This window comes from Pseudomonas sp. SJZ079, from assembly GCF_007993865.1.
Classification (GTDB): domain Bacteria; phylum Pseudomonadota; class Gammaproteobacteria; order Pseudomonadales; family Pseudomonadaceae; genus Aquipseudomonas.
Genome location: NZ_VIUH01000009.1, coordinates 110,742 through 156,885, shown reverse-complemented (window position 1 = coordinate 156,885; position 46,144 = coordinate 110,742). Strand labels below are relative to the sequence as shown.

46 protein-coding genes and 1 pseudogene (1 of these 47 running past the window's edge) are annotated in these 46,144 nt (G+C 64.6%); 29 read left to right on the top strand and 18 right to left on the bottom strand.

From position 1 onward, the window contains the following. Positions 1-304 precede the first annotated feature (304 nt). A complete protein-coding gene (locus FBY03_RS11075; protein WP_147172370.1) occupies positions 305-913 on the bottom strand; it encodes a PolC-type DNA polymerase III in 609 nt (202 codons plus the stop codon). A gap of 70 nt (positions 914-983) precedes the next feature. Continuing rightward, positions 984-1,463 (bottom strand): NYN domain-containing protein, encoded by a 480-nt coding sequence (locus FBY03_RS11070; protein ID WP_147172368.1) that lies wholly within the window; start codon positions 1,461-1,463, stop codon positions 984-986. Positions 1,464-1,553: 90 nt separating this feature from the next. Between FBY03_RS11070 and FBY03_RS11065 the strand changes: the two genes are divergently transcribed. From FBY03_RS11065 to FBY03_RS11055, 3 genes are all read left to right on the top strand, one after another. Further along, the gene (locus FBY03_RS11065; protein ID WP_147172366.1) at positions 1,554-2,129 is read left to right on the top strand and encodes a cysteine hydrolase family protein; all 576 of its coding nucleotides are present in this window, start codon (positions 1,554-1,556) and stop codon (positions 2,127-2,129) included. A gap of 102 nt (positions 2,130-2,231) precedes the next feature. Continuing rightward, entirely contained in the window at positions 2,232-2,894 is a 663-nt protein-coding gene (locus FBY03_RS11060) for a YciC family protein (protein ID WP_147172365.1), read from the top strand. A gap of 45 nt (positions 2,895-2,939) precedes the next feature. Further along, a complete protein-coding gene (locus FBY03_RS11055) occupies positions 2,940-3,398 on the top strand; it encodes a VOC family protein (RefSeq protein ID WP_147172363.1) in 459 nt (152 codons plus the stop codon). A 13-nt stretch (positions 3,399-3,411) separates the two neighbouring features. Here FBY03_RS11055 and FBY03_RS11050 read toward each other — a convergent pair whose 3' ends face one another. Both FBY03_RS11050 and FBY03_RS11045 read right to left on the bottom strand, forming a co-directional pair. After that, positions 3,412-4,257, bottom strand: coding sequence for an SDR family oxidoreductase (locus FBY03_RS11050; protein WP_147172361.1), 846 nt, complete (start codon positions 4,255-4,257; stop codon positions 3,412-3,414). Positions 4,258-4,288: 31 nt separating this feature from the next. Then, entirely contained in the window at positions 4,289-4,528 is a 240-nt protein-coding gene (locus FBY03_RS11045) for a CDGSH iron-sulfur domain-containing protein (RefSeq protein WP_147172359.1), read from the bottom strand. Positions 4,529-4,648: 120 nt separating this feature from the next. Here FBY03_RS11045 and FBY03_RS11040 point away from each other — a divergent pair, with 120 nt between their 5' ends. The 3 genes from FBY03_RS11040 to FBY03_RS11030 all read left to right on the top strand — a co-directional run bounded on the left by FBY03_RS11040 (position 4,649) and on the right by FBY03_RS11030 (position 7,448). Continuing rightward, positions 4,649-5,740 carry an endonuclease/exonuclease/phosphatase family protein gene (locus FBY03_RS11040; RefSeq protein WP_147172358.1) on the top strand — a complete coding sequence of 364 codons (1,092 nt, stop codon included), beginning with the start codon at positions 4,649-4,651 and terminating at the stop codon, positions 5,738-5,740. A gap of 114 nt (positions 5,741-5,854) precedes the next feature. Beyond that, entirely contained in the window at positions 5,855-6,601 is a 747-nt protein-coding gene (locus FBY03_RS11035; RefSeq protein ID WP_147172356.1) for an ABC transporter substrate-binding protein, read from the top strand. Next, complete coding sequence (locus FBY03_RS11030) at positions 6,540-7,448, top strand: ABC transporter substrate-binding protein (protein ID WP_147172354.1); 909 nt, start codon at positions 6,540-6,542, stop codon at positions 7,446-7,448. The genes FBY03_RS11035 and FBY03_RS11030 overlap by 62 nt, the downstream gene beginning before the upstream one ends. Before the next feature lie 27 nt (positions 7,449-7,475). Here the strand turns inward: FBY03_RS11030 and hrpB are convergent, their stop codons facing one another. Next, positions 7,476-10,025: an ATP-dependent helicase HrpB gene (gene hrpB, locus FBY03_RS11025; RefSeq protein WP_147172352.1), complete on the bottom strand. Its 2,550-nt coding sequence runs from the start codon at positions 10,023-10,025 to the stop codon at positions 7,476-7,478. A gap of 162 nt (positions 10,026-10,187) precedes the next feature. Here hrpB and FBY03_RS11020 point away from each other — a divergent pair, with 162 nt between their 5' ends. The 5 genes from FBY03_RS11020 to FBY03_RS11000 all read left to right on the top strand — a co-directional run bounded on the left by FBY03_RS11020 (position 10,188) and on the right by FBY03_RS11000 (position 13,176). Then, on the top strand, positions 10,188-10,607 hold the full coding sequence (locus tag FBY03_RS11020; RefSeq protein ID WP_147172350.1) for a polyribonucleotide nucleotidyltransferase: 420 nt from the start codon (positions 10,188-10,190) through the stop codon (positions 10,605-10,607). Further along, entirely contained in the window at positions 10,608-11,114 is a 507-nt protein-coding gene (locus FBY03_RS11015) for a DinB family protein (protein WP_147172348.1), read from the top strand. It begins immediately after the preceding gene. Further along, on the top strand, positions 11,111-11,995 hold the full coding sequence (locus tag FBY03_RS11010) for a cation diffusion facilitator family transporter (RefSeq protein ID WP_147172346.1): 885 nt from the start codon (positions 11,111-11,113) through the stop codon (positions 11,993-11,995). The genes FBY03_RS11015 and FBY03_RS11010 overlap by 4 nt, the downstream gene beginning before the upstream one ends. A gap of 363 nt (positions 11,996-12,358) precedes the next feature. Further along, entirely contained in the window at positions 12,359-12,838 is a 480-nt protein-coding gene (locus FBY03_RS11005; RefSeq protein WP_147172344.1) for an Lrp/AsnC family transcriptional regulator, read from the top strand. Positions 12,839-12,972: 134 nt separating this feature from the next. Continuing rightward, on the top strand, positions 12,973-13,176 hold the full coding sequence (locus tag FBY03_RS11000; RefSeq protein WP_025167592.1) for a DUF2788 domain-containing protein: 204 nt from the start codon (positions 12,973-12,975) through the stop codon (positions 13,174-13,176). Positions 13,177-13,424: 248 nt separating this feature from the next. Here the strand turns inward: FBY03_RS11000 and FBY03_RS10995 are convergent, their stop codons facing one another. Further along, positions 13,425-13,991, bottom strand: a complete 567-nt coding sequence (locus tag FBY03_RS10995; protein ID WP_178090632.1) for a pseudouridine synthase — start codon at positions 13,989-13,991, stop codon at positions 13,425-13,427. Positions 13,992-14,196: 205 nt separating this feature from the next. On the opposite strand from FBY03_RS10995, the gene FBY03_RS10990 reads away from it, so the two are divergent. Beyond that, complete coding sequence (locus FBY03_RS10990; protein ID WP_147172341.1) at positions 14,197-15,231, top strand: NAD(P)-dependent alcohol dehydrogenase; 1,035 nt, start codon at positions 14,197-14,199, stop codon at positions 15,229-15,231. A gap of 150 nt (positions 15,232-15,381) precedes the next feature. Next, complete coding sequence (locus tag FBY03_RS10985) at positions 15,382-16,209, top strand: hypothetical protein (protein WP_147172339.1); 828 nt, start codon at positions 15,382-15,384, stop codon at positions 16,207-16,209. A gap of 9 nt (positions 16,210-16,218) precedes the next feature. Here FBY03_RS10985 and amn read toward each other — a convergent pair whose 3' ends face one another. The 4 genes from amn to FBY03_RS10965 all read right to left on the bottom strand — a co-directional run bounded on the left by amn (position 16,219) and on the right by FBY03_RS10965 (position 22,885). Next, on the bottom strand, positions 16,219-17,691 hold the full coding sequence (gene amn, locus FBY03_RS10980) for an AMP nucleosidase (protein WP_147172337.1): 1,473 nt from the start codon (positions 17,689-17,691) through the stop codon (positions 16,219-16,221). A gap of 217 nt (positions 17,692-17,908) precedes the next feature. Continuing rightward, complete coding sequence (locus tag FBY03_RS10975; RefSeq protein WP_147172335.1) at positions 17,909-19,558, bottom strand: acyl-CoA dehydrogenase family protein; 1,650 nt, start codon at positions 19,556-19,558, stop codon at positions 17,909-17,911. After that, on the bottom strand, positions 19,555-20,196 hold the full coding sequence (locus FBY03_RS10970; protein WP_147172333.1) for a TetR/AcrR family transcriptional regulator: 642 nt from the start codon (positions 20,194-20,196) through the stop codon (positions 19,555-19,557). Before FBY03_RS10970 ends, FBY03_RS10975 begins: the two co-directional genes overlap by 4 nt. A gap of 307 nt (positions 20,197-20,503) precedes the next feature. Continuing rightward, the gene (locus tag FBY03_RS10965) at positions 20,504-22,885 is read right to left on the bottom strand and encodes a hybrid sensor histidine kinase/response regulator (protein ID WP_147172331.1); all 2,382 of its coding nucleotides are present in this window, start codon (positions 22,883-22,885) and stop codon (positions 20,504-20,506) included. A 320-nt stretch (positions 22,886-23,205) separates the two neighbouring features. Here FBY03_RS10965 and FBY03_RS10960 point away from each other — a divergent pair, with 320 nt between their 5' ends. From FBY03_RS10960 to FBY03_RS10940, 5 genes are all read left to right on the top strand, one after another. Continuing rightward, positions 23,206-24,000: a hydroxymethylpyrimidine/phosphomethylpyrimidine kinase gene (locus tag FBY03_RS10960; RefSeq protein WP_025167599.1), complete on the top strand. Its 795-nt coding sequence runs from the start codon at positions 23,206-23,208 to the stop codon at positions 23,998-24,000. Between the two features lie 13 nt (positions 24,001-24,013). Further along, positions 24,014-24,643, top strand: coding sequence for a thiamine phosphate synthase (gene thiE / locus FBY03_RS10955; protein WP_147172330.1), 630 nt, complete (start codon positions 24,014-24,016; stop codon positions 24,641-24,643). Positions 24,644-24,696: 53 nt separating this feature from the next. Next, positions 24,697-25,986 (top strand): glutamate-1-semialdehyde 2,1-aminomutase, encoded by a 1,290-nt coding sequence (hemL, locus tag FBY03_RS10950; protein WP_147172328.1) that lies wholly within the window; start codon positions 24,697-24,699, stop codon positions 25,984-25,986. After that, positions 25,986-26,651, top strand: coding sequence for a hypothetical protein (locus FBY03_RS10945; protein ID WP_147172326.1), 666 nt, complete (start codon positions 25,986-25,988; stop codon positions 26,649-26,651). The genes hemL and FBY03_RS10945 overlap by 1 nt, the downstream gene beginning before the upstream one ends. A gap of 69 nt (positions 26,652-26,720) precedes the next feature. Beyond that, complete coding sequence (locus tag FBY03_RS10940; protein ID WP_147172325.1) at positions 26,721-27,269, top strand: tetratricopeptide repeat protein; 549 nt, start codon at positions 26,721-26,723, stop codon at positions 27,267-27,269. Between the two features lie 73 nt (positions 27,270-27,342). On the opposite strand, the gene FBY03_RS10935 is transcribed toward FBY03_RS10940, so the two are convergent. Then, positions 27,343-27,666, bottom strand: coding sequence for a DUF1820 family protein (locus tag FBY03_RS10935; RefSeq protein ID WP_079204654.1), 324 nt, complete (start codon positions 27,664-27,666; stop codon positions 27,343-27,345). A 128-nt stretch (positions 27,667-27,794) separates the two neighbouring features. Here FBY03_RS10935 and miaB point away from each other — a divergent pair, with 128 nt between their 5' ends. From miaB to lnt, 5 genes are all read left to right on the top strand, one after another. Then, a complete protein-coding gene (gene miaB, locus FBY03_RS10930; protein WP_147172323.1) occupies positions 27,795-29,138 on the top strand; it encodes a tRNA (N6-isopentenyl adenosine(37)-C2)-methylthiotransferase MiaB in 1,344 nt (447 codons plus the stop codon). Positions 29,139-29,283: 145 nt separating this feature from the next. Continuing rightward, a complete protein-coding gene (locus tag FBY03_RS10925) occupies positions 29,284-30,288 on the top strand; it encodes a PhoH family protein (RefSeq protein ID WP_147172321.1) in 1,005 nt (334 codons plus the stop codon). Continuing rightward, a complete protein-coding gene (ybeY, locus tag FBY03_RS10920; protein ID WP_147172319.1) occupies positions 30,281-30,739 on the top strand; it encodes an rRNA maturation RNase YbeY in 459 nt (152 codons plus the stop codon). Before FBY03_RS10925 ends, ybeY begins: the two co-directional genes overlap by 8 nt. Positions 30,740-30,770: 31 nt before the next feature. Further along, positions 30,771-31,610: an HlyC/CorC family transporter gene (locus tag FBY03_RS10915; protein WP_147172317.1), complete on the top strand. Its 840-nt coding sequence runs from the start codon at positions 30,771-30,773 to the stop codon at positions 31,608-31,610. 192 nt (positions 31,611-31,802) lie between these two features. Then, positions 31,803-33,323: an apolipoprotein N-acyltransferase gene (gene lnt, locus FBY03_RS10910; protein ID WP_147172315.1), complete on the top strand. Its 1,521-nt coding sequence runs from the start codon at positions 31,803-31,805 to the stop codon at positions 33,321-33,323. A gap of 286 nt (positions 33,324-33,609) precedes the next feature. On the opposite strand, the gene FBY03_RS10905 is transcribed toward lnt, so the two are convergent. Continuing rightward, a complete protein-coding gene (locus FBY03_RS10905) occupies positions 33,610-34,371 on the bottom strand; it encodes a YdcF family protein (RefSeq protein WP_147172313.1) in 762 nt (253 codons plus the stop codon). Between the two features lie 228 nt (positions 34,372-34,599). Continuing rightward, positions 34,600-35,049 carry a hypothetical protein gene (locus FBY03_RS10900; protein WP_147172311.1) on the bottom strand — a complete coding sequence of 150 codons (450 nt, stop codon included), beginning with the start codon at positions 35,047-35,049 and terminating at the stop codon, positions 34,600-34,602. 394 nt (positions 35,050-35,443) lie between these two features. Here FBY03_RS10900 and leuS point away from each other — a divergent pair, with 394 nt between their 5' ends. From leuS to FBY03_RS10875, 5 genes are all read left to right on the top strand, one after another. Beyond that, complete coding sequence (gene leuS / locus FBY03_RS10895) at positions 35,444-38,065, top strand: leucine--tRNA ligase (RefSeq protein ID WP_147172309.1); 2,622 nt, start codon at positions 35,444-35,446, stop codon at positions 38,063-38,065. Positions 38,066-38,125: 60 nt separating this feature from the next. Then, complete coding sequence (gene lptE, locus FBY03_RS10890; protein ID WP_147172307.1) at positions 38,126-38,737, top strand: LPS assembly lipoprotein LptE; 612 nt, start codon at positions 38,126-38,128, stop codon at positions 38,735-38,737. Between the two features lie 42 nt (positions 38,738-38,779). Then, positions 38,780-39,826 carry a DNA polymerase III subunit delta gene (gene holA, locus FBY03_RS10885; RefSeq protein ID WP_147172305.1) on the top strand — a complete coding sequence of 349 codons (1,047 nt, stop codon included), beginning with the start codon at positions 38,780-38,782 and terminating at the stop codon, positions 39,824-39,826. A gap of 70 nt (positions 39,827-39,896) precedes the next feature. Next, positions 39,897-40,055 carry an alternative ribosome rescue factor ArfA gene (gene arfA / locus FBY03_RS10880; RefSeq protein ID WP_147172303.1) on the top strand — a complete coding sequence of 53 codons (159 nt, stop codon included), beginning with the start codon at positions 39,897-39,899 and terminating at the stop codon, positions 40,053-40,055. A 72-nt stretch (positions 40,056-40,127) separates the two neighbouring features. Next, positions 40,128-41,420 carry a lytic murein transglycosylase gene (locus FBY03_RS10875; protein ID WP_147172301.1) on the top strand — a complete coding sequence of 431 codons (1,293 nt, stop codon included), beginning with the start codon at positions 40,128-40,130 and terminating at the stop codon, positions 41,418-41,420. Between the two features lie 59 nt (positions 41,421-41,479). Here the strand turns inward: FBY03_RS10875 and FBY03_RS10870 are convergent. Then, positions 41,480-41,677 (bottom strand): annotated as a pseudogene (locus tag FBY03_RS10870) (lipoyl synthase); the annotation flags it as partial. 206 nt (positions 41,678-41,883) lie between these two features. Between FBY03_RS10870 and lipA the strand changes: the two are divergent. Beyond that, positions 41,884-42,936, top strand: a complete 1,053-nt coding sequence (lipA, locus tag FBY03_RS10865; RefSeq protein ID WP_147172299.1) for a lipoyl synthase — start codon at positions 41,884-41,886, stop codon at positions 42,934-42,936. 84 nt (positions 42,937-43,020) lie between these two features. Here lipA and lipB read toward each other — a convergent pair whose 3' ends face one another. The 4 genes from lipB to FBY03_RS10845 form a co-directional block, all read right to left on the bottom strand. Further along, complete coding sequence (gene lipB / locus FBY03_RS10860; RefSeq protein WP_147172297.1) at positions 43,021-43,656, bottom strand: lipoyl(octanoyl) transferase LipB; 636 nt, start codon at positions 43,654-43,656, stop codon at positions 43,021-43,023. A gap of 15 nt (positions 43,657-43,671) precedes the next feature. Continuing rightward, complete coding sequence (locus FBY03_RS10855; protein WP_147172295.1) at positions 43,672-43,950, bottom strand: DUF493 domain-containing protein; 279 nt, start codon at positions 43,948-43,950, stop codon at positions 43,672-43,674. Positions 43,951-44,028: 78 nt separating this feature from the next. Next, positions 44,029-45,189: a D-alanyl-D-alanine carboxypeptidase family protein gene (locus tag FBY03_RS10850; RefSeq protein WP_147172293.1), complete on the bottom strand. Its 1,161-nt coding sequence runs from the start codon at positions 45,187-45,189 to the stop codon at positions 44,029-44,031. Between the two features lie 123 nt (positions 45,190-45,312). After that, a protein-coding gene (locus FBY03_RS10845; protein WP_147172291.1) for a septal ring lytic transglycosylase RlpA family protein crosses the window boundary here: on the bottom strand, positions 45,313-46,144 show its 3' portion. It continues 173 nt past the right edge of the window; only the last 832 of its 1,005 coding nucleotides appear in the window; the start codon falls outside the window, past its right edge; the stop codon is at positions 45,313-45,315.

Below are 46,144 nucleotides of genomic sequence, written 5' to 3'. Positions count from 1 at the left end.
GCATGCTTGAGCGCTATCAGCAGCATATTCGGCCGGCTCACTGTATCCAGGAGGCGGTTGGACGCACCATGCAACACGCTATTGGGACATAGCCTTATATTTACCCAAGGAAACGCCGAAAAGCCCCGCCTTCCCGAAATCCAACTCTGCCATCCGCAGGATCACTGGTCTGGATTCTCCGCAGGCTGGCTTTTTCAGGCCATGCCCAATAGGCAACCCCGACCATAGCTTAGGTAGTTCAGGCGATCGACGTGTTGCTGTCGGGTTACCACTTAAGCGGCAAGCCTGCCAATACGCTACGGCGCTAAACTCCGCGCATCCGCTGTAGCGTGTGCGCCATCTTGGCCGCGGGCACCTTCTGCAAGTTACACAATAGATCGTGGGACACCTCGGCGATGCCGTGTCGCTCCCGCAGCAGCGCCGCCATGAAGCAGGTCAGGTTGGCCGCCATTTCCGCATCGGCCAGCGCCCGGTGAGCCTGGCCGGTGTCCGGCAGCTGTGCCCAGCGATTCAAGGTGCCGAGCTTGTGGTTCGGTGCCTGGGGCAGCAGGCGGCGGGCCAGCAACAGCGAACAGGCGAATGGCTGCAGACGCTTGCGCCGGATCAGGCCCAGCTCGGCATCCCAGAACTTCTGATCGAACGAGGCGTTATGCGCCAGCAACGGCGTATCGGCGACGAAATCCGCCACCTCGTGCATCACCTGCGCCGCCGGTGGCGCCTCGCGCAACATGGCATTGCTGATGCCGGTGAGCTGCTCGATAAAGGGCGGCACCCAGGCGCCGCTGTTCATCAGGCTCTGATAGCGCGCGACGATCTGCCCGCCTTCGACGATGACCACGCCGATCTCGGTGGCACGGGCCTGGGCCGGCGAAATACCGGTGGTTTCGAAGTCGATAACCGCTATGGGTCCCACACTCACCTCTTCATGCTTGAGCCGCTGATACTTGGGCAACCAGTGCTGGAGTAATTGGTGTTTGAGTGGCTCAGTGTTTGAGTAACAAAGCGCCTTCGATCGGCACATAGCGGCTGGCCGCGCGGACCAGCGATTGCGCGGTCAGCCCCGGTACGCCGTAGGCCACCGCCTCGACGCCGTAGCTGCCCTTGATCTTGTCCAGCAGCAGGTCGAAGTCGCCGTCGCCCGAGGCCAGCACCACCTGGTCGACCCGTGGCGCGGCGTCCATGATGTCGATGGTGATACCGACGTCCCAGTCGCCCTTGGCCGAGCCATCGCTGCGCTGAATATAGGGTTTGAGCTTCACGGTGAAACCGAGGTTGCGCAGGATCTGCTGGAACTGCTGCTGCTTGGCGTCACCGCGATCGATGGCATAGGCGTAGGCCTCGACTATCTGCCCGCCCCGGCTGATCTCGGCCCACAGCGCGGCATAGTCGAAGTGGCAGCCATAGGCCTGGCGCACTGTGTAATAGAGATTCTGTACATCGGCGAATACGGCGATTTTCTTCACCGGAAATCCTCGGCAAGCGGCTGACGGACTACAGGCGCAAAGGTTAAAGTCGGCGCCCAGTATGCCAGCCTCGGACACAGGACAGTCGAAATGCCGCCGGAACAGCTCACCCGTTCAGCGCCAGCGGCGCTGCTGATCATCGATATGCAGCAGGGCATTCAACGCCTGGACCGCCCCCGCAACAACCCCGACGCGGAAGCCCATATCGCCGCCCTGCAGGCGCAATGGCGTGCGCATGCCTGGCCGCTGGTGCATATCCGCCACCTCTCACTGGACCCGGCATCGGTGTTCGCCCCAGGGCAGAGCGGCGTCTTGTTCCAGGCCGCATTGGCGCCGCTGGAGCGTGAGCAGGTGTTCGACAAGCACGTCACCGATGCCTTCACCCATACGGGCCTGGAGCGCTGGCTGCATGCCCGTGGCCTACGCCGGGTGGTGATAGTCGGGGTGGCCAGCGAGAATTCGGTGGAAGCCACCGCGCGCAGTGCCAGCAACCTGGGCTTTACCACTCAGGTGGTGGCCGATGCCTGCTACACCTTCGCCAAACCCGACTATGCCGGTCGACCGCGTAGCGCCGATGAGGTGCATGACATGGCCATGGCCAATTTGCGCGACGAGTACGCTCAGGTCCTGGAAGCGCAGGAGCTGTTGACTGGCCCGACGGGCTGACCGTTCAGCTACCCGGCGAGCGCCCTAAGCCAGTTGTTATTTGGAGCCGCCGCGCCTATCGGCTAGAGTGGCGGCCTGCTCACCTGACCGCGACCCGTGCCCATGAATCCGCTCCACGTCCTACGCGACGCCTGGTTTTTCTTCAGCGGCAACCTGCTGTCGATTGCCCGTCTGTGCCTGCCCTTGCTGGTACTCGAAGCCCTGACGCAACAACAGGTCATCGTGCTGTTCGGAATCGAGGCGGCAGCGGCCTACGGCATTCTGGTCGGTTTGCTGTTCTACCCGCTGTACACCGGTGCGCTGATTCTGTTTCTCGATGCGCGCAGCAACGGCCAATCGCCGCGCCTGCGCGACCTGCTCGCCGCCAGCCTGAACCTGTGGCCGCGCTTCGCCCTGCTGGCCGGGATCAGCACAGTGGCGATCATGCTCGGCGCCTCGCTGTTCGTCCTGCCGGGGTTGTGGATGATGATCAAGCTGGCCTTCGCCGAGTACCTGCTGGTGCTGCGCGGCATGACGCCCGTGAAAGCCCTGCATGAGAGCTTCGAGCTGACCAGCGGTTACTTCTGGCCGATTCTGTTCTGCGTGCTGGCGGTGATGGTGCCGCTGTGGCTGCTCGACTGGTGGGCCCAGCCGGCCGCAGGCGCGCGGCCTGACGTGCTCCTGCAACTGGTGCTCGACACGGGCAACGGCTTCCTGCAGTTGTTCGTCACCGTGGTGCTGTTTCGCCTGTTCATGCTGCGCGGCAGCCAACCTGCCGTGGAGTGAAAACCGGCTAGGCTGTTAGGGTCCATTTCCATGGAGGATTGCCCTATGGCCGACATCAACCCCAGCATCCTGTCGCACGTATCCCTCGGCACCAACCAGTTCGAGCGGGCCGTCGCCTTTTACGATCGAGTCCTGCCGCACCTCGGCTGCCACCGCATTCTCGCCCACCCCGGCGCAGTGGCCTATGGCCGCGAATACCCGGAGTTCTGGGTACAAACCCCGATCGATGGGCAGCCGGCGAGCGTCGGCAACGGCAGTCACTGCGGCTTTTTCGCGGCGGATAAGGCCGCGGTGGACGCCTTCTACCAGGCTGCATTGGCCGCGGGCGCGAGCGACGCAGGCGCACCTGGGCCGCGCAGCGAATACGGCGAGGCCTACTACGGCTGCTTTCTGCGTGACCTGGACGGCCACAAGATCGAAGCGATGTGTTGGGATACCGCCCTGGCCTACGAACTGTATGACGAGCCGCGCGACGCCGAGCTGGGCAATAGCGTGACCGAGTGACCGCCTGCCGGCCTCAACCGTGGCCGGCGCCCTGCGGTTTCATGCCCGACAAGCGCGGCAACAGCACGCGCTCGAACAGCCGCGGAAAGAAGCGCGCCAGCAGTCGCGCCCGCCACCCGACATTCGACAGCACCAGCAAGCGACGGCGCTTCAGCGCCGCCAGGTAGATGGCATCGGCGACGTCCTGTGGCGAGGCGACCTTGCCCATCGCCAACGGCGGTTGTGCCGCCACCGAACCGTCGCCGACCAGGGCGTTCTTGCGCAAATCAGTCGCAGTAAAGCCGGGGCAGACCAGCATCACATTGACCCCGGAGCCTTTCAGCTCGTAACGCAAGGTCTCGAACAGGCCATGCAGGGCGTGTTTGCTGGCGTTGTAGGCGCTGCGGTAGAGCAACGGGGCGAAGCCGGACAGCGAACTGAGCACGATGATCTGCCCGCTGCGCTCGATCAGGCTGGGCAGCGCCGCCTGGGTACAGTGCAAGGCGCCGAAGTAGTTGACCGCCATGACCCGCCGAAACACCGCCAGTTCGGTATCGACGAAGCTGCTGCGGTGGGTGATGCCGGCGTTGTTGACCAGCACATCGATACCGCCGAAGCGTTCGATCGCCAGGGCGATGGCGCGCTGCACCGCCTCGGCGTCCGCGACATCGCAGCACAGGCCCAGGGCCTCGGCGTTGTGATGATCGGCCAGGTGCTGCACCAGGCTGTCCAGCGCCGCCTGCTGCAAGTCGAGAATCACCAGGCGCGCGCCGGCCTGAGCCAGGCGCACGGCCAGGGCGCGGCCGATGCCGGCACAACCACCGCTGATCAACACCACCTTACGGTCGAACACTTTGTTGGCGAACACCTTGCGGTACATGCTTCCCCCCGGTTATCTGGCTTTGCCCCTACTACAGCTTGTTATGGCTGCCGTCGCAACAGGGCGGCGTATGGCTGTGCTTGCAGCCACAAAAGTACAGGGTGTCGGTTTGTTCGGCATGATATTTCAGCGGGGTGATACCCGTGCCCTTATGGCTGCCGTCGCAGAATGGCTGACTGGCGCTGCGCCCACAGCGGCACCAGAAGTAGTCCTCCCCCGCCTGCACCGCGACCGGATAAGGCCCGCGCTGGGCAATCAACGGCTCAGTCATGTCGACATCCTCACTCGCGAGCGCAATGCCCACGCCAGCCAGGCAAGGCAGTCGCCAGGGCGCTTCTCGGGTATGCTCACGTCCCTCCAGCATAGCCAAGCCTTAGTGGCCCCGCCCTCAATGACCTTGCCTCGCCCGTTGTATATCGCCGTGTTTGGCCTGTTGTTCGCCCTCTGCTGCCTGCTCGCGCTGGCCTACAGCCTGGCCTGGCGACCCGCCGAGCGCGAGGCCGCCCCGGTCAGCTGCGCGGCCAAGGCACCGATACTGCAACCGGGCCAGGCCTTGAAGGTGATGACCTGGAACGTGCAGTACCTGGCCGGCAAAGGCTATGTGTTCTGGTACGACCTGGCCGACGGCAGCGGCCCCGACCGACGCCCGAGCAGCGCCGACCTGACCAAGACCCTCGATGCCGTGGCACGACTCATCCGCGACGAGCAGCCCGACCTGGTGCTGCTGCAAGAGCTGCACGACGGCGCCAAGGCCAGCGACTACCAGGATCAGCTGGCGCTGCTGCAAGCGCGCCTGAGCGACCTCTACCCCTGCAACAGCCAGGCCTTCTACTGGAAAGCCGCATTCGTCCCGCACCCGAAGATTCTCGGCAGCGTCGGCATGAAACTTGGCACCCTCAGCCGCTACCGCATCGCGCGCGCCAAACGCCTGCAACTGCCACGGATGCCGGCCGACCCACTCAGCCGCCTGTTCAACCTGCAGCGCGCGCTGCTGGTCAGCTACCTGCCCGTGCGCGGCGGCGCTCAACTGGCGGCGATCAACACCCACCTGGACGCCTTCGCCCAGGGCGATGACACCATGCACCAGCAGGTGGCGATGACCGCCAAGCTGCTCGACCAGCTGCAGGCCGCAGGCACGCCCTGGCTCCTCGGCGGCGACTTCAATCTGCTGCCGCCCGGCCAGTATCGGCGCCTGCCAGCGGCCCAGCGCAGCTGGTATGCCGCCGACAGCGAGCTGCAAGTGCTGGCCGAGCACTACCCGATGATCCCCAGCCTGGCCGAAGCCGGTGGCGCGCAGCAGGCCGCCTGGTACACCCACTTCCCCAACGACCCCAGCGTGCAGGGGGCCGACCGCACCCTCGACTACCTGTTTCACAGCCCGCAACTGACCCGCCTGGACGCCCAGGTCCGCCGGCACGACAGCTTGAGCATTTCCGATCATTTGCCGCTGCTCGCCCGGCTATTGCTGCCGACGCTCGATTGAGTTTTGGGAGACGCCGGCACAGGCGGCGCTGGACAAAGCCCGTGGCGCTTCGCCATGCTCTGCCTGGTGCCACTTTTATAACGACAAGACGGCCAAGAGCCGCGGCCCTGATCGATGCCCATACGTCTCTGCCTAGCGCTGGTTGCCGCTCTTTGCTGCGCGACAAGCCATGCTCAACCCGTCGCCAACGGATCACTCCCGCTGATCCAGGTCGGCTTTTATGAATTCCCCCCCTATTCCTACAGCGACCGCCAAGGCCGGCCACAGGGCGCGATCCTGCAGTTGAGCAAACGCCTGCTGGAGCACGCCGGCTACCGGACCCAGTTCCGCTCCTACCCGGGGGCCCGGCTGTACAGCGGCCTGCGAGATGGCAGCGTGCAGATCTGGCCCGGCGCACCCGGCAAGCCGGAACTGGCCGCGCATACCCTGGAAACCCGCACCCAAGTCGGCGAGATCGTCCTCAACCTGTACTTCCGGCGCGACACCCTGCTCCCGCGCATTCCCGAGGACCTGCAGGGGCGCGGGCTGATCCTGATCAGCGGCTACACTTACTGGCAACCAACCAACGCACTGCTCAACGACCCCGCCCTGGCGATCCAGCAGCACCGCACCGGCAGCCATACTGCCGCGCTGGAGATGCTCCAGCGCCGTCGCGGCGACTACCTGCTCGACTACCAGGCCCCGGTGGAGCAGGCACGTCGGCGTTTGGGCATGGCCGAGCTGCCCTTCGTGGTCCTGCAGCGGGTGCCGTTGAAACTGATAGTCTCGCGCCACACGCCTGGCGCCGAAGCCCTGCGCGATGCCCTGGATCGCGCCTATCAGGAACTTGCTGCGGCCGGCGAGGATTTGCGCCTGCCCTGAGCACCGCGGCGGCGGCGACGCGAGACAAACAGGCGGCAACATTCGACCTACGGCGAGGGACCGCAGCATGGCTCAGGCGCTTGGCATGTTAGATAGGGCGGTCCATTGGCTCTCGACACTCATCCTCTCTGCCGCGCTTGCGGCCCAGGCCGAAGAGCCCATCACCCTGCACTACAACGAAAGAGCGCCCTACCTGCAAACCCTGGACAACGGCGACATAGTGGGCCTCACGGCAACGCCGGTGACACAAGCCTTGCGCCGCGCCGGGATTGCCTTCAAATGGGAAAAAACGCCGTCCAACCGCCAGATCCAGATTCTCGAGAAGAACACCGGCGTCGACTGCATGGTCGGCTGGTTCAAGAACCCGCAGCGCGAACTGATCGGCAACTTTTCCCTGCCCCTGTACCGGGACAGACCGACCATCGGCCTGGCTCGGTTCGGCAATAGCAGGCTCGACAGCGGCCGCAGCCTGGAACAGGTTCTGCAAGACCAGCAACTGCGCCTACTGATCAAGGACGGCTATTCCTACGGTGAGCTCATCGACGGTCTTATCCAGAGATTCAATCCGCGGCGGATCATAACCACAGCGGAAAACAGCACTATGCTGCGCATGCTCGCCCTCGACCGGGTGGATTATTTCTTTATCGCCGAGGAAGAGGCCAGCGAACTGATCAACCGCTCCAAATTCGAACCGGGCGACTTCAAGCTCATCAGATTCAGCAACAGTCCCGCGGGCAACCTGCGCCATCTCTGGTGCAGCAAACAGGTATCCAGGCACCGCCTGGAGAAGATCAATCGGGCGCTGCTTGAACTGAGCCACGCGAATCCGTCGCCGCGCCAACCCTGAAGCAACCCGAACGGCCTGGAGTGCCATCTATTTACGCGGTTTGGCCCGCGCCGTGGGCTCGGCGATCAGCGGGTCGTCCGGCCAGTAGTGCTTGGGGTAGCGGCCCTTCAGGTCCTTCTTCACCTCGGCGTAGGTACTGCGCCAGAAGTTGCCCAAATCCTGGGTCACCTGCACCGGGCGCCGCGCCGGTGACAACAGGTGCAGCTTGACCACTTGCCGGCCGCCGGCGATGCGCGGCGTCTCGGCCAGGCCGAACAGCTCCTGCAAACGCACTGCCAGCACCGGCGGCTGCTCGCTGTAGTCCAGGCCGATGCGCGAACCGGACGGCACTGCGAGGGTGCGCGGCGCCAGTTCGTCCAGGCGCTGCGGCAGCGGCCAGGGCAGCAGGTTCTGCAGCAGGCTGGACAGGTCCAGGTTGGCGAAGTGACTGAGGCGGGTGACCGGCGCCAGATAGGGTTGCAGCCACGCCTCCAGACTGGCCAGCAAGGCCGTATCGCTGACATCCGGCCATTCACTCTGGCCTTTCTCGGTCAGTTCCAGGTGCCGCAGCAGCAGCACCCGCGCCTGCCACTGGCGCCGCTCTGGAGTCCAGGGCAGCAGCTCCAGGCCCTTGCGCCGGACCAGGCCGAGCAAGGCGCGGCTGCGCTGCGCCTCATCCAGCCTGGCCAGTGGCTCGCGGCTCAACACCAGCTCACCGACCTTGCGCTGGCGCTCGGCACGCAGCACGCCTTCGCGCTCGTCCCAGTCGAGCAGCTGCAGTTCGCTGACCTGCTCACTCAGCACCGACTCGAACAACTGCGGCTCCAGCTCGGCGGCCAGGTAGATGCGCTCCTCGCGCTGGCCCTGACGGCTGCCCAGATCGGCGACCACCAGCCACTCGTGCTTCATCAGCCCGTCGACTTCGCCGAACATCGCCGCGCGGCCGTTGGCCAGACGGTATTCGGCGCCGCCGGCGCGGCGCTGCAGGGCCACCCGATCCGGGTAGGCGAACGCCAGCAAGGCGCCGAGCCAGCGCGGATGCTCGGGGTCGGCCACCGCCGTGCTCGGTGCGCGGCGCCCGAGCAGCCCCTGAAACTGCCGGGCCAACTGGCGCGCCCGCTGCACCCCGCCCTGAGCGCCGCGCGCGGCCTTGCTGGCGCCGCTGAGCAAGGTCAGGCGGCTGTGCAGATCGGCGCCGGCGCCGCGCAGGATGTCGCGCTCGCCAAGCAGTGCGGCCAGGTCGCAGGCCAGGGCGGACAGGCCCAGGGCCTGTCCGCGCAGCAGCAGATGGGCGATCCGTGGATGGGCCGGCAATTCGGCCATGGCCTGGCCGTGGGCGGTCAGTACGCCGCGCGCATCCAGCGCGCCGAGGCGCGTCAGCAGATCCACGGCCTGGGCATAGGCCGCGGCCGGCGGCGGATCGAGCCAGGCCAGCTCATCCGGCGCCACGCCCCAGCGCGCCAGCTGCAAGGCCAGCCCCGCCAGGTCGGCCTGGAGAATTTCCGCCGTGGCATAGGCCGCCAGTTGCTCATGCTGCCCCTGCGACCACAGCCGGTAACAGGCCCCGGGTTCGAGCCGCCCGGCACGCCCGGCACGCTGAGTGGCGCTGGCGCGAGAAATGCGCTGGGTATCCAGACGGGTCATGCCACTGCCTGGGTCGAAGCGCGGCACCCGCGCCAGGCCGGCGTCCACCACCACGCGCACGCCGTCGATGGTCAGGCTGGTCTCGGCGATATTGGTCGCCAGCACCACCTTGCGCGTGCCCGCCGGCGCCGGTTCGATGGCCGCGCGCTGGGCATTCAGGTCCAACTCGCCATGCAGCGGGCACAGCAAAATGTCGCGACGGCCGTCCAGGGCCTCGGCCAGCTGCTCGTTGACCCGGCGAATCTCCGCCTGCCCCGGCAGAAACACCAGCAGGCTGCCCGGCTCATCGGCCAGGGCCTGCAAGACCGTCTGCACCACCTTGGGCTCGAGCCACTCACCGCTCTGCCACGGCGCGCCCCAGCGCATGTCCACCGCAAACATGCGGCCCTCGCTGCGCAGCACCGGCGCGTCGCCGAGCAACGCCGCCAGCTTCTCGCCTTCCAGGGTCGCCGACATCAGCAGCACTTTCAGCGTCGGCTCGCCGCTGTCCGCACCGCGCCCCGCTCCTTGACGAAATAGCGCGCGGCCATTCAGGCACAGCGCCAGGGCCAGGTCGGCATCCAGGCTGCGTTCGTGGAACTCGTCGAAGATCACCAGGCCGACCCCCTCGAGCGCCGGGTCGTCCTGCAAGCGCCGCGTGAGAATGCCCTCGGTGACCACCTCGATGCGGGTGTTGGGGCCGACCTTGCTGTCCAAACGGATGCGGTAGCCGACGGTTTCCCCGACCTTTTCGCCCAGCTCGCTGGCCAGGTGCTCGGCCGCGGCGCGGGCGGCCAACCGGCGTGGTTCGAGCATGATGATGCGCTGCCCGGCCAACCAGGGCTGGTCGAGCAAGGCCAAGGGCACGCGGGTGGTCTTGCCGGCACCGGGCGGCGCTTCCAGCACGGCTTCGTGGCGGCTGGCCAGGGCCTGACGCAGTGCGGGTAACAGGGCATCTATAGGCAGGGAATTCATGGGCACTCCAATCCGGCAGGCGATTATAACGGCGAACGGCTAGCCTGCTTTGTGGGTCTTAGTCATGCTAACCAGCGCAGCCATTTGGAGGTACGCAAAACGCCACAGTTTTGCCCCAGGAGCCTTGCTATAGTTGCGCCACTTTTCACTAGGAGGTGTTCAATGCGCATGCAGTCCCGCGTTATCGGCGGTGTTCTCACCGTCACCCTGTTCACCCAGCTGACCGCGTGCGGCACGCTGTTCTTCCCCGACCGTCGCGGCCAGATCGAAGGCCGGGTCGACCCGGTGGTGGTGGCGCTGGACGCCATCGGCATCCTGTTCTACGTCATCCCCGGCCTGATTGCCTTCGGCGTCGACTTCGCCACCGGTGCCATCTACCTGCCTAACGGCTCCAACGCCCAGGTCGACCCAGACACGCTGAAAAACGCGGTGGGTGCCGATGGCCAGGTCGACAACGCCAAGTTGAAGGCGCTGATCGAGCAACACACCGGCCACAGCCTGCCACTGGACGACCCGCGGCTGATCCAGCACCGCGGCAGCGCCGAACAACTGGCCGCCTACGGCCTGCGGCCGGCGGCCTAGATGCAACGCCTGCTCGCCAGTCACCTGGAGCGCCTGCTGAGCTACCACGGCTGGGCGTACCAACGTCTGCTGCAAGGCCTTCAGGCCCTGGATGAGGCCCAGTACCGCGCGCCCTGCGGGCTGTTCTTCGGCAGCATCCACGGCACCCTCAACCACCTGGCCGTCGCCGACCGCATCTGGCTCGCGCGCCTGCGCGTGCAGCCGCAGCCCTTCGCCAGCCTGGATGCCGAGGCGGCCACCGAGCGCAGCGCGCTGGCCGACTACCTGCAGCACGGCGTGCAGGCCTGGCTCGAGCAGCTGCGCGCCTATGACGACGCCGGGCTGCTGCAGCCGCTGGCCTACCGCAACATGCGCGGCGAGTCGCAGGCAAAACCCATCGCCGACCTGGTGCTGCACCTGGTCAACCACGGCAGCCACCATCGCGGCCAGGTCAGTGCCGCACTGACCGCAATGGGCCAACCCGCGCCGGCGCTGGACTACCTGTACTTCCTGCCGGACGCCACATGACCGTCCCCGCGCACCATGCCCGCCTGATGCGCCAGGCCACGGTCGCCGCGCTGGCGGTGGCCTTGAGCCTGTCGCTGGCCAAAGCCATCGCCTGGTGGCTGAGCGGTTCGGTCAGCCTGCTCGCCGGCCTCACCGATTCGCTGCTGGACGGCGCCGCGTCGTTGCTCAACCTGATCGCCGTGCACTATGCCCTGCGCCCGGCGGACGAGGATCACCGCTACGGCCATGGCAAGGCCGAAGCACTCGCCGGCCTCGGCCAGGCGCTGTTTATCGGTGCCAGCGCGGTACTGGTCGGCAGCCATGGGGTCGAGCGTCTGCTGCATCCCCAGCCACTCGGTTCGCCTGACCTAGGCATCGCGGTGATGCTGCTGTCGCTGGCGCTGACCGTCGCCTTGTTGCTGTTTCAGCGCCACGTGGTGCGCCTGACCGGCTCCACCGCGATCCGCGCCGACTCGCTGCACTACCGCTCGGACTTGCTGCTCAACGGCAGCATTCTGCTGGCCCTGCTGCTGGCCAGCTTCGGCTGGCCGCAACTGGATGCGCTGTTCGGCATAGGGATCGCCTTCTATATCCTCTGGAGCGCCATCAGCATCGTCCGCGAAGCGGTGGCGGTGCTGATGGACCAGGAGCTGTCGCCGCAGGTCAGCGCGCAGATGCTTGAGCTGGTCTGCGCCGTGCCGGGCGTGCTGGGCGCCCATGACCTGCGCACACGACTTTCCGGCACCCGCTGGTTCGTCCAGCTGCATATCGAGTTGCCAGGCGAGCTGAGCCTGTTCCAGGCCCACGCCCTGTGCGATCAGGTGGAAACGACGATTAGAGCCGAGTTCCCGCGCGCCGAAGTACTGGTCCACGCCGACCCGATCACTGCCAGCAAAGCCTGACGGGCTGCGCGCTGGCGCTTGCGCTTGCAATCCTGTGTTAACCGCAGACAGCAAAAGGGGAGGCTTGGCGGCCTCCCCTTTTGCTAAGTGTCCTGCGCTGGCAATGCTGTCGCCGCTTTCCTCGCCTGCCTGGTTGGGCAGTGCGGACCCGGGTGCCGTGACGATCCGGTGGGATCGGCGGCTTCCGCTCACCTGATTGGGCGAGCCGGTTGGACATGTCGTCCGGGCCGTGAAACTGAGGTAAAGCTTAGGTGATCGGGCGCGACAGAAGATTGCGAACATTGCTGAAAAATCTATCTCTTGCGCAATTTTTAACCCATCAAGCATCATTAGAAGCAAGCCAAGCACGAAGGCAGCGCAAAGATGAACAAAATTGACCGCTACGACCTGAACATTCTCGCCGAATTGCAGCGCGACGCCACCCTGTCCAACCAGGACCTGGCCGAGCGCATCGGCCTGTCGCCCTCGCCCTGCTCGCGCCGGGTCAAGCAATTGCAGGACGACGGCTATATCCTCAGCCAGGTGGCCCTGCTGGACCGCAAGAAGCTCGGCCTGAGCCTTACCGCCTACGTACTGATCGGCATGGACCGGCACACCCCGGAACGCTTCGAGCACTTCCAGGAAACCATCCGCCAATGCCCCGAGGTGCTCGAATGCAGCCTGGTCACCGGCATGGACGCGGACTACCAGCTCAAGGTGGTGGTGCCGGATATGGATCACTACCAGAAGCTGCTGCTCGGCACCCTGACCCGCATCGACGGGGTCTCCAGCGTGCGTTCGAGCTTCGTCCTGCAACAAATCCTCTCCAGCACCCAGCTGCCGCTGCAGCACCTGCGCAGCTGAGCGGTCACTGACAACGCCGGAGGCTGACGTATAATCGCCGGCGTTTTTGCGCCGCCCGCGGCGCTGAGTCCCTAGCGCTGAGTCAAGCGCCTGGCACAGAACGGTGCAGCCAGCAGTCAATCGATGAGGTGGAGATGGAACCGGAAGTGTTCGAAGAGTTGATGATGACCACGCTGGTCGGCGCCCTGGTGCTGTTCATGGCGTTTATCGTCTGGGACCTGGCGAAGAAATCCAAAGCCGGGCGCTTCGGCACCATGATCCTGTTTCTCGCCCTGGGCCTGGGCGTACTCGGCTTTATCATCAAGACCGTGGTGATTGCCGGGATGGAAGGCATTTAACAGGCTGTTGAAAATCTACTGCGCTCGACTATGCAGCGTTGAAATCAGCCTCACAAAAACGCAGCGCGGCCCCGAAGGGGCCAGCCTCTGGCTGTTACTCCGTTCCACTGCGTTGCGGCTATTCGCCTTGTGACCCACATGGATGTGGGAAATGCCGTTACCCGTAGGGAACGGGTACGGCCCTGCCATCGCTCGCTACATTTTTCAACGGCCTGTTAGCAGTCGCCTGAGGCTGGAGCCGCGCCGGCTTACAAGCGCGCCTCGACCTCTTTCCACTCGCCGGGCTGCAAGCCTTCCAGGCTCCAGGGCCCGATGCGCACCCGTACCAGGCGCAGGGTCGGCAAGCCGACCGCCGCGGTCATGCGCCGCACCTGGCGATTGCGCCCCTCGCGAATCACCAGTTCCAGCCAGGCGGTCGGCACGCTCTTGCGAAAGCGCACCGGCGGGTTGCGCGGCCACAGCGTCGGTTCATCCAGCAACCGGGCCTCGGCCGGCAGGGTCGGCCCGTCGTTCAACTGCACGCCCTCGCGCAGCTGTTGCAGCTGCTCCGGGGTCGGTTCGCCCTCGACCTGCACCCAGTAGGTTTTCGCCAGCTTGTGCTTGGGGTCGGCGATGCGCGCCTGCAGCCGGCCATCGTTGGTCAGCAGAAGCAAGCCCTCGCTGTCGCGATCCAGGCGTCCGGCCGGATAGACGCCGGGCACCGCGACAAAATCCTTGAGCGTGGCGCGGCCCTGCTCGTCGTTGAACTGGGTCAGCACATCGAAGGGCTTGTTCAGCAACAACAAGCGCGGTTCGCTCGGAGGGGCCTTGGCCACCCGGCGCACTGCGGGCTTGTCGGCAGTACGGCGCGGGGCGACTGAACGGGGCGGGCGTGACATGCGGCGTCCGGGAGCAGAAAACGGGAGCGGCAGTGTAACCGAGACCACGCCCCGGCTATCACCCCACCTTATGGGACTGCCCACACAGCCAGCGGGGCGACTATGCTGCAGGGGTTATTTCGCGCGCACCGAGGACACCCGCATGAGCACCTCCGAATCCGTACTCGAGACCTTCACCGGCTGGGCCGCCAAGGCGGCCGGCGCCGCACTGGAGCCTTTTCAATTCAACCCCGGTCCGCTGGGCGCGGAAGAGGTCGAAGTCGCCGTGGAATACTGCGGCATCTGTCATTCCGACCAGTCGATGATCGACAACGAGTGGGGCAATGCCCGCTACCCCTTCATTCCCGGCCATGAGGTGGTCGGCACCGTCGTGCGCCTCGGTGAACAGGCGCGCGGGCTCAAGCTCGGTCAGCGAGTCGGCATCGGCTGGTACAAGGGCAGCTGCATGCACTGCAACTCGTGCATGCAGGGCTCGCACCAGCTGTGCGGCACGGTGAAACCGACCATAGTCGGCAGCAACGGTGGTTTCGCCGACCGCCTGCGCGCGCATTGGGCCTGGGCCATCCCGCTGCCGGACAACCTCGAGCCGAGTCTGGTCGGGCCTTTGTTCTGCGCCGGCTCAACGGTGTTCAGCCCGTTGCTGGAGTTCGACGTGAAGCCCACCGACAAGGTCGGCGTGGTCGGCATCGGCGGCCTCGGCCACCTGGCCCTGCGCTTCCTCAACGCCTGGGGCTGCGAGGTCACCGCCTTCACCTCCTCCTTGAACAAGCAGGAAGAAGCCAAGCGCCTCGGTGCGCACAAGGTGGTGGCCTCCACCGACAGTGCGGCACTCAAGGCGCTGGCCGGCAGCCTGGATTTTCTGTTGGTCACCGCCAGCGCCGACCTCGACTGGAACGCGCTGATCGCTACCCTGGGCGGCAAGGGTCGCCTGCATTTCGTTGGCATCGTGCCCAGTGCCATCCCGGTGCATGTATTCAACTTGATTCCGCGCCAGCGCAGCCTGTCCGGCTCGCCGGTCGGCTCACCGGCGAGCATGAGCAAGATGCTCGAGTTCTGCGCCCGCCATCAGATCCTGCCGCAGGTCGAACACTTCCCCATGAGCCGGGTCAACGACGCCATCCAGCATCTGCGCGATGGCAAGGCGCGCTACCGGGTGGTACTCGACGCCAGCCGCTGAGCCGCAACCGACGCTTGCAGCACACCCGCCAAACGGCTTCTAGACTGAGGTTTGGCGGAGTGCCTGCAAGCAACGCGCGGCATGCTCTCCGGGATCGAGTCGCCACGACAGGGACTCGTCTTTCGAGGCGTCGGTCACTTGCGAGAGTTTATGTACGACCTGAGCAGCACCCTGATCGCCGGCATTCTCTTCGCGTCCATGGCGCTGGCCATCGAACTGGGCCATCGCGTCGGCCGCCGCTACCAGCGCAGCAGCGACGAACCGTCGAAGTCCCATATCATCACCATCCAGGGCTCATTGATCGGCATCCTCGCCTTGCTGCTCGGCTTCACCTTCTCCCTGTCGCTGCAGCGCTTCGACAGCCGCAGCGAGGCCGTGGTGAGCGAAGCCAATGCCATAGGCACCGCCTACCTGCGCGCCCAGCTACTACCGGAGTCGGTACGCGCACCGACGCTCAAGGCGCTGGCCAGCTACCTGAGCCTGCGGGTACGGGCCGGCAGCCTCAGCCTGGACCACGCCTATCAACGCCAGGCCATGCTCGACCAGGCCACTCAACAGCAGGCCCTGCTCTGGAACTACGCCCTGCAGGCCGCCGAAGAGGTGCCCAACCCGGTCACCAGCGGGCTGTTCCTGCAGGCCCTGAACGAGATGATCGACGCCTACGGCACGCGGGATGCCACGCTCAATCGCCATGTCCCGGAAATCGTTCTGAACCTGCTCTACACCACCTTCCTGATGGCCGGCGTCATCCTCGGCTACTCCTCCGGCGTCGCCGGCCACCGCGCGTCCTTCGCCACCTACATCATGGTCGGGCTGATCGTCCTGCTGGTGTTCCTCATCATCGACCTCGATCGGCCGCGGCGCGGCCTGATCCAGGTCAGCCACAAGAGCTTGACCGACCTGGAAAGCGCCATGGCCCGGCCCAGGCAAGTCACCCCCTTCCAGGAGTTCATGCCGGGCAGTGCGGCTCCCCGCTGAACCGTCCGCTCAACGAAACGGCGGTTCGTCGAAGCTGCGCAGCTTGCGCGAATGCAGCGAGTCGAGCTGGCCACGCAACAGATCGAGGGCGGCGATGCCGATATGCAGGTGCTGAGTCACCGCCCGCTCGTAGAAGGCCCCGGCCGCGCCCGGCAGCTTGATCTCGCTGTGCAGCGGCTTGTCCGATACACACAGCAAGGTGCCGTAAGGCACGCGCAGGCGGTAGCCCTGGGCGGCGACCGTGCCGCTTTCCATGTCCACCGCCACCGCACGCGCCAGGTTGATCAAGGGCCGTTCCTGGGCCCAGCGCAGCTCCCAGTTACGGTCGTCGTAGGTCAATACGGTGCCGGTGCGCAAACGCCGCTTCAGCGCATCGCCACGTTCGCCGGTGACTTGCGCGGCGGCCTCCTGCAGCGCCATCTGCACTTCGGCCAGGGCTGGTAGCGGAATATTCGGCGGCAGCACCCGGTCGAGAATGCCGTCGCGGCGCATATAGGCGTGAGCCAGCACGTAGTCGCCGATGGTCTGCGATTGGCGCAGGCCGCCGCAGTGGCCGATCATCAGCCAGCAGTGCGGACGCAGCACGGCCAGGTGATCGGTGATGTTTTTCGCGTTGGACGGTCCGACGCCGATATTGACCAGGGTGATGCCATCGCCGTCGCTGGCGAACAGGTGATACGCAGGCATCTGGTAGCGGTGCCAGACCACACCCTCGATGATCGCCTGCATCTCGCCTTCGGCCATGCCACGCTCGATCACCACGTTGCCCGGCAGCACCATGCGCACGAAGCGCGAGTCGCCGACCAGCATGTCCAGGCCATGGCGAATGAACTGGTCGACATAGCGGTGGTAGTTGGTCAGCAGAATCCACGGCTGTACATGCCGCCAGTCGCTGCCGGTGTAATGCACCAGACGGCGCAGGGAGAAGTCCACCCGCGCCGCATCGAACAACGCCAGCGGCAGCGGATCGGTGTTGGCCCAGTCATACAGACCGTCGGCGATGCCGTCGGTGGCGGCCGACAAGTCGGTGCTGGGGAACACCCGCGCCAGTTCGGCGGCGGTGACCCCGGAACCGGCCAGTTCATCGCCCTGCTCGACCACATAGGGGTAGGGAATGTTCTGCTGACTGATGCCGACTTCCACCTGCACGGTGAAGTCGCTCATCAACGGCCGCAATTGCTCCAGCAGGTATTTGCGAAAGGCCGCCGGGTGGGTCACGGTGACACTGTAGGTGCCTGGCACCTGCACCTTGGCGTAGGCGCGCACGCTGGTCGCCACCTCGCCCTGGCCCGGATAGATCAGGCGCAACTCCGGGTAACGGAACTGCGCGCGCTGCGCGGCGTCAGGCTTGATCCGTTCCTTGAGGTAGTGCCTGAGCGCCTGACTCAGGGCACTGGTGGCTTGCTGATGGAGGACGGCCAAACGATCCACGGCCTCCTCGGCACTGCGGGCGACGATAAAGTCTTCGGAGTAAGGGGTCATGGTGCGTCTCCCTGGCTGAGCACAGGCCTCTATCTTGCCTGCATCGCCGCGCTCCGGCATAGCGCGGCGTGCCTCTCCCCGCGACTACCTGAGCGTTTCTGTCAGAAGCGCCTTGAGCCGTCGTCCAGACCAACGGCGCGATCATTCAGGCCGCTCGCCAGCCGCGCGGAACGCGCGCTACGGCTGCGGGCAAGCACTCGCCACCGCGCTCATGCGCTCACAGCAGATGGGGTGTACTGCGCGCCACCAGCGCCTCGGCCGCCACACCCCGCGGCAAGGTGCCGTAAACCCGCCCGCCCTCGCCCAGCCGGCTGGCGATAAAGGCATCGGAGACCATCGCGTTACCCGCCTCCAACAGCAGCTTGGCTTGCAACGCCAGCGCCACGTCTTCGGTCAACTGGCGGGCGCGGTACTGGATATCGCCGGTGTCGCGAAACGCCGCCTGCAGGCGCTGGATATGTGCCTTGAGCCGCGCATCGCCATGACCGTCACCCAGCTCGCCGAACAACGCATCGAGCACCCCGGGTTCCTTGGACAGGGCGCGCAGCACGTCCAGGCACTGCACATTGCCGGAGCCTTCCCAAGTCGAGTTGACCGGCGCCTCGCGGTACAGCCGCGGCAGGATGCTGTCCTCGACGTAGCCGGCGCCGCCCATGCACTCGGCGGCTTCGTTGATCATCGCCGGGGCGCGTTTGCAGATCCAGTACTTGCCCACCGCGGTGACCAGGCGGGCGAACTTGTTCTCCCGCTCGTCGGTCGGGTTGTCCAGTGCCTTGCCCATGCGCAGGGTCAGGGCCAGGGCGGCCTCGCTTTCCAGGGCCAGATCGGCCAGGACGTTCTGCATCAGCGGCTGTTGATTGAGCACGCGGCCGCCGACCTGGCGGTAGGCACAGTGATGGGCGGCCTGGGTCAGGGCCTGACGCATCAGGGCGCTGGAGCCGATCATGCAGTCGAAGCGGGTCAGCGCCACCATCTCGATGATGGTCGGCACGCCACGGCCTTCCTCGCCGATCATCCAGGCCAGGGCGCCACGGTATTCCACCTCGCTGGAGGCGTTCGACCAGTTGCCCAGCTTGTTCTTCAGGCGCTGGATATACAGCTCGTTGCGGCTGCCGTCCGGCCTGTGGCGCGGCAGCAAGAAGCAGCTCAGGCCCTTGTCGGTGTTGGCCAGGGTGAGGAAGGCGTCGCACATCGGCGCCGAGCAGAACCACTTGTGGCCGACCAGTTCATAGGCCTGTCCTGGTCCCGCAGCGCCGACCGGATAGGCGCGCGTGGTATTGGCGCGCACGTCGGTGCCGCCCTGCTTCTCGGTCATCGCCATGCCGATGGTCGCCCCGCTTTTCTGCTCGAGCGGCAGGTTGCGCGGGTCGTACTGGGTCGACAGAATCTTCGGCAGCCACTGCTCGGCGACATCCGGCTGCAGCTTGAGCGCCGGTACGCTGGCGAAGGTCATGGTCAAGGGACAACCGCTGCCGGCCTCGGCCTGGCTGTGCAGGTAGCTCATGGCGGCGCGGGCCACCTGCGCGCCGGCGCGCGGCTCGGTCCAGGGCATGGAGGGGATGCCATGCTCGATGGCCGCGCTCATCAGCTGGTGGTAGGCCGGATGGAACTCGATCAGGTCAATGCGATGGCCATAGCGATCATGGCTGTGAAACACCGGCTTGTTCTCGTTGGCGAGAAAGCCCGCGGCCATCAGCTCGCCACCGGCCAGGGCACCGTAGGCGTCGATCCGCGCCTCGGCCCAGCCGCCCTGGTAGCGCCGCGTCCACTCCTGCAACGGCAGGTCGACGCGATAGAGGTTGGCGCCGTCCAGCGGCGGCACCTGATTGAACACTTCATGGGTTTCGGCGAGCAAATGCGCTTTCATGACTTGGGCTCCTCGGCGCCAACGGCGCGCAGACAAAAGGTGATCAGGCTCTGGCTGACTTCCGCCAGGTCCAGGCTCTGGCGTCCCGCTTCACGCGCCGCTCGGGCGGGCGGCGACAGCGGGCCGACCAGGGATTCGGCAATAGCGCCGACCAGGCAGGCGGCGATCAGGCTGAAGTGCTGTACGCGGAAGACCCCGAGGGCGGCGCCCTCCTCCAGCAGCTCGACGAACAGATCGGCATAGGCCTCGCGGTACAGCAGGCGCTGTTCGTCGACTTCCGGGTCGACCGGTTCGGCGATCAAGGCAAAGGCCAGCCGCCGACTGTGCCAGGCCCGCGCGGCGAACTGCTGCAGCCCGGCGGCCAGGCGTGCGGCCGGATTGCCGGGTGCACGCAGGATCTGGGCCAAGGCATCCACTTCGCCCTGGCTGGCGGCGGCGAACACCTCGGCGGCCAGTTCGCCCTTGCTGCGAAAGTGCCGGTACAGGCTGCCGGTGGCGATACCGGCAGCCTCGGCCAGCGCCTGCATGGTCAAGGCGGCGAAGCCACCCTCGCTGACGCGGCTCAAGGCGCAGGCGAGGATGCGCTCGCGCAGCGCCAGATCACGGTCGAGGCGTAACACGCTGGTACGGTAAGCCATAGTCTGAATCCTGATTCACTGTGCTTTAAGTGAATCAGGATTCAGAACTTGATAACAGGGGGATTCACGGCAGATCAGCCGCTAAAAACGCCAAGAGCCGACAAACTCATGCTGCCAGTCACGCCGCAGCGGATCGCATCCGCGCCAGGAGCCTGTCGGACTTGATCGTCCGTAACGAGGGAAAGTCCGGTTTGAGTCGGTTTTGCCGATCTGTCGAGGCGAATAGCGCGCTATTTAACGAGGAAGAACGGCTAAATGGCCAAATCCGGCTTTTCCGCAGTAGGGCAGCGTTAAGTCCGACAGGCTCCTAGGCCCTCTGGCTCAACAACCAGTCGTGCAAGAGCAGGCGCAGCTCCTCGAACTTCACCGGCTTGGCCAGGTAGTCGCTCATGCCGGCCGCCAGACAACGCTCGCGATCGCCACTGTGGCTATGGGCCGTGATCGCCAGCACCGGCAAATCGACATACTCGGGTAGCGCACGCAGCGCTCGACAGGTGGCAAAGCCATCCATCACCGGCATCTGACAATCCAGAAGGATGGCGTCGACCGCCTCGCCACGCAGCAGTTCCAGCGCTTCGGCGCCGTTGTCGGCGGTGCGCACCCGATAGCCGAGTTTGAGCAGCATGCCGCGGGTCACCAGCTGGTTGATCGCATTGTCCTCGACCACCAGCACCGTGCATTGCGCCGGCTCGCGCAGGGCCTGCATACCCGGGCGACGTACCGGCACAGGTGCGGACTCGGCCTGCGCCGGCAGCGCCAGCGGCACATCCAACTGGAAACGACTGCCCTGACCGGGCTGCGACTCATGACTGAGGTTGCCGCCGAGCAAGTCGACCAACTGTCGACAGATCGCCAAGCCGATGCCCAGACCGCCGTATTCACGGGTCATGGAGCCGTCCAACTGGTGAAACTGCTGATACAGCGCAGCGTCCTGCGGCGCATTGAAGCCGACGCCGGTGTCGATCACCTCGATACTCAGCGGCAGGTTAGCGCTCACGCCGCCGACGCGCCTGACCCGCAGCCGCACCTCACCCTGCGCGGTGAACTTGATGGCGTTGTCCAGCAGGCAAGCGAGGCTCTGTGCCAGCTTGCCGGCATCGCCCTCGAGGGTATCCGGCAGGCTCTGGTCCAGCTCCAGGACGAAGCTCAGGCCTTTTTCTTCGGCGCGCGGGGCATACTGCACGCGCAGGCTGTCGAACAACCCGCGCAGGCTGAAAGGCTCGCGGCGCGGATAGAGCTTGCCGGCCTGCAACTCGGTCAACGCGAGGATGTCGTTGACCATGCGCATCATGTCCCGCGCCGAGCCGGCGGCGGTCTTCTGATACTGCGCCTGCTCGCCCTGCAGTTCGAGGGTCTCCATCAACTCCAACGAGCCGATCACCCCGTTCATCGGCGTGCGCAACTCGTGGGTGACGGTGGCCAGGAACTCATCCTTGAGACGGTTGCTGTTGGCCAGTTCCTGGTTCAGCGTCTCCAGCTTGCGCCCAGTTTCCTGGAGGATCCGCGTACGCTCCTCTTTCATCGCATTGATGCGGTCGGCCAGTGCCAGGGACAACAGGCCGACCTCGAGGGCTGAGCCGATCTGACTGGCGTACATGGTGAGGAAGATGTTCGGCAGGTAACCGAGCACCATCAGGCTGTTGATCAGCCCGCCGAGGAGAAAGGCGCTCCAGGCGAAAATGAAGTAGCGCGCCACGCGCATGCCGCGCAGCCAGGCAATGATCCCCGCGGCGAAGATCACCACGGTAAACAGCAAGGCCAAGTAAGTGGCCAGGCGCAGGGATAGCGCATAGCTGACCGTCAACGCCAGGAGCATCACCCCGGCGCCGCAGGCCATCAGCAGCAACAGGGTGCGATCGATCCAGGGGCTGTGTTCGCCGGTGTGCAGAAAAGTCCGGGCGAACTGACACCCGAACAGCGCCGCCGAGCCGATCATGAACGGCGTGGCGGCATTCGCCCACCAAGGGCTGTCGGGCCACAAGTACTCGATGCCGGCGCCGTTCACCGAGATCTGGTAGAGGCCGAACGAGGCGATATAGAGGATGTAATAGAGGTAGCTGGTGTCGCGCACGCTCAAGAAGATAAACAGGTTGTAGATCAGCATCACCAGCAACACGCCGTAGATGATGCCGAGCACATAGATGCGCGCCGGTTGTTCCTCCAGATAGGCGGTGGGCGACCAGAGGGTCAGCGGCGCCTGGATCGAGCCCTGGCTCTGCAGGCGCAAATAGACGCGCTGAAGCTGATTCGGCTGCAGCTTGAGCTCGAACAGGTAGTTGTTTTGTTTGATCTCCCGGCTGGCGAACGGCAGCGCATCGCCGGTGCGCCGAACCAACTGGAAATCGCCCTGACCATCATCCAGGTACAGTTCCAGGTGATCCAAGGGCGGGTAGGCCAGCTCCAACAGCCAGGGCTGCTGACCCCCGAGACGCTGCGGGCGGTACTGCAGATCCAGGCGCAGCCAGAACACCGAACGCGAATAGCCGGCGTTCAATACGTCTTTGTCGTGCTGGCGAAAACTGCCCTGCAGGGCCGGTGAGGTGACCTCGTCGATGGTCGTAGTACCGCGCACGTCTTCAAATACCGACATCGATCGGCCAAGCGGCAGGGCACGAGTGTGCTCATCGAACACTACGGCAGCGGCGAATGCCGGCCAGGCGGCCAGCAGAAAGATCAGGATGTGACGCATGCGGCCCCACAGAGACGATGTCGGGATGCGCCGGAGAGTCCCTCCTCCCCTGAATGACACCGCCCCGCATGGCCTGGTTAGTCGAATACCCCACACTCTAGCACAGCCTTGGGACGGAAAAGCCTAGTCGACAGAAACCCGGCAGATTCGCCGAAACGGCTCTGGAATGCGCCTTAGCGAGCAAGTCCGAGCAACCGTCAAGCGCCCCCGAGAACGTTACTGCGCCGATCAGGTTACCCACCCATGGCGAGCCCCGCCGCGACGCTCAAGCGTCGCCTGGACAGGTCAAAACAAGCCGTTTAATGGTAAGCTCGCGCACCATGAAAACGCCGAATTCACGCCCTGTAGTGCTTTGCCTGTCCGGTCACGACCCTTGTGGTGGTGCCGGCCTGCAAGCCGATATCGAAGCCCTGCTCGCCCAAGGCTGCCACGCCGCCCCGACTGTGACCGCACTGACCGTGCAGGACAGCGTCAACGTCCAGGACTTTCGCGTGCTCGATCGCGCCTGGGTACTGGCTCAGGCGCGAGCGGTCATCGCCGATCTGCCGGTGGCGGCCGTCAAGCTGGGCATGCTCGGCTCGGTGGAGATGGTCGACACCGTGCTGGAGATCATGCAACAGCTACCCGGTGTGCCCCTGGTCTGCGACCCCGTACTGAGGGCCGGCGGCGGCGGCGCCCTGGGCCAGGACGACGTCGGCTACGCCATGCGCGAGCGGCTGTTCGCGCTGTCCAGCATCGCCACGCCCAACCTGCCGGAAGCGCGCATCCTCGCCGAGCTGCCAGACGGCACGGCGGATCAGTGCGCCGAGAAACTGCTGCCTTATATCCGTCACCTGCTGATCACCGGTGGCCACGGCGACGAACGCGAAGTGCACAACCGCCTGTACAGCCGCGACGGAAGCCAGCACACCTTCGTCTGCCAGCGCCTGCCCGGCAGCTACCACGGCTCCGGCTGCACCCTGGCCAGCGCCCTGGCTGGGCGCCTGGCCCTCGGCCAGGAACTGGTCAGCGCGGTGCAATTCGCCCTCGACTACACCTGGCGCACCTTGCGCGACGCCGAGCAACCCGGCCACGGCCAGTACCTGCCGCGGCGCCTGCCCTTGGATTTCTGTTGATGGAGAACTGCCAATGAAACTGCAAGGCCTGTACGCCATCACCGATAGCCAATTGTTGGCCGACGGCAAGCTGCTGCCCTACACCGAAGCCGCACTGAAGGGCGGTGCCAGGCTGCTGCAGTACCGCGACAAGTCGAGCGAGAACGCGCGCCGCCTGCGCGAAGCCGAAGCCCTGCGCGAGCTGTGCGAGCGCTATGGCGCCGCGCTGATCATCAATGACGACGCCGAACTGGCGGCGCGACTCGGCGTCGGCCTGCACCTGGGCCAGAGCGACGGTTCGCTGGCCGCCGCCCGCGCCCTGCTCGGACGCCAGGCAATCATCGGCGGCACCTGTCACGCACAACTGGAGCTGGCCGACATGGCCGCCAGCGAAGGCGCCAGCTACATCGCTTTCGGGCGCTTCTTCAACTCCGCCACCAAACCCGGCGCGCCCGCGGCCACGCTCGATCTGCTGCAAGCCGCGCACGAGCGCTTCAGCTTACCGATAGTCGCCATTGGCGGCGTCACCCTGGCCACCGCCCCCCAGCTGATTGCCCGCGGCGCCAGCATGGTCGCGGTGATCCATGCGCTGTTTGCCGCAGACTCGGCAGCGCAGGTCGAGCAGCGCGCGCGTGCCTTCAGCGCCCTGTTCGCCGACACCTAATTGCTTACCCGGGCGACTGAGCTCGCCCCGACTCGAATATCAAGAGGTTCGCCATGTCACGCTCGCAAGTCCTGTTCGCCAATGCCCAGAAGCACATCCCCGGTGGCGTCAACTCGCCGGTACGCGCGTTCAAGAGCGTCGGCGGCACCCCGCTGTTTTTCAAGCACGCCGCCGGCGCCTACCTGGTCGACGAAGACGACCAGCGCTACGTGGACTACGTCGGTTCCTGGGGGCCGATGATTCTCGGCCACAGCCATCCGCAGGTACTGGATGCGGTGCGCCAGCAACTGGAGCACGGCCTGTCGTTCGGCGCACCGACCGCCATGGAAACCGAGATGGCCGACCTGGTCTGCAGCCTGGTGCCATCCATGGACATGGTGCGCATGGTCAGCTCCGGCACCGAAGCGACCATGAGCGCGATTCGCCTGGCCCGCGGCTTCACCGGTCGCGACAGCATCCTCAAATTCGAAGGCTGCTACCACGGCCACTCCGACAGCCTGCTGGTCAAAGCCGGCTCCGGCGCCCTGACCCAGGGCGTCCCGAGCTCCGCCGGGGTGCCGGCGGACTTCGCCAAACACACCCTGACCCTGCCCTTCAACGACCTCCAGGCGGTCGAGCGGATGCTCGGCGAAGTCGGCCAGCAGGTGGCGTGCATCATCGTCGAACCGGTAGCCGGCAACATGAACTGCGTGCCACCGGCACCGGGCTTCCTGCAGGGTTTGCGCGAGCAATGCGACAAGCACGGCGTGGTGCTGATCTTCGACGAGGTGATGACTGGCTTTCGCGTCGCCCTCGGCGGCGCCCAGGCGCATTACGGCGTCACCCCGGACCTGACCACCTTCGGCAAGATCATCGGCGGTGGCATGCCGGTCGGCTGCTTCGGCGGCAAGCGCGAGATCATGGCGTGCATCGCCCCGCTTGGCCCGGTCTACCAGGCCGGCACCTTGTCCGGTAACCCACTGGCCATGGCCGCCGGCCTGACCACCCTCAAGCTGATCAGCCGTCCCGGCTTCCACGCCGAACTGAGCGACTACACCACCCGCCTGCTCGACGGCCTGCAGCAACGCGCCGATGCCGCCGGCATCCCCTTCGTCACCACCCAGGCGGGCGGCATGTTCGGCCTGTACTTCAGCGAGCGCGAGGCCATCGTCACCTTCGACGACGTGATGACCAGCGACAGCGAACGCTTCAAGCGCTTCTTCCACCTGATGCTGGAGGGCGGCATCTACCTGGCACCCAGTGCCTTCGAGGCCGGCTTCACCTCCATCGCCCATGGCGACACAGAACTCAAGCTGACCCTGGACGCCGCCGAACACGCCTTCGCCGAGCTGAAAAAAGCCTGATGCAGTACAGCACCGCCGCCTCCGACGGGCTCTTGGCGCTGGCCTGCCTGGCCTGCGTCATAGCCCTCGGCAAGGCCCGCGGGCGTTACCCCGAGGCCGATCAACCGGCGCTGTTCTGCGCCCTGCTCGGCTTTCTCCTGCCGGCTGCCGCCGCCACGAGCGGCGCACTGCGCTACGGCCTGGATCCCAGCTGGCAGGCCGCCCACCTGTGGCTGAGCCAGGCCAGCAGCTTTCTTGGCCTGCCCCTGCTGAGTCTGGCGGCGTTGAGCCTGGGACGAGGTTGGGCCTGGAGCCGACCGAACTGGGGCCGGGCGCTATTAGGGCTATGTGCCTTCTTCGAGCTGTTCCGACAGATGAACCTGCTTGAGGACTACCGCCTGCTATTGGGCCTGGCGAGCATGCTGCTGATCCTCTATGCCGGCGCCAGGCAATGGCCACGACGCGCTCCGGCTCTGGCCGCCGCTGGCGCAGTGGGCCTGTTTCTGCTGGTGGGGTTGGCCGTCGGCACCCTAGGCATTATCGGCCCCCTGCGCCGCGTCGACCTGTTCCACGCCCTACTGACACCCGCCTACCCGTTAATCGCCTGGCTAATACTGGATCTGCCTGGCTGCCGACGGAAAAAACCCGCTCAAGACCCTGTAAGATCGAACCGTCTTATTTCATAATGCGACGGCTGGCGCGCTGCGTCGGCCGGGCTATTCACCCGCCCCGCTTGCTGAGGTCCCGTTATCCAGATGATCCGCACCGGCCGCACCCTGTCTCTGGGCTGCCTGTTGCTTGTACTGCCGTTACTTGCCTGCGCAGGCGGCAACTCCCTGCTGATTCCGGCCACCAGCAGTTGCTCGCTGAACAGCCCACCCGAGGACTTGCCGGACGCCCTGGCTGCGTGCCAGGAAGCTGCGCACAACGGCAGCCTGCAAGCGAAATACGAACTCGGCGAATTTTTTTACGACGGCAAGCGCACGCCGCGCGACCTGCAGCAAGCGCTGAACTGGTTCGAACAGGCCTCACTGCAAGGCCACGCCCAAGCGCAGTACCGCCTGGGCATGATGTTCTTTCGCGGCGAAGGCGTGCCGGCGAACAATGTTCAGGCCTATATCGTGCTGAAAATGGCGGCGGTCAATGGCTCAGACGAGGCCATGGACAGCGCCGACCTGGTCTCGGCGCAGATGCCGCGCGACGAACTGGAAATAGCCAGCCAGGTGCTCGGGCAGATTTTCCGCAACTACCTGCTGGAATTGCAGACCGCCGACGAGCGCTCCCCGTTCGCCCCCCTGCCGTAACCCTTGCAGCCTAGGCGCGGTGGCGCGAGCGCAGGGGTTTGACCTCAGGCGCCGCACGCACCCCGCAGCCACTTCATTTGTCCGGCATGGGCATGGGAAACGGCATGACATTACCGCCACCCTTGGCCTCGCTGATCTTCGGCGTGCCCAAACGCTCGACCTCGTCGATGCGGATGATCGCGTGCATCGGCAGGAAACTGCGCACTACGCCGTCGAACTGGGCCTTGAGCTTTTCTTCGCTGGGGTCGACCACCACCTGGGTGCGTTCGCCGAAGACAAACTCCTCCACCTCAAGAAAGCCCCACAGATCGCTTTGAAAAATCTGCTTGGCGTACATTTCGTACACCTGGCCCTGATTGAGGAAAATGACCTTATAGATAGGCTCGCGCTTGCTCATGGATAGCAGTTCAGACTGGAGAAAATGAAGGGCGCAGATAATAGCACAGCCACCGGGCAGCCAACCCTAGGAAGCCAGCCGTCGGACCACTATAATGCGCGGTTCTTCGAATCACCCTTTGAGCCCGCATGACCAAGAAGCTTTATATTGAAACCCACGGCTGCCAGATGAACGAGTACGACAGCTCGCGCATGGTCGACCTGTTGGGCGAACATCAAGCCCTGGAAGTCACCGAACGCGCGGAAGATGCCGACATCATCCTGCTCAACACCTGCTCGATCCGCGAGAGGGCTCAGGACAAGGTGTTCTCCCAGCTGGGTCGCTGGCGCGAATTGAAACTGGAAAAACCTGATCTGGTGATCGGTGTCGGCGGCTGCGTGGCCAGCCAGGAAGGCGCCGCCATCCGCGATCGCGCGCCCTACGTCGACGTGGTCTTCGGCCCGCAGACCCTGCACCGTTTGCCGGAAATGATCGATGCCGTGCGCACTACCAAGCAGCCGCAGGTCGATATCTCCTTCCCCGAAATCGAAAAATTCGATCGCCTACCCGAACCACGTGTCGACGGTCCTAGCGCCTTCGTCTCGGTGATGGAAGGCTGTAGCAAGTACTGCACCTTCTGCGTGGTGCCCTACACCCGAGGTGAGGAAGTCAGCCGCCCGCTGGTGGATGTGCTCGGTGAAGTCATCCACCTGGCCGACAACGGCGTGCGCGAAGTGACCCTGCTCGGGCAAAACGTCAACGGCTACCGTGGTGAGACCCGCGAAGGTGGGATCGCCGACTTCGCCGAACTGTTGTATGCCGTGGCGGCCATCGACGGTATCGACCGCATCCGCTACACCACCAGCCATCCGCTGGAGTTCTCCGACGCACTTATCCAGGCCCACGCGGAGATCCCCGAGCTGGTCAAATACCTGCACCTGCCGGTGCAATCGGGCTCGGATCGCATCCTCGCCGCGATGAAGCGCAACCACACCGCCCTGGAATACAAGTCGCGTATCCGCAAATTGAAGGCCGCGGTCCCCGGTATTCTGATCAGCTCAGACTTCATCATCGGCTTCCCCGGCGAGACCGAGAAAGACTTCGAGCAGACCATGAAGCTGGTCGAAGAGATTGGCTTCGATTTCTCCTACTCTTTCGTCTACAGCGCACGCCCCGGTACCCCGGCGGCGGACCTGCCCGACGAGACCCCGGAAGAACTGAAGAAGCAGCGCCTGAAAATTCTCCAGGAACGCATCAATCAACTGGGCTTCGAGAATAGCCGGCGCATGGTCGGTAGCGTGCAGCGCATTCTGGTCAGCGACTACTCGAAGAAGGACCCCGGCATGCTCCAGGGCCGCACCGAGAATAATCGGGTGGTCAACTTCCGCAGCGACAATCCGCGCCTGATCGGCCAGTTCGCCATGGTGCGGATCGACGACGCCATGCCGCACTCGCTACGCGGCACCTTGTTGACGGCACTCACCCCGGCCTGAGTCGGCCGCTGAGAGGGTCCCGCGAGCCGTGCTCGCGGGCTCTCCGGTGAGCTGCTAAAGTCGCAGTTAGCCAAGCTTCCCCCCTCGCACGGCTAGCGTTATTCTTCGCTTCACTACCCTGCCGACTGGCGGCCACCACACGACCTTGAACATACCCATAGAACCCCGTCGTTTTACCCTCGAACCCTTCGATGCTCGCCGCTTCGCTGACCTGTGCGGGCAACTCGATGAACACCTGCACCTGATCGAGCAACGCCTGGGCATTGAGATCCGCAACCGCGGCAATCAGTTCGAGCTGCTCGGCCCGCCAGAGCGCACCCAGTCCGCCGAACAGCTGCTGCGTCGCCTGTACCGCGAGGCCAAGAACAGCGAGCTGTCTCCGGATACCGTGCACCTGGCGCTGCATGAGTCCGGCATCGAAGAGCTGGCCAATCCGGGCGCAGAAGCCAGCGTGACGCTGCGCACGCGCAAGGGCATGATTCGCCCGCGCGGCGCCAATCAGCAGCGCTACGTCAAGGCCATCCTCGAACACGATATCAATTTCGGCATCGGCCCCGCCGGCACCGGCAAGACTTACCTGGCCGTCGCCTGCGCAGTGGACGCCCTGGAGCGCGAGCAGGTTCGGCGCATCCTGCTGGTGCGCCCGGCGGTCGAGGCCGGCGAGAAACTCGGCTTCCTGCCCGGCGACCTGGCGCAGAAGATCGACCCCTATCTGCGCCCGCTGTACGACGCACTGTATGAAATGCTCGGCTTCGAGCATGTCGCCCGACTGATCGAGAAGCAGGTGATCGAGGTCGCGCCCCTGGCCTACATGCGCGGTCGCACGCTGAGCAACAGCTTCATCATCCTCGACGAAAGCCAGAACACCACCATGGAACAGATGAAGATGTTCCTCACCCGCATCGGCTTCGGCTCCACCGCGGTGATTACCGGCGACATCACCCAGGTCGACCTGCCGCGCGGTACGCGCTCGGGCCTGACCCACGTGATCGACGTGCTGCATGAAGTGCCCGGCATCAGCTTCACCCACTTCAAGCCCAAGGACGTGGTGCGCCACCCGCTGGTGCAGCGCATCGTCGAGGCCTACGAGCATCACGACAACCGCCTGCACGGCAAGCTGGACGACGACCAGGACAACGGCAATGCTTGAACTGGATCTGCAACTCGCCAGCCAGGCCAGCCCACTGCCCGACGAAGCCCAGTTTCGCGCCTGGTGCGCCCTGGCCCTGCGCCAGCGCACAGCAGACTCCGAGCTGACCATTCGCCTGGTCGATGAAGCCGAAGGCCGCGAGCTGAATCATCGCTACCGACAGCGCGACTACGCCACCAATGTCCTGACCTTCCCTGCCGACGTGCCCGACGAGCTGCTCGACATCCCGCTGCTCGGCGACTTGGTGATTTGCGTGCCCGTGGTCGAGCGCGAGGCCATCGAACAGGGCAAGCGCCCGGAGGCGCACTGGGCGCACCTGGTGATTCACGGCTGCCTGCACCTACTCGGTTACGACCATATCGAGGATGCCGAAGCCGAGGAAATGGAAGCACTGGAACGCACATTACTCGCCGAACTGGGTCATCCCGACCCCTACGCCGGCGACGAATAACCCCCCACGAGTAAGGATTCCGAGTCCCCCCATGAGCGAAGACCGATCGAGCAACGAGCAGAAGTCCTGGTTGAACAAACTGACCCAGGCTTTTGCTCATGAGCCGAAAAACCGTCAAGAACTGCTGGAAGTGCTACGAGAAGCGCACCAGAACAAGCTACTCGACAGCGAAGCCCTGGCGATTGTCGAAGGCGCCATTCAGGTGGCCGACCTGCAAGTTCGCGACATCATGGTTCCCCGCTCGCAGATGATCAGCATCAAAGCCAATCAGATGCCCAAGGAATTTCTGCCGTCGATCATCGAAGCCGCCCACTCACGCTATCCCGTGGTCGGCGAAAGCCTCGACGACGTGGTCGGCATCCTCCTGGCCAAGGACCTGCTGCCGCTGGTCATGCTCGATGAGCAACCGAGCTTCAACATCAAGGACCTGCTGCGCCCGGCGACCTTCGTGCCCGAATCCAAGCGCCTCAACGTGCTGCTGCGCGAATTCCGCGCCAATCACAACCACATGGCCGTGGTCATCGATGAATACGGCGGCGTCGCCGGCCTGGTGACCATCGAGGACGTGCTCGAGCAGATAGTCGGCGACATCGAGGACGAGCACGACGTCGAGGAGGACAGCTACGTCAAGCCGCTGCCCAGCGGCGACTTCCTGGTCAAGGCCCTGACCCCGATCGACAACTTCAACGAAGCCTTCGCCTGCGAGTTCTCCGACAACGAGTTCGACACCGTCGGCGGCTTGGTGATGAGCGCCTTCGGCCACCTGCCCAAGCGCAACGAAGTGACCGAGATCGGCGACTTCCGCTTCCGCGTACTCAACGCCGACAGTCGGCGCATCCATCTGCTACGCCTGACGCCACTCGAGCGTTGAGGCCCTGGCGCCTTGCAAGGTGGGCAAGCTTGCTTGACCCACCGCACGCGGCCAGCGCAGTCAACTGCCGATAAAATCGCGCTATTTGCGCCATTCCGGCGGCGAAGTTTCAGCCTTTTCCCACCATACGGCTTGCCCGCGGCCGCCAGTTCCCTATAGCCTCCTGCGGTCTTTCATTGCCAAGGATTTACGATGCGCTGGATCACCCGCCCCGGCTGGCCGGGCAACCTCCTCGTGGCGGCTGCCGGCGCCGTCACCACCCTGGCGCTCGCCCCATTCGACCTGTGGCCGCTGGCCATCCTGTCTATCGCCCTGTTCTACCTCGCCCTGCGCGACCTGAGCCCGCGCCAGGCGGCATGGCGCGGGTGGTGGTACGGCTTTGGCCTGTTCGCCGCCGGCACCAGCTGGGTGTATGTCAGCATCCACGATTACGGCGCCGCCTCACCGGCGCTGGCGGCCGTGCTGACCCTGGGCTTCGTCGCCGGACTGGGGCTGTTCTTTGCCTTCGCCGCCTGGTTATGGGCGCGCTGGCTGCGGCGTGCCGAAGCGCCCCTGGCCGACGCCCTGGCATTCGCCGCACTGTGGCTGGCGCAGGAGGCCTTTCGCGGCTGGTTCCTCACCGGCTTCCCCTGGCTCTACGCCGGCTACAGCCAGCTCGACGGGCCCCTGGCCGGATTGGCCCCCCTGGGCGGCGTGTGGCTGATTTCTTTTGCCCTGGCGCTGACCGCGGCGCTGCTGGTCAATCTGGCGCAGTTGCGTAGCCGCACGGTGTTTCTCGCCGCCGGCATTGCCCTGCTGCTCGCTCCCTGGATAGTCGGCATGGCCCTGAAGGATCACGCCTGGACCCAGCCGGCTGGCGCCCCGCTGAAGGTCGCGGCAATGCAGGGCAACGTGGAACAGAACCTCAAGTGGGACCCGGCGCAGCTCAACGCACAACTGGCGCTGTACCGTGACATGAGCTTGAGCGCCAAGCCGACCGACCTGATCGTCTGGCCGGAAACCGCAGTGCCGGTACTCAAGGAACACGCCGCCGGCTACCTGAGCGTGATGGATCGCTTCGCCCGCGAACGACAGGCGGCGCTGATCACCGGCGTACCGATCCGCCAGGCTAACGAGCGCGGCGAGCCGCGCTACTACAACGCGGTCAGCGTGATCGGCGACGGCAGCGGCGACTACCTGAAACAGAAACTGGTGCCCTTCGGCGAATACGTGCCCTTGCAAGAGGTGCTGCGCGGGCTGATCGCCTTCTTCAACCTACCTATGTCAGACTTCGCCCGCGGCTCGGCCACGCAACCGCTGCTGCAGGCCAAGGGCTACAAGATTGCCACCTATATCTGCTATGAAGTGGTCTACCCCGAGTTTGCCGCCGGACTGGCCGCCCAGAGCGAGCTGTTGCTGACCGTCAGCAACGATGCCTGGTTCGGCAGTTCGATCGGCCCGCTGCAACACCTGCAGATGGCGCAGATGCGCGCCCTGGAGGCGGGCCGCTGGATGATTCGCGCGACCAACAACGGCATGACCGTACTGATCGACCCCCATGGCCGGATCACCACGCAACTGCCGCAGTTCGAGCGCGGTGTGTTGTATGGCGAGGTCCAGCCGATGCAGCAGTTGACCCCCTATTTGCGCTGGCGCGCCTGGCCGCTGATCATCCTCTGCGCCCTGCTGTTCGCCTGGGCGCTACTGGCCAGCCGCATGGCCAAGACTCTGTAGCGCGGCCAGAGGCAAACACCTAGGGTCTGTTGCCGTTTCATTCGCGGCCGCGCCGTAGCTTGTTTTTGCGCGAGGCAAGACACGAGGAGCGCGGTTTGGTTGTTCCAAATGAGCGACGAGAAACGCCGCATCGCGCAAAAACAAGCCCGGCCCTTCGGGTTGCGCGGGAAATGGCCCCCGCTGTTGTTGCAGGACTTGGCAAGGGAATGACCATTACCTGCGTCCTACGCCTAATCGGGGGCCATTTCTCGCGGCAACGCGGCTCGCAATGAAACGGCAACAGACCCTAGGGATAGGCCAGCGGATAGGTCAACAATCCAATGGCCTCATTGAGCAACAAGCCGCTCTGCCACAGCGCCTTGCTTTCCGGCAGCCAGCCGCCAGCAGGGCGACCGTTCGACACACCGAGAAAGCCTACCGGGGCGGCTAGCACCTGAAAGCCGACTTGCTCGAAGCACCAGCGTGCCCTGGGCATGTGCCACGCCTGAGTCACCAACAGCACACGCTTGACGCCCTCTTGGCGCAGCAACTCGGCGCTGTAGGCCGCGTTTTCCCAGGTCGTCCGACTCGCCTCCTCCTGCCAACGCACAACCACGCCATAATCGCGGGCCAGCACCTGAGCCATCAAGGCCGCCTCGCTGGGTGGCTCGCCGTAGTGCAGGCCGCCACTGACCAACAGCGGCACCCCCGAAGCCTTGGCCAGACGCGCCGCATAGCGCAGCCGCTCCAGGGCAAAAGGACTCGGCTGATCAGCGCCCCAGGCAGGGTCGTTCTGCTCACGCCCGCCGCCCAGCACGACGATCGCATCGACCTCCTGCGCCAGATCGCCCCACTGCGCCTGCTGCAGCGCCGAGTCGGACTCCAGCAGTCGCGCGGACCACTCCACGGTAATCGGCAGACTCATCAGCCACAGCCCACCCACTGCCACAGCGAAGCAGGCAGCCGCCAGGCGCGCAAAGCGCCCACGCAACCACCAGGCCGCGAGCAGCAACAGCAGCAACAGGCCTGGCGGCAACAACAGCTGTTTGAGGGCACAGCAAATGGGCATCAAGCGCCTCCACGAATGCGTGAAGCCTACCAGAGCCCTGCACCGCATTAGGCTTGCTTACCCGGAACAAGGGCCTATCGCCGCACACCTGCCACGACAAAGAGAGAGGCTCCACAGTCGCAGACAGCCGTACTATCCGAGGAGACGACTAACTCGCCGAGCGCATCGGCAGCGACGCCTCAGACTCTCGCCGTCACTAACGGCGTGATAGCCACCGCCCATTACCTGCTATTGCTGGGCGTTACCCGCCCGGAATAGCTGTGAGCCACAGACAGAGCAGGCCTTGGTCCCCTTACCCGACTGCCAATCGGCAGCGACACCGCACAGGGCGCAACACAGCTGCACCCGCTGCTTCAGCGGCGGCCTCAGCTTGCCATGCCCCTTACTGGTTGCCTTTTGGGTCGAGCGCCAAGGTTTCAGCGGCTGCGCCGGCCATCGTTCCAGCTGCGCGAGCTCTTCTGCCGCGGCATGCCAGCCGCGCAGCCAGTTGAGATCCCGATCCAGGTAGGCGCGAATCAATTCGAGCTCGGCAGAGGTCAGGCCGTGCAACTCCAGATCACGCGGCGGGTCGGCAGATACACGGCTCAGGCTGTCTGCCTCATCCAGGGCCAAGGCGAGCCGTTGCAACAGCCGTTCATACAAACCGCCGCCTATCTCTGTTCGCCGCAATTCACCCATCCACCCACCTCGCGCCGGGCTCAAAACATGCGGCCCCTATATCCAGCTTAGCGGCAGCCCCTTAACCGGCAGGACGTAGCGACCAACGGCGCGCAACCAAGAGCAGACGCCAACGTGCGGCTGTAATCAGGGTTTCCCTCAGTCAAGGGGGGTCATGTATGCTACGGCGTTTACCGAACAGGCGGCACGAAAGCGAAGCGAGCAAAGGCGAAACGCAACGTGCGGAGTACCGGCCCAAGGCTGTTCCGCAGGTCGAGCGTAGCGAGTACAGCAGGCAAAAACGCCATTTACACTTAGGTAGATGAGCATTCGAGCCTGCTCCCAACGCCGTATAGCCGAGCGCAACTGCTTTCACCCCACCTGTATAAGCCTCCATTCCCCAGCGCCAGTAGCCATGTACGAACAGTATCAGCCACGCGAAATCGAAGCCGCCGCGCAGTCCCATTGGGACGCGCAAAAATCCTTTGTAGTGAATGAACAGCCGGGCAAGGACACCTTCTATTGCCTGTCGATGTTCCCCTACCCGAGCGGCAAGTTGCACATGGGTCACGTGCGCAACTACACCATCGGCGACGTGATCGCCCGCTACCAGCGCATGCAGGGCAAGAACGTGCTGCAGCCGATGGGCTGGGACGCCTTCGGCATGCCGGCGGAAAACGCCGCGATGAAGAACCAGGTCGCACCCGCCAAGTGGACCTACGAAAACATCGACTACATGAAGACCCAGCTCAAGAGCCTGGGCCTGGCCATCGACTGGACGCGCGAAGTCACCACCTGCAAGCCGGACTACTACCGCTGGGAACAATGGCTGTTCACCCGCCTGTACCAGAAGGGCGTGATCTATCGCAAGAACGGCACCGTCAACTGGGACCCGGTGGACCAGACCGTACTGGCCAACGAGCAGGTCATCGACGGCCGCGGCTGGCGCAGTGGCGCACTGATCGAAAAGCGCGAAATCCCCATGTACTACTTCAAGATCACCGCTTATGCGGATGAACTGTTGAGCAGTCTGGACGACCTGGATGGCTGGCCGGAACAAGTCAAGACCATGCAGCGCAACTGGATCGGCAAATCGCGCGGCATGGAAGTGAGCTTCCCCTACGACGTCGCCAGCGTCGGCGAAGCCGGCAGCATGAAAGTCTTCACCACCCGCCCGGACACCCTGCTGGGCGCCACCTACGTGGCGGTCGCGGCCGAACACCACCTGGCGTCCGTCGCCCTCGCACGCCTGCCAAGCGACCAGGCGGCCGAGCTGCAGGCCTTCATCGACGAATGCAAACGCGGCGGCGTGGCCGAAGCGGACATCGCCACCCAGGAGAAGAAAGGCCTGCCCACCGGGCTGTTCGTCGAGCACCCGCTGACCGGCGAGAAACTGCCGGTGTGGGTCGCCAACTACGTGCTGATCCATTATGGCGACGGCGCGGTAATGGCCGTACCGGCCCACGACGAGCGCGACTTCGAGTTCGCCCACAAATACCAACTGCCGATCAAAGCCGTCGTGCGCACTGCAGCCGGCGATGAAACCCCGGCGCCCTGGCAGGACGCCTACGGCGAGCATGGCCAGCTGATCAACTCCGGCGAGTTCGACGGCCTCGACTTCGAAGGCGCCTTCGACGCCATCGAAGTGGCCCTGCAGAAAAAATCCCTCGGCCAGGCACGCACCCAGTTCCGCCTGCGCGACTGGGGCATCAGCCGCCAGCGCTATTGGGGCTGCCCAATCCCGATTATCCACTGCGCCAGCTGCGGCGATGTACCGGTGCCTGAAGACCAGCTGCCGGTAGTGCTGCCTGAGGACGTAGTGCCGGACGGCGCGGGCTCACCGCTGGCCAGGATGCCCGCGTTCTATGACTGCAGCTGCCCAACCTGCGGCAGCCCGGCCAAGCGCGAAACCGACACCATGGACACCTTCGTGGAAAGCTCCTGGTATTTCGCCCGCTACGCCTCGCCTCAGTACACCGGTGGCATGGTTGACCCGGCCGCCGCCAACCACTGGCTGCCGGTGGATCAATACATCGGCGGTATCGAACACGCCATCCTGCACCTGCTGTACGCGCGCTTCTTCCACAAGCTGATGCGCGACGAAGGCCTGCTCGACTCCAATGAGCCGTTCAAGAACCTGCTAACCCAGGGCATGGTGGTCGCCGACACGTATTTCCGTGTACTGGAAAACGGTGGCAAGGACTGGTTCAACCCGGCCGATGTGGAAAACGAACGCGACGCCAAGGGCAAGGTCATCGCCGCCAAACTGAAGAGCGACGGCCAGCCGGTGGAAATCGGCGGCACCGAGAAGATGTCCAAATCGAAAAACAACGGCGTCGACCCGCAAGCGATGATCGATGCTTACGGTGCCGACACCTGCCGCCTGTTCATGATGTTTGCCTCGCCGCCGGACATGAGCCTGGAATGGTCCGACTCCGGCGTCGAGGGCGGCAGCCGCTTCCTGCGTCGCGTCTGGCGCCTGGCCCAGGCCCACGTCAACGCCGGCCTGCCATCCGCACTGGACAAGAGCACACTCAACGACGCGCAGAAAGAGGTACGTCGCGCCATCCACCAGGCCATCAAGCAAGCCACCCAGGACATTGGCCAGCATCACAAATTCAACACCGCCATCGCCGCCGTGATGACCCTGATGAACGTGTTGGAAAAGGCCGCACAAGGGACCGAGCAAGACCGTGCCCTGCTGCATGAGGGCCTGGAAAGCGTGGCCCTGCTGCTCGCGCCGATTACCCCGCACATCAGCCATCAACTGTGGTCGGAGCTGGGCCATCAAGGCGCGATAATCGATGCCCGCTGGCCACCGCTGGACGAGTCGGCCCTGGTGCAAGACAGCCTGACCCTGGTGATTCAGGTCAACGGCAAACTGCGCGGACAGCTCGAAATGCCGGCCAGCGCCAGCCGCGAGGAGGTCGAGGCGGCAGCGCGGGGCAACGAGAACGTACTGCGTTTTACCGAAGGCTTGGCCATTCGCAAGGTGATTGTGGTGCCGGGCAAACTGGTCAATATCGTCGCCAACTGATTACACTCGGCGCGCCCAGACAGCGGTGCGCCGGGATGCTCGACTTAGGGGAAAACAAAGATGATGAAACGGAATCTGTTGGTAATCGGTCTGGCTGTACTGCTTAGTGCCTGTGGCTTCCAGCTACGCGGTACCGGTGATGTGCAGTTTGCCCTCAAGGAGCTCGACGTCAGCGCCCGCAATGCTTACGGCGAGACGCTCAAGCAAGTCCGCGAGGTGCTGCAGAACAACGATGTACGCGTGTACCCCGGCGCGCCCTACAGCCTGATCCTGAGCAACGAGCAGGAAGACCAGCGCGCCGCCAGCTACACCAGCTCGGCGCGTACTGCCGAATACGAACTGACCATGACCCTCGACTACGAGATTCGTGGCGCGAAAAATCTGCTGTTGATGCGCAACCAACTGGAAGTGCAGAACTTCTACGTGCAGGACAGCAACAACCTGATTGGCTCGGGCCAGGAAGGCGCGCAGCTGCGCCAGGAAATGCGCCGCGATCTGGTACAACAGCTGGTACAACGCCTGCGCCAGGTGACCCCTGCGCAGCTCGACCAGCTGCAACAGACCGCCGAAGCCAAGGCCAAAGCCGAAGCCGAGGCACTGGAGGCCGCTCGCCGGTTCGAGGCCTCGCAGCCGCAGCAATCCCCGCTGCAACTGCCGACGCAACTGCAGTAAGCCCGCGCGGGCCGCCTAGGCGGTCCGACGCCCGATCAGCCGATGAAACTCAACCCCGCACAACTCAGCAAACACCTCCAGGGCAACCTGGCTTCGGTGTATGCGGTCAGTGGCGACGAACCGCTGCTGTGCCAGGAAGCCTGCGACACCATTCGTGCGGCCACCCGCCAACTGGGTTTCAGCGAGCGCCAGGTGTTCAACGCCGAAGCCAATTTCGACTGGGGCAACTTGCTGCAAGCCGGCGCCAGTCTTTCCCTGTTCGCCGATAAACGCCTGCTGGAACTGCGCCTACCCTCCGGCAAGCCCGGCGATAAAGGCAGTGCGGCATTGCTCGAATACCTGGCCCGACCACCGGAAGACACGGTCTTGCTGATCAGCCTGCCCAAGCTCGATGGCAGCACCCAGAAAAGCAAATGGGCCAAGGCGCTGATCGACGGGCAGCACACGCAGTTCCTGCAGATCTGGCCGATCGACGCGCATCAGTTACCGCAATGGATTCGCCAACGCCTGGCCCAGGCTGGCCTCAGCGCCAGCCAGGAAGCCATGGAGATGATTGCCGTGCGGGTCGAGGGCAACCTGCTCGCCGCCGCCCAGGAAATCGAAAAACTCAAGCTACTCGCCAGCGACGGTCAGGTCGACGCCAGCACCGTACACGCAGCGGTCGCCGACAGTGCGCGCTTCGACGTCTTCGGCCTGATCGATGCCGCACTCAACGGTGAGGCCGCGCACGCCTTGCGCATGCTCGAAGGGCTGCGTGGCGAAGGCGTCGAGCCCCCCGTAGTGCTCTGGGCGCTGGCTCGCGAGCTGCGTTTGCTGGCCACTATCGCCCAGCAATACGGCCAAGGCATGCCGCTGGACAAAGCCTTCAGCTCGGCACGCCCGCCGGTATGGGATAAACGCCGACCACTGGTCAGCAAAGCCCTGCAACGCCACTCGGCCGCGCGCTGGGCGCAGCTGCTGCTCGACGCGCAACGCATCGACGCGCAGATCAAAGGTCAAGCGCCTGGCGACCCCTGGAGTGGCTTGAGCCTGCTGGCCCTGAGCATATGCGGGCAACGCCTGGGCCTCGCCAGCGACGCTTACCCATAGCCTGGACATTTTCTCAGCTGCAGAGCATCCTGCGCTCGCCCGCAGATCGCAGGCGCAAATGAGAAAACTCATGGCCAAGAAAACCAAGCATGGCCCGAATAAGGCCAAGTCCCTGATCGCCCAGCCACTGTTCCGTTGTCGCCAGGAAAAACCGCATAAAGGCGAAGGCAGCTATCGCCGCGAAGCCTCCCAGCAAAACTGGGAGGCTTCATGCTTTGTGGCAGCCTGAAAACCGCGCCGTAACCCGCATAGGGCCTCATTCGTGCTAAGGTAACGGCCTGCAAAACCTGCTGAGACCACCATGCCAAACCTGCTTCTTCGCAGCCTGAGCCACACGGCCTCGGCCTGCATCTTCCTGTTGTTGAGCGCTTGCAGCGAAGCACCTGCACAATCGCTGGCAACCGCGGCAAACACCCCAGGCGAAAGCCACACCAACCTGCCGGCGACAATTATCCCCGCCGCCAGCGAGCAGCTCAGCTTCGCCGATTGGCGCGCTCTGCTGCGCAGCGATGCCATCGCCGCGGGCATCGAACCCGAACTGTTCGACCGGGCCTTTGCCGGGGTCAGCCCAAACCCCGAGGTATTGGCCGCTGACAGCAGTCAACCGGAGTTCACCCGTCCCGTCTGGGAATATCTCGACGGCGCCGTATCGCCCGCCCGAATCGCACGCGGTCGCAGCCTGCTCGCCCAACAGCGCGACAACCTCACGCGCATCGAACGGCGTTATGGCGTGGATGGCGAGATCCTGGTGGCGATCTGGGGCCTGGAAAGCAACTTCGGCAGCAATATCGGCAATCACAACGTAATCCGCTCGCTCGCCACCCTGGCCTACCAAGGCCGCCGTCAGGTGTTCTGGCGCAGCCAATTGCTCGCTGTACTGCAGATACTTCAGCATGGCGACATCACCCCGGAACGCCTGATCGGCTCCTGGGCGGGCGCCATGGGCCAGACCCAGTTCATGCCGACCACCTACAACCAGCATGCGGTGGATTTCGACGGCGACGGCCGTCGCGACCTGTGGAACTCCTCGACCGACGCGCTGGCCTCGGCCGCTCACTACCTGCAAGCCTCGGGCTGGCAACAAGGCCAGCCCTGGGGCTTCGAAGTCCTCCTACCGGGCGATTTCGACTATAGCCTGGCCGACCCAGAGAACCGTCGCAGCCTGGCCGAATGGACGAGACTTGGCGTCAAGCCCGTGAATACGTCGATGTCCATGGCCAGCGCCAGCCCCGCGACCCTGTTGCTGCCTGCCGGCCATCGCGGCCCGGCCTTTGTGCTGCTGAGTAATTTCCGCAGCATCCTCAAGTACAACAACTCGACCTCCTACGCTTTGGCCATTGGCCTGCTGGCCGACGGCCTGCGCGGCGGTGCAGGCGTGCACGGCAGCTGGCCACGCAGCGATCGCCAGTTGGGCCGCAGCGAACGTATCGAACTGCAAACGCTGCTGGCGCAGAACGGCCTCGAGCCAGGGCCTGCCGACGGCATTATCGGCGCCAACACCCGCAAGGCGGTGCGCGCCTTTCAACAAAGGCGCGGTCAACCGGCCGACGGCTACCCGAGCTACGAGCTGCTCGAACAGCTGCGTAACTACTGAAACGCAACGAATGAAAAGGAGACCCGAGGGTCGTCTTTTTTATTCAGCCAAGCATTTATTCAGCCGGCTAAGTGATTCTTGGCCTCGTGCGCCTGCTGATCCGCGTGGTAGGACGAACGCACCAGCGGACCGGCAGCGACGTTCTTGAAGCCCATCTTGCTGCCTTCCTCGGCGAACCAGGCGAAGGCGTCCGGATGCACGAAGCGCTGCACCAGCAAGTAGCTACGCGAGGGCTGCAGATACTGGCCGGTGGGCAGCTACCCCAGCGAGGAGCTGTTGAAGCAACTGCGCGGCCACTGAAACCGTTTGCCCCTCAGGCCGGCTCGGGGTGACACTTGGCACTCGCCGACCGTACCGCTACACGGCAGACAGCCGCCAGCTTGTGAGAACAGCTTCTGTGATAGACTTCGCGGCGGCCACAAGCCTCTCGCCAATGGAGCCTCTAACGGAGCCCAGATTTCCGATGTCAGACACGTCCTCGACTAAACCCGTTGCCAGCGGCGAAAAATTCCGCACTATTCAGGGCACCACTGCGATCAAGGATGGCCAGAAGCGCCGTACCTCAGCCGAACCCCAGGTGTATGAACCCAAGCCCAAATGGCTGCGGGTCAAAGCGCCCGGCGGCAGCCGCTTCGAAGCGGTCAAGCGCAATGTCAGCGAGCACCGCCTGAGCACCGTTTGCCAGGAGTCGCACTGCCCGAACATGGGCGAGTGCTGGTCCAACGGTACCGCCACAATCATGCTGATGGGCTCGGTGTGCACCCGTGCCTGCCGTTTCTGCGCGGTGGATACCGGCAACCCGAACGGTTGGCTGGACCAGGAAGAGCCACAGAACACGGCCAAGTCGGTCGAACTGATGGCGCTGCGCTATATCGTGCTGACCTCGGTGGATCGCGACGACCTGCAAGATGGTGGCGCCAGCCACTACGCCGCCTGCGTGCGCGCCATCAAGGAGCGCACGCCACAGGTGGTCGTGGAAGCCCTGACCCCCGATTTCAACGGCGACCTGCAGGCCATCGAACGGGTGGTGGATTCCGGCCTGCAGGTGTTCGCGCAGAACGTCGAAACGGTCAAGCGCCTGACCCATGTGGTGCGCGACCCGCGTGCCGGCTACGAGAAGACCTTGCACGTGCTGGCGCATGCCAAGCGCCACCGCCCGGATGTGCTGGCCAAGACCAGCCTGATGCTGGGCCTGGGTGAAACCGACGAAGAAGTCATCGAAACCATGGATGACCTGCGCGCCATTGGCGTGGACATCCTCACCCTCGGCCAGTATCTGCAGCCCACCCGCAATCACCTGCCGGTCAAGCGCTGGGTCAGCCCCGAAGAGTTCAATCGGTTCCGCGATATAGGCCTGGAAAAGGGCTTCATGGAAGTGGCTGCCGGTCCGCTGGTGCGCTCCAGCTACCGGGCCGACAAGGTATTCGAGAAGAACAATCTGGGTCTGGCCGCACCGGTTTCGGTACCGGGTCAGGACATCGCCCCGAGCATCATTCCGGCACTCAACCTGAATTGACGATCCCCGGATTACGCCTTCGGCTAATCCCGACTACGGCTGTGGTGATGACCTAGGTCGGATTAGCGGAGCGTAATCCGACGGTCACACCACGCCCTGGGATTCATAACCCAGCCGCTGGCGCAGCGCTTGCTCGAGGCGCTGCGCCACCTCGTCGAACGCGGGCGGCGCGTCGAGCAGATCCCTCAGCTGCACCATTTTCAGCCCCGCATAGCCGCAGGGATTGATCCGCCAGAATGGCGACATGTCCATGTCCACATTGAGCGCCAGGCCGTGGAACGAGCAGCCCCGGCTAACCCGCAGCCCCAACGAGGCGATCTTCTCGCCGTTGACGTACACGCCAGGCGCATCGGCCTTTGGTGCCGCCGCCACGCAATAGCTGGCCAGCACATCCACCAGGCTCTGCTCCATAGCCGTCACCAAATCGCGCACCCCCAGATCCAGGCGGCGCAGATCCAGCAGCAGATAGGCCACCAGCTGACCCGGGCCGTGGTAGGTGACCTGCCCGCCGCGCTCCACCTGAATTACCGGGATGTCGCCCGGCGCCAACAGATGCTCGGGCTTGCCGGCCTGACCCTGGGTGAACACCCGGGGATGCTGCAGCAGCCAGATTTCGTCGGGCGTCAGTTCGTCGCGCTCGGCGGTCAGCCGACGCATCGCTTCCAGGGTCGGCAGATAGTCCACGACGCCAAGGTGGCGTACGACGAGTTCGGATGCCACTAGGGTCTGCTCCCGTTACAACACCATTTGCACGCGACCGGTGGCGCGCAGGTCGACGTGGATGGCCTGCAACTGCTCCACTCCGGTGGCGGTGATCAGCACCTGCACCGAGAGGAAACGGCCATTGCGGCTGTCGCGCAGCACCAGGGTGCTGGCGTCGAGATCCGGCGCATGCCGCTGGATCACCTCGATCACCAGATCGGCAAAACCGTCGCCGGCCTCGCCGATCACCTTGATCGGGTAGCGCTCACAGGGAAACTCGATTTTTGGAGCTTGAACATCGGTATCAGTCATGGCGATGGCGGACTCGTGATCCGCGAAGACGGCCGCCGGCCACACCCAACTGAGGCATGCTGGCGGCGGTCGACACAGTTAGTTGAACAAAGCGTAGAAGAACAGACGAATGCTATCCCACAGGCGACGGAAGACGCCACCCTCCTCGACGGCATCCAAGGCAACCAGGTCGGCGCTGTGCACCACCTCGTCAGCCAGCTTCACCTCGACCTTACCGATGACATCGCCCTGCTGGATCGGCGCGATCAACTGCGGGTTGAGGGTCATACCGGCTTGCAGTTTATCCAGCTGGCCCTTCGGCAGGGTCAAGGTCAGGTCATTGGCCAAGCCGGCTTTGAGCTGACGGGCGCTACCTTTCCAGACTTGCGCCTGAGCCAGTTCGGTGCCCTTCTGATAGAAGGTACGGGTCTCGAAGAAGCGGAAACCATAGGTCAGCAGTTTCTGCGTCTCGGCGGCGCGAGCCTGCTCGCTGTTGGTGCCGAACACTACCGAGACCAGACGCATACCGTCGCGCACGGCAGACGAGACCAGGCAGTAACCGGCTTCATCGGTGTGCCCGGTTTTCAGGCCGTCGACGGTTTTATCGCGCCACAACAGCAGGTTGCGATTCGGTTGTTTGATGCCGTTCCAGAAGAACTCCTTCTGCGCATAGATGGCGTAATGCGCAGGGTCTTCATAGATGATCGCCCGCGCCAGCTTGGCCATGTCGTGGGCCGAGGAGTAGTGCTCGGGGTCCGGCCAGCCGGTGGCGTTGCGGAATTGGCTGTTGCTCATGCCCAGGCGCTCGGCACTGGCGTTCATCAGGTCGGCGAAGGCGTCTTCGCTGCCGGCGATGTGCTCGGCCAGCGCCACACTGGCGTCGTTGCCGGACTGAATGATGATGCCGTGCAGCAGGTCATCGACCGAGACCTCCTTGCCCACCTCGATGAACATCTTCGAGCCGCCCATGCGCCAGGCCTTCTCGCTGATGCGCACCATGTCGGTTTCTTTGATCTGGCCACGGTTGATGTCCAGCGTCGCCAGGTAGGCGGTCATCAACTTGGTCAGGCTGGCGGGCGGTAGACGCTCGTCGGCATTGTGCTCGACCAGGACGTTGCCGCTCGCGGCATCCATCAGCACATAGGATTTGGCTGCCAGCTGCGGCGGTGCAGGAATCACCATTTGCGCGGCCCAGGTGACCGGCGCAGTGAGCAGCAGAAGGGACAAGGAAACGCGTTGGGCAAAACTGGTGATATTCATCCGTCTCTCAAAGTTGCTAAGGGTCAAACAGGCCCGCGAGGGCAAATTAGGGGGCGCCGCACAGGGTAAACGACCCGACCGCGGCTCGGTGCTTAGTCTGACGAGCGACCAATAAGTGCCATGTCAATCGGCCTTCACCAGCCTTGACGGACCAAGATTGGCCAGGCGCACACTGTCTTGCAGTTGCTCAGCCTCGCCCTGACTGTTGATCGGGCCCAGTCGCACGCGGTGCAGAATCTGCTGGTTGTGCACCACTGAGCTGATGAACACCGGTGCAGCGACCGTCTCGCTCAACTTGTCCTTGAGCAGCTGGGCAGCGTCCGGATTGGCGAAGGCGCCCACTTGGAGATACAGGCCAGAGGCTGCGACTGAAGCGTTTTTTTTTGCGTCGATTTGCACCGGCAGCATCGCGGCTGCGTGCTGCTCCAGGGGCGGCGCGTACTGCTCGAGGGGTGCAGCCACCGGCTGCGCGATAGTCTCCACCTGGGCAACCTGCTGCGGCTGAGCCAGCACCATCGGCACCGGCTGGCCGCGCTGAGCCCACCACTCCTGCGGGTCGATACCCTCGACCTTGACGCGTGCCGTGCCGTTCTCGGCATAACCGAGTTTCTTCGCCGCGGCAAAGGACAGGTCGATGATCCGGTCGGAATAGAACGGCCCGCGGTCGTTGACCCGCAGGATTGCCGTCTTGCCGTTTTCCAGGTTGGTCACCCGAACATAGCTGGGCAGCGGTAGCGTCTTGTGCGCTGCCGTCATACCGTACAGGTCATAGGTTTCGCCGTTGGCGGTGGCCTGACCGTGGAACTTGGTACCGTACCAGGACGCCGGCCCGGTCGCCTGATAGCGCCGCGCATCGGGGATCGGGTAGTAGGTCTTGCCCAGCACGGTATAGGGGTTGGCCTTATAAGCACCATGGTGCGGCATCGGCACCGCATCGTGAATGCGCGAGACGTCG

Coding starts and splice junctions, on each gene's coding strand:
- FBY03_RS11065 (WP_147172366.1), top strand. CDS start 1,554: ATGCCGCCGGAACAGCTCACCCGTTCAGCGCCAGCGGCGCTGCTGATC.
- FBY03_RS11060 (WP_147172365.1), top strand. CDS start 2,232: ATGAATCCGCTCCACGTCCTACGCGACGCCTGGTTTTTCTTCAGCGGC.
- FBY03_RS11055 (WP_147172363.1), top strand. CDS start 2,940: ATGGCCGACATCAACCCCAGCATCCTGTCGCACGTATCCCTCGGCACC.
- FBY03_RS11050 (WP_147172361.1), bottom strand. CDS start 4,257: ATGTACCGCAAGGTGTTCGCCAACAAAGTGTTCGACCGTAAGGTGGTG.
- FBY03_RS11045 (WP_147172359.1), bottom strand. CDS start 4,528: ATGACTGAGCCGTTGATTGCCCAGCGCGGGCCTTATCCGGTCGCGGTG.
- FBY03_RS11040 (WP_147172358.1), top strand. CDS start 4,649: ATGACCTTGCCTCGCCCGTTGTATATCGCCGTGTTTGGCCTGTTGTTC.
- FBY03_RS11035 (WP_147172356.1), top strand. CDS start 5,855: ATGCCCATACGTCTCTGCCTAGCGCTGGTTGCCGCTCTTTGCTGCGCG.
- FBY03_RS11030 (WP_147172354.1), top strand. CDS start 6,540: ATGCCCTGGATCGCGCCTATCAGGAACTTGCTGCGGCCGGCGAGGATT.
- hrpB (WP_147172352.1), bottom strand. CDS start 10,025: ATGAATTCCCTGCCTATAGATGCCCTGTTACCCGCACTGCGTCAGGCC.
- FBY03_RS11020 (WP_147172350.1), top strand. CDS start 10,188: ATGCGCATGCAGTCCCGCGTTATCGGCGGTGTTCTCACCGTCACCCTG.
- FBY03_RS11015 (WP_147172348.1), top strand. CDS start 10,608: ATGCAACGCCTGCTCGCCAGTCACCTGGAGCGCCTGCTGAGCTACCAC.
- FBY03_RS11010 (WP_147172346.1), top strand. CDS start 11,111: ATGACCGTCCCCGCGCACCATGCCCGCCTGATGCGCCAGGCCACGGTC.
- FBY03_RS11005 (WP_147172344.1), top strand. CDS start 12,359: ATGAACAAAATTGACCGCTACGACCTGAACATTCTCGCCGAATTGCAG.
- FBY03_RS11000 (WP_025167592.1), top strand. CDS start 12,973: ATGGAACCGGAAGTGTTCGAAGAGTTGATGATGACCACGCTGGTCGGC.
- FBY03_RS10990 (WP_147172341.1), top strand. CDS start 14,197: ATGAGCACCTCCGAATCCGTACTCGAGACCTTCACCGGCTGGGCCGCC.
- FBY03_RS10985 (WP_147172339.1), top strand. CDS start 15,382: ATGTACGACCTGAGCAGCACCCTGATCGCCGGCATTCTCTTCGCGTCC.
- amn (WP_147172337.1), bottom strand. CDS start 17,691: ATGACCCCTTACTCCGAAGACTTTATCGTCGCCCGCAGTGCCGAGGAG.
- FBY03_RS10975 (WP_147172335.1), bottom strand. CDS start 19,558: ATGAAAGCGCATTTGCTCGCCGAAACCCATGAAGTGTTCAATCAGGTG.
- FBY03_RS10970 (WP_147172333.1), bottom strand. CDS start 20,196: ATGGCTTACCGTACCAGCGTGTTACGCCTCGACCGTGATCTGGCGCTG.
- FBY03_RS10965 (WP_147172331.1), bottom strand. CDS start 22,885: ATGCGTCACATCCTGATCTTTCTGCTGGCCGCCTGGCCGGCATTCGCC.
- FBY03_RS10960 (WP_025167599.1), top strand. CDS start 23,206: ATGAAAACGCCGAATTCACGCCCTGTAGTGCTTTGCCTGTCCGGTCAC.
- thiE (WP_147172330.1), top strand. CDS start 24,014: ATGAAACTGCAAGGCCTGTACGCCATCACCGATAGCCAATTGTTGGCC.
- hemL (WP_147172328.1), top strand. CDS start 24,697: ATGTCACGCTCGCAAGTCCTGTTCGCCAATGCCCAGAAGCACATCCCC.
- FBY03_RS10945 (WP_147172326.1), top strand. CDS start 25,986: ATGCAGTACAGCACCGCCGCCTCCGACGGGCTCTTGGCGCTGGCCTGC.
- FBY03_RS10940 (WP_147172325.1), top strand. CDS start 26,721: ATGATCCGCACCGGCCGCACCCTGTCTCTGGGCTGCCTGTTGCTTGTA.
- FBY03_RS10935 (WP_079204654.1), bottom strand. CDS start 27,666: ATGAGCAAGCGCGAGCCTATCTATAAGGTCATTTTCCTCAATCAGGGC.
- miaB (WP_147172323.1), top strand. CDS start 27,795: ATGACCAAGAAGCTTTATATTGAAACCCACGGCTGCCAGATGAACGAG.
- ybeY (WP_147172319.1), top strand. CDS start 30,281: ATGCTTGAACTGGATCTGCAACTCGCCAGCCAGGCCAGCCCACTGCCC.
- FBY03_RS10915 (WP_147172317.1), top strand. CDS start 30,771: ATGAGCGAAGACCGATCGAGCAACGAGCAGAAGTCCTGGTTGAACAAA.
- lnt (WP_147172315.1), top strand. CDS start 31,803: ATGCGCTGGATCACCCGCCCCGGCTGGCCGGGCAACCTCCTCGTGGCG.
- FBY03_RS10905 (WP_147172313.1), bottom strand. CDS start 34,371: ATGCCCATTTGCTGTGCCCTCAAACAGCTGTTGTTGCCGCCAGGCCTG.
- FBY03_RS10900 (WP_147172311.1), bottom strand. CDS start 35,049: ATGGGTGAATTGCGGCGAACAGAGATAGGCGGCGGTTTGTATGAACGG.
- leuS (WP_147172309.1), top strand. CDS start 35,444: ATGTACGAACAGTATCAGCCACGCGAAATCGAAGCCGCCGCGCAGTCC.
- lptE (WP_147172307.1), top strand. CDS start 38,126: ATGATGAAACGGAATCTGTTGGTAATCGGTCTGGCTGTACTGCTTAGT.
- holA (WP_147172305.1), top strand. CDS start 38,780: ATGAAACTCAACCCCGCACAACTCAGCAAACACCTCCAGGGCAACCTG.
- arfA (WP_147172303.1), top strand. CDS start 39,897: ATGGCCAAGAAAACCAAGCATGGCCCGAATAAGGCCAAGTCCCTGATC.
- FBY03_RS10875 (WP_147172301.1), top strand. CDS start 40,128: ATGCCAAACCTGCTTCTTCGCAGCCTGAGCCACACGGCCTCGGCCTGC.
- lipA (WP_147172299.1), top strand. CDS start 41,884: ATGTCAGACACGTCCTCGACTAAACCCGTTGCCAGCGGCGAAAAATTC.
- FBY03_RS10855 (WP_147172295.1), bottom strand. CDS start 43,950: ATGACTGATACCGATGTTCAAGCTCCAAAAATCGAGTTTCCCTGTGAG.
- FBY03_RS10850 (WP_147172293.1), bottom strand. CDS start 45,189: ATGAATATCACCAGTTTTGCCCAACGCGTTTCCTTGTCCCTTCTGCTG.